Genomic DNA, 52,602 nt, shown 5'->3' with positions numbered 1-52,602 from the left:
TGGACCACGTCCGGGCAGTTCTGGCACGACAGCGAGAAGTAGGTTTCGAAGGTGAATTCGCCCTCCAGCGCCTGGATCTGCTCGATCACTTCGGCACTGGCCTTGGAGGGATGGCCGCCGACCTGCAGCAGCGCCAGCACCAGCGAGGTGAATTCGTGGCCCATGGGGATGCCGGCGAAGCGCAGGCTGATATCGCCCCCCGGGCGGTTCAGCGAGAACGAAGGACGACGGGCGTCGTTACCATCCGCGCTGAAGGTAATGAGGTTCGACAGGCCGGCGATTTCCACCAGTAGGTCGTGCAGTTCGCGGGACTTCGCGCCGTCGTCGAGGGAGGCAACGATCTCGATCGGCTGGGTGACCCGCTCCAGGTAGGTTTTCAGTTGCGATTTAAGCGTGGCGTCCAACATACGGGCGATTCCTTTTTCAAAACTCGGATACAAAAACGCCCAGGCGAGATCGCCCGGGCGTTTTTACGGGGCGGTAACTGCTTCAGCTTTGGCGGCTGTCTACCGCCCGCGATTGGCGCATAACCGGATTTTCGTTCGAGAAGTGACTGCGCGGCGATCAGGCAAGGCGAAAACAGGCGAGGAACGGCCGGGGTCGCGCCCGACTTGACGGGTTGTCAATGAGCATTCCGAGCCTGTTTTCAACGCAGCATGGTCGTCGCGCAGGCGCTTATCGGACGAAAATTAGATCTTGCCGACCAGGTCAAGGGATGGAGCGAGAGTGGCTTCGCCTTCTTTCCACTTGGCCGGGCAGACTTCGCCTGGGTGGGCGGCAACGTACTGGGCAGCCTTGACCTTGCGCAGCAGTTCGCTGGCGTCACGGCCTACACCGCCGTCGTTGATTTCAACGATCTTGATCTGACCTTGCGGGTTGATCACGAAGGTACCGCGATCGGCCAGGCCGGCTTCTTCGATCAGCACGTCGAAGTTGCGCGAGATGACGTGGGTCGGGTCACCGATCAGCGGGTACTTGATCTTGCCAATGGTGTCCGAGGTGTCGTGCCAGGCTTTGTGGGTGAAGTGGGTGTCGGTGGACACGCCGTAGATTTCCACACCCAGCTTCTGGAACTCGGCGTAGTTGTCAGCAAGGTCACCCAGTTCGGTCGGGCAGACGAAGGTGAAGTCGGCCGGGTAGAAGAACACGACGGACCACTTGCCTTTCAGGTCGGCTTCGCTGACCTGGACGAATTCGCCATTGTGGAAAGCAGTGGCGTTGAACGGTTTGACCTGGCTGTTGATGATTGGCATGAGAGACGCTCCTTCATGGGTTGAATTCGGTTGACGGAGAGAATCCTAACCGCTGGTCCCGTGGAAGGCTCATTGGCAAAGCTCATGCTGGTGATTGGTTTTGGCTATAAGGCGAGATTATTAATAGAAGGGATTGGGCTGAGCAAAGGATTGCGAGGGCAAAATGCATCGCGGGGCAAGCCCGCTACCACGCCAGGAGGTTTTCAGGCGTGGGAGCGGGCTTGCCCCGCGATCTGGGATAACGCGTATCAGCGGGTGACGGTGCGCATGGTCACGAACTCTTCGGCGGCGGTCGGGTGCACGCCGATGGTCTCGTCGAACTGCTGCTTGGTCGCCCCGGCCTTCAGGGCGATCCCCAGGCCCTGGATGATCTCGCCGGCATCCGGCCCGACCATGTGGCAGCCCAGCACCTTGTCGGTGTCGGCATCGACCACCAGCTTCATCAAGGTCTTTTCCTGGATATCGGTCAGGGTCAGCTTCATCGCCCGGAAGCGGCTCTCGAAGATCTGCACCTTGTGCCCGACGGCCAGCGCCTGTTCCTCGGTCAGGCCCACGGTGCCGATTGGCGGCTGGCTGAACACCGCGGTCGGGATGTTCTGGTAGTCGACCGTGCGGTACTGCTCGGGTTTGAACAGGCGGCGGGCCACGGCCATGCCTTCGGCCAGCGCCACCGGGGTCAGTTGCACGCGGCCGATCACGTCGCCGATGGCCAGGATCGACGGGGCGGTGGTCTGGTACTGCTCATCCACGCGGATGTACCCGCGCTCGTCCAGTTCCACACCGGTGTTCTCCAGGCCCAGGTTGTCCAGCATCGGCCGGCGGCCGGTGGCGTAGAACACGCAATCGGCGACCAGCTCGCGACCATCCTTGAGGGTGGCCTTGAGGCTGCCGTCCTCAAGCTTGTCGATACGCTGGATGTCGGCGTTGAATTGCAGGTTCAGGCCGCGTTTTTCCAGTTCTTCCTTCAGGTGCGTGCGCACCGAGCCGTCGAAACCACGCAGGAACAGATCGCCCCGATACAGTAGCGTGGTGTCGGCGCCCAGGCCCTGGAAGATCCCGGCGAACTCCACGGCGATGTAACCACCGCCCACCACTAGCACGCGTCGCGGCAGTTGCTTGAGGTAGAACGCCTCGTTGGACGTGATGGCCAGTTCCTTGCCCGGAATGTCCGGCACCTGCGGCCATCCGCCGGTAGCGATGAGGATGTTGGCGGCACTGTAGCGCTGGCCCTCGACTTCCACCTCATTAGCCCCGGTGATGCGTGCGTGGCCCTGCAACAGGGTAACGCCGCTGTTGACCAGCAAGTTGCGGTAGATGCCGTTGAGGCGCTCGATCTCGCGGTTCTTGTTGGCGATCAGCGTGCCCCAGTCGAAGTGGCCTTCTTCCAGGGTCCAGCCGAAGCCGGCAGCCTGTTCCAGTTCGTCGGCGACGTGAGCGCCGTAGACCAGCAGTTTTTTGGGCACGCACCCGACGTTGACGCAGGTGCCCCCCAGATAACGGCTTTCAGCCACCGCCACCTTGGCGCCGAAGCCTGCGGCGAAGCGCGCCGCGCGTACACCGCCAGAACCGGCGCCAATCACGAACAGATCAAAATCGTAAGCCATGCATTGAGTCTCCTAGGCAGGCGCCCAGCATAGCGCCGTTGGCCGCCGCAAACAAAAAAGCCACCCGAAGGTGGCTTTTCCAGACAACGCCGGGGACTCAGTAAGCCTTGCCGGTCTTGTAGAAGTTCTCGAAGCAGAAGTTGGTCGCCTCGATGTAGCCTTCGGCGCCACCGCAGTCGAAACGCTTGCCCTTGAACTTGTAGGCGATCACGTTACCTTCGGCGGCCTGCTTCATCAGCGCGTCGGTGATCTGGATCTCGCCACCTTTGCCCGGCTCGGTCTGCTCGATCTTCTCGAAGATGTCCGGGGTCAGGATGTAGCGGCCGATGATCGCCAGGTTGGACGGCGCGTCCTCTGGCTTGGGCTTCTCGACCATGGCGTCGACACGGAAGATGCCGTCCTTGATCTCTTCACCGGCGATGACGCCGTACTTGTTGGTTTCCTGCGGATCGACTTCCTGAATGGCGACGATCGAGCAGCGGTACTTCTTGTACAGCGCGACCATCTGCGCGAGCACGCCGTCACCGTCGAGGTTGACGCACAGGTCGTCCGCCAGCACCACGGCGAACGGCTCGTCGCCGATCAGCGGGCGGCCGGTCAGGATGGCGTGGCCCAGGCCTTTCATTTCGGTCTGGCGGGTGTAGGCGAAGGAGCACTCGTCGAGCAGACGACGGATGCCGACCAGGTATTTCTCCTTGTCGGTGCCCTTGATCTGGTTTTCCAGCTCGTAGCTGATGTCGAAGTGGTCTTCCAGGGCGCGCTTGCCACGGCCGGTGACGATGGAGATCTCGTTGAGGCCGGCGTCCAGTGCTTCTTCAACGCCATACTGGATCAGTGGCTTGTTGACCACCGGCAGCATTTCCTTGGGCATGGCTTTGGTAGCGGGCAGGAAGCGGGTGCCGTAACCGGCTGCCGGGAACAAGCATTTCTTGATCATATACGTCCTTAACAAGGGCTTTGCGTACGAAATTCGGCGCAGTCTAATCAGGCGGCGGTCACCTTACAATGCCCCCCGCGCTGGCCGATGCCATCATAGAGACATTCCAGTGTAGATAGTTCCGCCAGGCCGTGAATTTCAGGCGACCGGCGACATCATCACGGGACGGGCCCGCCCCCACGATCGTCCCTTGCTGGGCGTGGGAGCGGGCTTGCCCCGCGAGGGTTTCAGCTCAACCGCCGATCCCCTGCCCGATCAACACGCCATCAACTTTCTGCCCGTACAGGTTGACCCCGTCGTTGGCATGGAACTTCAGCCGGGTCTTCTCGATCGAGCCTTCGACCAGCCGCGGATCCTGCGGCCGCTCATGGCGGTTGATCCACGCCGCCACGTCCCAGGCCTGCTGGTCGCTCAGGCTGCCGGGCTTGCCCAGTGGCATGTTGTACTTGATGAACGACGCCGCGGTATTGATCCGGTGCATGCCGGCGCCCCAGTTATAGGAATCCTTGCCCCACAGCGGCGGCATCACGTATTCCCCGGCCACTTTCTGTCCTTCACCATTGCCACCGTGACAGATCGCGCATTGCTCGTCGTACACCTGCTTGCCGCGCTTGAAGTCGTAGCCCCCCTCGGGCTTGGGCACCTCCGGGTAGCCGCGACCGGCGATTTCCACACCAGTCGGCGCCTGGGTCGACAGCCAGTAGGCGTAAACGCTCAAGGCGGTCATCTGCGGGCTGTCGGCCGCCGGCGGCTTGCCGTTCATGCTGAAGGTAAAGCAGCCCTGGATACGCTCGGCGAAGGTGTTGACCTTGTCGTTCTTCTTGCGATACGCCGGATACATCGGGTAGGCCCCCCACAGCGGCGCAGAATGCGCCAGGCGCCCCTGGTCGAGGTGGCAGTTGCTGCAGTTCAAGCCGTTGCCGACCGCGTCGGGCATCAGCCGGCGGGTATCGACGAACAGCGCGTGGCCTTCACGGACCATCTTGCCGAAGGCGTTGTCGGGAATCGCGCTTTCCGCGGGCGGCACGAACTGCGGGGCGGCCTGCACACCCGGGACCTTGAGCTGGGACTGGTCTTCCATGGCGATGGGCGCGGCCTGGGCAGTGCCCATGGCCACCAGCAGCAGGGTTGGCATCAGGACTTTCATGGCTTGACCTCCTGGCTGGCCGGTTGGGCGAAGTAGTCGGCGACCGCCTTGACCTCGGCATCGGTCATCGCCTTGGCCACGTTGACCATCAACTGGTTGGGATCATTGCTGCGACTGCCATCGCGCCAGGCATTGAGTTGCGCCACCAGGTAACCGGCAGGCTGCCCAGCCAGCGGCGGGAAGTGCTCGCCGACGCCACTGCCGCCCGGGCCGTGGCACTGTACGCAACCGGGGATCAACCGGCTCCAGTCGCCATAGACGGCCAGGCGGGCCACCGGATCGTTGGCGATCTGCTGGCGGCGCGTGTCCGCCGCGGCATCGGCCGGCAGCTTGGCCAGGTAGGCGCTGACCGCCTCGATCTCGGCATCGTCCAGGGCCTTGGCCAACGGTTCCATCACCGCCTGCTTGCGGCTGGCGTTGCGAAAGTCATGCAATTGCTTGCTGAGATAGCCGGCAGGCAAACCGGCAAGACGGGGAAAACCGGCGGCGGCGATACCCTTGCCGTCCGGCCCATGGCAGCCCAGGCAGGCCATGGCGGCGGGGTTCTGCCCGCCCTGATTGAAGATTTTCTGGCCATCGGCAGCGTGCGCCGAGGGCCAGGCCAAGATCAGCAGGCTGCCGATCACGACATGGCTCAGGGTTTTCATCACGGAGGCTCCATTTCCTTGTTATAAGCTTAGGCTTAAACGATATAAGCCCAGAAATACTAGGCCTATTCCCCGACGTGCGACAACGCGTCACCGGGAAGGAAAGTGGCAAACCGCCAGCTAATTGCCGATTAACTGAGCTGGATCAAGAACCGGAGATGCACTGGGTCGCCGAGGTGCGCACATCACCCAGGCGCAGCGGGAAGTTGTTCAACCGCTCGTACACCTTGATCGCGCTGCCGCTGCCGCGCTTGTCGATATCGAGCAGCGCCGCAGGGCCGACGCCTGACGTCAGCTTCTGCGGCACGGTCAGGCGCAAGCCATCGCCACGCAGCTCTTCCTGCAAAGGATCACGCGTATCAGCCAGCTTGCGCTTGACGCAGTCGGCATACTCGCGCGGCGTCTTGCCGGAGATCACATCCAGCGTCGCGTGGGACTGCTCGAGCTCCGTCACGCTGACACAGCCGCCCAACGTCAGCGCCACCGCTGCTGCTACCCATTTCATCTACATCGTCTCCAGCTTCTTCAAAGTCATCCTCTGACCACATCCAGGCGGTTTTGCTCCCACGTCTGGCAGAAATCTCCTTGGCTTGGCCAGCCCGGGCGCAAGTGTAACCTCACATCGTGGTATCTTTCGCGTTTGCTGAAACAATCCTTGCGGAGCACCCCATGAAATTCGTACACCAGCGCGAGCACCTGAACGAGGACGACATCGTCGTCATCGAGTGCTCCCAGCGCTGCAACATCCGCCTGATGAACGACGCCAACTTCCGCAGTTTCAAGAATGGCGGGCGCCACACCTACCACGGCGGCCACTTCGAGCGCTTCCCGGCGAAGATCACCGTGCCCAGCACCGGTTTCTGGAACATCACCATCGACACCGTGACCACCCGCCCGATCTCGGTGACGCGCAAGCCGGCCCTCAGCCACAAGATCAAGATCATCCGTCGCTCGTCGTCGAAACTTGGATAACACTCGGATAGCCGCATGACCCAGACCATCAAGTACGTGATCAAGTACAAGCTCGACGGTGAACGCCGCTGGGATTTCGCCCAGATGCCCGACGCCTCCCTCGAGCAGGCGCAGCAGGCCCTGCGCAAGATCCACGGCGACGACGCCGACAAGATCAGCGACATCCAGGTCAGCAAGGCCCTGTAACCACGCAGCACGCCCCGCACTCAAGGAGTCGCCCATGAGCCCCTGGCAAGACCGCCGCATCCTCGACCTGCTGGGTATCGAGCTGCCCATTCTCCAGGCCCCCATGGCCGGCGCCAGCGGTTCGGCCATGGCCATTGCCGTCGGCAACGCCGGCGGCCTGGGCGCCCTGCCCTGCGCCATGCTCAGCGCCGAACAGGTGCGCGGCGAGATCGAGGCCTTTCGCACCGCTTGCCGGGGCCCGCTCAACCTGAACTTCTTCTGTCACCAGCCGCCAGCACCGGATCCCGAGCGCGACGCCCGCTGGAAGCAGGCGCTCAAGCCCTACTACGAGGAAGTCGGCGCGGACTTCGAGGCGCCGACGCCGGTGTCCAATCGTGCCCCCTTTGACGAACTGAGCTGCCAGCTGGTGGAGGAACTGCGCCCTGAAGTGGTCAGTTTCCACTTCGGCCTGCCGGTGCCCGAGTTGCTGCAAAGGGTCAAGGCGAGCGGGGCCAAGGTCCTGTCCAGCGCCACCACGGTGGAGGAAGCGCTGTGGCTGGAACAGCACGGCTGCGACGCGATCATCGCCATGGGTTACGAGGCCGGCGGCCATCGCGGCATGTTCCTCGGCAGTGACATCACCAGCCAGATCGGCACCTTCGCCCTGGTGCCGCAGGTGGCCGATGCCGTGCGGCTGCCGGTAATCGCGGCGGGTGGTGTCGGCGATCATCGCGGCCTGGTCGCCGCCTTGGCCCTGGGGGCTTCGGCGGTGCAGGTCGGCACCGCGTACCTGTTCTGCCCAGAGGCCAAGGTGTCCCCGGCGCACCGTCGCGCCCTGGACAGCGCGTCCGCCAGCGACACCGCGCTGACCAACCTGTTCACCGGCCGCCCGGCCCGCGGCATCAACAACCGCCTGATGCGCGAGCTGGGGCCGATGAGCACCCTCGCCCCACGCTTCCCGCTGGCCGGCGGCGCGCTGATGCCGCTGCGGGCGATCACCGATCCACAGGGCAACGCCGATTTCAGCAACCTGTGGTCGGGACAGGCGCTGCGCCTCGGGCGGCATATGCCAGCGGGCGACCTGACCCGCCTGATTGCCGGGCAGACAACAAAAAGCTGACTCGTAGATCAGGAAATTTTCAGGCACCCTCTTCCCGACGGATGGCGTATCGCTATATAGTCAAAGCCATAACGATAACCCGCCGTCCCTAGGAGCCGTTTGCATGCGTATTCGCCTGTCCCACCTGGCCTTCAGCGCCCTTGCCACCCTGATCGCCGCCAACGCCGCCCAGGCGGACGAGGTCCAGGTCGCCGTAGCGGCCAACTTCACAGCGCCCATCCAGGCCATCGCCAAGGACTTCGAGAAGGACACCGGCCACAAGCTGGTCGCCGCCTACGGCGCCACCGGCCAGTTCTACGCACAGATCAAGAACGGCGCGCCGTTCGAAGTGTTCCTCGCCGCCGACGACAGCACCCCGGCCAAGCTCGAGCAGGAGAAAGAAATCGTCGCGGGCTCGCGCTTCACCTACGCCATCGGCACCCTGGCGCTGTGGTCGGCCAAGCCGGGCTACGTCGACGCCAAGGGCGAGGTGCTGAAGAAGAACGAATACAAGCACCTGTCCATCGCCAACCCCAAGGCCGCGCCCTACGGCCTGGCCGCCACCCAGGTGCTGGACAAGCTGAAGCTGACCGAAGCCACCAAGGCGAAGATCGTCGAAGGCCAGAACATCACCCAGGCCTTCCAGTTCGTGTCTACCGGCAATGCCGAGCTGGGCTTCGTCGCCCTGTCGCAGATCTACAAGGATGGCAAGGTAACCGAGGGCTCGGCATGGATCGTTCCGGCCGAGCTGCATGACCCGATCCGCCAGGACGCGGTGATCCTCAACAAAGGCAAGGACAACCCGGCCGCCAAGGCCCTGGTCGACTACCTCAAGGGCCCGAAGGCCGCCGCGGTGATCAAGTCCTACGGCTATGAGCTCTGATGCCGCTCGACGCCAGTGACCTGGGCGCGATCTGGCTGACCATCAAGCTGGCCAGCCTGACCACCGCCATTCTCCTGGTGCTGGGCACGCCCATCGCCTGGTGGCTGGCGCGCACCCGTTCCTGGCTACGCGGGCCGATCGGCGCGGTGGTCGCCCTGCCCCTGGTGCTGCCACCGACAGTGATCGGTTTCTACCTGCTGTTGGCCCTCGGCCCTCATGGCTGGATCGGCCAGGCGACCCAGGCCCTGGGCCTGGGCAGCGTGGTGTTCAGCTTCACCGGGCTGGTGATCGGCTCGGTGGTGTACTCCATGCCCTTCGTGGTGCAGCCGTTGCAGAATGCCTTCGGCGCCATCGGCCAGCGCCCGCTGGAGGTGGCCGCCACCCTGCGCGCCAGCCCCTGGGACACCTTCATCCACGTGGTGCTGCCGCTGGCGCGCCCCGGCTTCGTCACTGCCAGCATCCTCGGCTTCGCCCACACCGTGGGCGAGTTCGGCGTGGTGCTGATGATCGGCGGCAACATTCCCGACAGGACCCGCGTAGTCTCGGTGCAGATCTTCGATCACGTCGAGGCCATGGAATACAGCCAGGCGCACTGGCTGGCCGGGGCCATGCTGGTGTTCTCGTTCCTGGTGCTGCTGATGCTCTATGCAGGCCGTCGCGGCAAGGCCGGCTGGAGCTGACATGAGCGCATCGATACAGACGCGCCTGAAACTGGCGCGCGACGACTTCACCCTGGACGTCGACCTGAATCTGCCCGGACGCGGCATCAGCGCCCTGTTCGGCCATTCCGGCTCGGGCAAGACCTCCTGCCTGCGCTGCCTGGCCGGCCTGGAGCGGGCCGCCAGCGCCTATATCGAAGTCAACGGCCAGGTCTGGGAAGACAGCGCGCGCGGGCATTTCATCCCGCCGCACCAGCGCCCGGTCGGCTACGTGTTCCAGGAGCCCAGCCTGTTCCCGCACCTGTCGGTGCGCGGTAACCTCGAGTTCGGCTGGCGCCGCATCGCCCCCGAGGCGCGCAAGATCAGCCAGGAACAGGCCTGCCAACTGCTGGGCATCGGCCACCTGCTGGCGCGCAAGCCGGCGACCCTGTCCGGCGGCGAGGCGCAGCGGGTCGGCATCGCCCGGGCCCTGCTCAGCAGCCCACGGCTGCTGCTGATGGACGAGCCGCTGGCCGCGCTCGACAGCGCGCGCAAGCGCGAGATCCTGCCGTACCTGGAGCGCCTGCACGACGAGCTGGATATCCCGCTGATCTACGTCAGCCACGCCCAGGACGAAGTGGCGCGCCTGGCCGACCACCTGGTCCTGCTCGAACAGGGCAAGGCCGTGGCCAGCGGACCGATCGGCCAGACCCTGGCACGCCTCGACCTGCCCCTGGCACAGGGCGAGGATGCCGGCGTGGTGCTTGAAGGCGTGGTGGTGGGCCACGACCCGCATTACCAGCTGTTCGAGCTGCGCCTGCCCGGCGGTGACGGCCAGCGCTTGCGCATCGCCCACCCCGGGCTGCACATGGGCAGCACCCTGCGCCTCAAGGTACAGGCCCGGGATGTCAGCCTGGCACTGACCGCAGACGGCGCCTCGAGCATCCTCAACCGCCTGCCGGTGCGGGTCCGCGAGTGCCGCCCAGCGGACAATCCGGCCCATGTGCTGGTCAGCCTGGATGCCGCCGGCAGCGCCCTGCTGGCGCGCATCACCCGCTATTCGGCGGACCAGCTCGCGGTGCAGCCGGGCCAGATGCTGTGGGCGCAGATCAAGTCGGTGGCGCTGCTGGGTTGAGCAATGCCGCAACGGGCGCGGTCCATTGCAGCAACAGTGCCCTCCATGGACCGCACCCATGCCGTGATGCCGACACCCTGGCGCGCATCGCCGCCCTGGTGATCCCGCCGACCTCTCATGGAGCAAAACATAATACGTTGACCTAACCGGGACAGCGTGGGAGCGGGCTAGCCCCGCGATGGGGGGTGGGGCACCGGCTTCGCCGGTGATCGCGGGGCTAGCCCGCTCCCACGCTGGTGATGCTTACTACTTTGTTCCAGCCCATGCGCGCAAGGGCCTGGAAATCGAGGAAGTACCACTGCTGCGCTTCCTCCAGGCCCTGCAGGGCCAGAACGATCATTGAGCCCCACTATTTAGTTCATCGAGCAGAGAAATTTCCCATATGGCGCCAAGCACCCTATCCTTGCCACCGAGCACCTTGGCCAGTGGAATGCGTAGCACCCCCACTGGCACCTGCAACTAAAGATCGATAACAGAATTTGTCTGTCGGGGAATTACTATCCGCCGAAAGCGTCTTTAATGAGAAGGAAGAGGGACAGGCTCCCACCGCAGACCATCAGGCTCGGCGGTTTTCTACATCACCAAGGAGAACTACATGCTGATACTCACACGCAAGGTTGGCGAAAGCATCGTCATCGACGACGACATCAAAGTCACCATTCTGGGCGTCAAGGGGATGCAGGTGAGGATCGGTATCGATGCGCCGAAGGATGTCCAGGTGCACCGTGAAGAGATCTACAAGCGTATCCAGGCCGGCAGCCCGGCACCGGAGAAGAGCAACGACGAGTAACCTCAAGCCAACCGCATCATGCCGCACGGATGCGCCTGATCGATTGCCCGCCCATGCGGGGAGCCTCTCCCGAACCTCAGGTGCCGAGCAGTTCGCGCACCGTGGCGATCATCCGGTCCATGTCGAAGGGTTTGTCGAATACCGCCGCGAACCTTCCGGGGCAGGCCCGACCCTGGCTGGCCTGGGCGCCGCTCATGAGAATCACCGGCAAATCCGCCAGCTGCAGTTCGTCACGAATCGCGTTCAGCAACTCCTCGCCATTGAGCACCGGCATCATGTAGTCGGTGATCACCAGGTCCACGCGCTTTTCTCTCAGGGCCTCCAGGGCCTTGCGCCCATTGCTGGCCTTTTCCACCAGGTAGCCCTCATCCTCCAGGGCAAAGCCGAGGATATCGGCGATCAGGTACTCGTCGTCGACGATCAGGATGCTGTTCATCCCATCAGCGGTCTCCTGGCGTTGTCGCCGAGCCGCTGAGCACGCCGCTGGCGCCATCGAACGCCCGCGCCAGGTTGATGCCCTTGGGCCCCAGGTTCAACGCCTGCAGGGCCGGATCGTGGTCGCTGTCGCGTACCTTGATGATCGACAGCGCGCGGTGCAGTTGTGCATCGAGCTCGGCGAAGCGCATGAGGATCAGGTTGTCGACGATGCTCGACAGGTCCGGGGCCGGCGCGGTGATCTCCGAGCCGAAGATATCGCGCATCTCCCAGGTCAGCAGCACCGTGACGCCGCGGGCGCGCAACTCGCCGGTCAGCGCGCGGAAGAACGCGTTCAGGCGGGCGGGCTCCAGCGCCAGGCGGCCGAAGGCGCCGAGGCTGTCGATCACCACGCGTCGCGCGCCCAATGCCTCGACCTGCGCCAGCAGACGGGCGCCGAGCTGGTCCAGCAGGCCTTCGGTGGTCGGCTGCCAGCTCAATTGCACCGTTCCTTCGCGCTCCAATGCCGACAGATCGTAGCCCAACGCGGACGCCTTCAAGCGCAATCGCGCCGGCGTCTCGTAGAAACCGAAGTGCAGCCCCGGCGCGGCCTTGCTCGAAGCGGCGAGAAACGCGATGCCCAAGGCGGTCTTGCCCACGCCGGATGGCCCCATCAGCAGGCTCACCGAGGCCTCGGCCAGCCCGCCACCGAGCATGCCGTCCAGGTCGGCGACCCCGGTGGCGACCCGCGCCAGGGTTTGCGCATCCTGCTGGCTGGGCCGGCTATAGAGCGCCTCGAGACGCGGATAGACCTGCAACCCCGACTCGTCGATCTGGCATTCGTGGCGCCCGGACAGCGCGCTGCTGCCGCGGGTCTTGCGCAGCTGGACATGCCGCACCGCGGCGCTGCCGACCAGGTGCTCGCCCAGCTCGATCACGCCATCGACCATGGTGTGCTCGGGGCTGCCCTCCTCCAGCCGGGCACTGGTCAGCAGCAACACCGTGCAACCGGCGAACGCCGCATGTCCCTGCAGCTCGGAGACGAACTTCTTGGTGTCCAGGCTGGTTTCCGCCCGCGAGCGGGCGTTGAGCAGGCCATCGACGACCAGCAAGGTGGCCTGCTGCCGGGCGATCTCCTGGCGCAACAGCCTGACCACCGCGTCCAGGCCATCCTGCTCGAGGGTGTCGAAGGCGCTGACGAACTGGATGCTGTCGCCGACCAGCGCCGGATCGAAGAAGCTCAGCGTCGACAGGTACTGGAACAGACGCTCATGGGACTCGCTGAGCAAAGTCGCCACCAGCACCCGGCCACCGTCGCGCACATGGTTGCAGGCCAGCTGGTTGGCGAGGATGGTCTTGCCCGAGCCCGGATGCCCCTGGACGATGTAGGAGGCACCGACCACCAGCCCGCCCTTGAGCAGCGCATCGAGCCCTTCGATGCCGGTGGCCAGCCGCTTGAGTTGCTCTACCATGGTCGTCTATCCGTCGCTCGCTGGGGTATCGGTGCCTGTTCGGGCGGGTAGGTACAGGCTCATGCAGGTGCCTTCGCCGGGGCGGCTGGAGACGCTGATCGCGCCCTCGCTCTGGCGGGCGAAGCCATAGGCCTGGCTCAGCCCAAGGCCGGTGCCCTTGCCGAAAGCCTTGGTGGTGAAGAACGGCTCGAAGATGCGCGGCAACACCTGGGGGTCGATGCCCTGCCCGTCATCACGCACATCGAAACGCACGAAGTGCCCGTGCAGGCCCTCCACCTCGCCAGTCAGGCGAACGCTTTCTACCGCCAGGTGGATCTGCCCGGTCGCCGCGATGGCGTCGCGGGCGTTGAACACCAGGTTGAGCAGGACCATCTGCAACTGTCCGGCATCCACCTCGATCAACGGCAGGTCCGGCTGCACCTGCGGCAGCAGTTCGATGTCCCTGGGCAGCGCGTGCTCCGCCAGACCACGAGTGGTGTCGATCACCTGGGCCGGGGCGATGCGGGTGACGTTCAGTTGCCGATGCCGGGCGAAGCTGAGCAGTTGCTGGGTGAGTTGGGTACCGCGCTGTCCGGCGTCGAGGATATGCTCGAGCAGGCGCCGCACCCGTGCCGGATCCTGGCTGCCGCAGGCCAGCCGGGCGGAACTGAGGATGATCGTCAGCAGGTTGTTGAAGTCATGGGCCAGGCCACCAGTCAGTTGCCCCAGGGCCTCGAGCTTCTGCGCCTGGAACAGCTGCGCGCGCATGGCGTCCAGTTGCAGGGCGGATTCGCGGCGGTCGGTGATGTCGCGGGTGACTTTGGCCAGGCCGATGACCTCACCTTTTTCATCACGAATGACATCTAGCGCCGCCAGCGCCCAGAATTGCGTACCGTCCTTGCGCACGCGCCAGCCCTCGTCCTGCACCTTGCCCTCTTCCAAGGCCTGGTGCAGCAGCTGTTGCGGACGGCCTTCGGCACGGTCCTGGTCAGTAAAGAACAACGAGAAATGCCGGCCGATCACCTCGTCGGCGCGATAGCCCTTGATCCGCTGCGCACCCGCGTTCCACGACACCACATGGCCGGTCGGATCGAGCATGTAGATGGCATAGTCCACCACTGCCTGGACCAACTGCTCGTAGCGCGCCTCGGGCATCACCGAATGGGTGGGGCGGTCTGTCGACACCATGCAAGCTCCACAAGCACCGCGAAAGGACATATTGAGCGTAGTCAAAAGTCCCGCCTACACCGTCCTTCAGGCGACGATCGTCAGTGCTCGCGCTCCACCACCGTCGGCACCAGCCGGCGCGGCATCGCCACCTTCAGCAACCACAGCCCCAGCAGCAGGATCAATGCCCCGCCGCCCAATGCCAGCAAGCGCTGTGCTCCGGGGTGTTGCTGATCGAGCCCGAGCATCAACAGGTAGCCGCCCAGGCTCATGAAACCGGCGTACAGGAATGCCGCCAGCAGGCAGACAAGCAGGAACAGCAGACGCCAGAACAGCTTCGGGCGCACGCGCCGGACTGCCTCTGGGTCGGGGGAACGCGATGACATGGCGACACAACCAGTTGGATCCAATGTGTGGACAGTGGCGTAATGGCAGCATCCTGTCAATTGACCTATAGTGGCTGCGCCCCGATTTCACAAGGAAGCGACATGACTTCGAACCTTCGCATGCAAGGGCTGCAAGACGACCTGGTGCGCAGTGCCGGCGAACTCGACGAACTGTGCCAGGCCCTGGATGGCCATGCCCGGTTCCTGCGCCACTCGATCCACCAGGCTGATGCACAGGCCATGGACGGGCATGTCAATGACCTGCACCACTCGGCCTGCGAGATGCGCGACATCGCCCGCAGCATCGAACCCTGAACCCTGGGGCCGGTTGACGCTTCTATAACAATGGGTTATAAAGCGCGCCTGATTGCCTTGGCCCTGCTGCTATGTAGCATGCCGGTCAATCGTGCGAGTGTGGTGGAATTGGTATACACAGCAGACTTAAAATCTGTCGGCGTGAGCCTTGCGGGTTCGAGTCCCGCCACTCGCACCATCTTCTGCCGATCAAGGCGCCCTTGCGGCGCCTTTTTCATGCCCGCCGGAAAACCGCCGCGCACCTGCTAGAGTGGAACCTGTCACTGTCCACTGGAGCGCCACCATGCGCTATAGCCTGCTCGACGGTCAACGCGACGTCATCCTGCTGCTCGCCCGCATCCTGCTGATGATCCTGTTCGTGCTCTCCGGATGGAGCAAGCTGAGCGGTTTCGAAGGCACGGTCGGCTACATGACCTCCCTCGGCGCGCCGGCGCCCATGCTGGCGGCAGCCGTCGCCGTGATCATGGAGCTGCTGGTCGGCATCCTGCTGATCCTGGGCTTCTACACCCGCCCGTTGGCCTTGCTGTTTGCCCTGTTCGTGCTGGGCACCGCGCTGCTCGGGCACCCGTTCTGGAACATGGTCGAGCCCGAGCGCAGCGCCAACATGACCCAGTTCCTGAAGAACCTCGCCATTGTCGGCGGGTTGCTGCTGCTGGCCCTCACCGGCGCCGGGCGCTTCTCCCTCGACCGTCGCTGAGCACCACTGCGGCCTCAGTCATCGCAGTCGTCGTGCCAGGCTGGGTGGTCGTCCTCATCATCGAAGTCGTCGAGCGACTCTTCGTCCTCCTCGACTTCGTCCAGCGCCCCGTAGGCGTCCGCCTCGGGGTCGAAGTCTTCGTGGAATTCAGGGTCGAGCAGGTGGTCGTGCTCAGGTTCAGGCAGATCGTCTTCGTCGTGCATCGCAGGCTCCGGTAACAACGGCACGCCTGTATAGGCGCATCGGCGCGGGCGGTCAATCCTCGCGGCGCTTAACCCCGGCTTAACCGACAAGGCGCATGGTGCAGGCTCTCCCTTCAAAAACGCACTTTGCCCGCCGCCCTGGCGGGCTTTTTTTGCCCGGTCCTCCCGCGCACCACTGAACCGCCCGCCATTTCAGCGCTCGCATGGGTGCAGGATCTTTTTCATCAAGGAGCTTTCCCCATGGCCGTGAACATCGACCAACTGATCATTACTACCCCGGTGCCCAAATCCGCTACCAACCCTGTGGCCCTGGAGGTCACCGGCGCCCAGGCCCTCGCCAGCCTGCCCCAGGTTGTAAGCCGACTGAGCAGTGGCGCAGTGCGCATGACCGCGCCGACCAAGGGCGCATCGAGCAAGAGTACCCATCGAACCCGCTGCGAGTGGAAGGAGGCCACCTATTGGGCCATGAGCAGCGCCAGCCGACATTTCAGCCACCAGCGCATGCTGCTGGAGCAGGTCAACTCGGCACAGAAGGTGGTGATCGCGCAGTTGCATGTGAAAGACGACGACAGCCCGCCGATCAAGGTGTTCTGGAACAAGGGCAAGATCACCCTCGGCTTTCGCCGGGACTTCAACCAGGCGACGCCAGCCAACAGCACCCTCCTCGTCGATGTGCCCCTGGGTACGTCCTTCGACATCACCCTCGAAGTCACCGCGGCCAGGGCCGTGACGGTGACCGCTGCCTGCAACGGCCGCAGCGGCGACTCCGGCCTGCTGCAAATGACCTCGGACTGGAAGGACCAGACCTTCAACTTCCATGGCGGCGTCTACAACCAGGTGGACTTCAGCGATGACACCCCGTCCGTGGACGCGTCTGTCTGCGTGATCAGCCAGCTGGAACTGCTGCACCGTTAGAGGCTCGGGAGCCGTTGCCGGGAAACGTTCGCCGGGCTTATGAAAAACTCAGTAACGTTTACTGCACGATTACCCGGGTGGCCTTCACGAAATTCTGACAAACGCCTAGGCAGACTGACCTGGCTTCGATACGTTCTGTTCAACCCGCCTTTTTGGCGGGTTTTCTTTTTTGTGCTCCCCGCCTACGCGAAAGCAGCGCCAATTGACAACATTTTCACGTCTGCCGTGCCAAGGTGATGACTCATCCGTGAAACACTTGGCCCGCCCTCCCCAGCGGGCCTTTTCTTTGCCTGCGCGCTAGTCGAAAGCACCGTTGAGTACTTCGTAGATCACCCCCGTGGCGACTGCCACCAGAATCAGGTCGACACCCGCCTGCATCCATTCATAACCGTCATAACGCGGCAGCTGGCCCAGCAGCCGGCCATCGAGCTTCTTGGCGATGCCTGGGGGCAACGGCTTGCCACGCGCCAGGTTCTTCTGGATGCCGGGAGGCAATGCAGGCCCCGGGCTCCAGTAGTCGCGGTGCCCACCCAGAATGCCGAGCACATCGCCCCGGTCAATCACCGGGCCGCCGTGACCACCCTCGTGCTTGCCCGCCCCTTGGTTGCCATGGTTCTGCTGGGATTGCCCCTTGCCGTGCCCCTTGCCATTACCCGGGTCGGCGAAGGATATGCAGGGCGCCAGTACCAGCGCGATGGATGTCAGTGTGGCAATGACGGTGCGGCGCTTGCTCATTGCTGCTTGCCTCTGAAGATTGGGGTCTGTGCAATCCTAGACCATGACAATGACATGGGGCTTCACCATGCGCCTGCCTGAGCAATCAGGCCTATCGGCACTACGGCGGGCGCGCATATTACCGTTGCGACTTGGTAAAGTGGCATCCAGCCGGTATTGAAGGACCACAGGTCAAAGGAACGACATGCTGAAACTGCTCACCGACATAGCCTTCCTGTGCGCGGGGCTATTGCTACTGATCGCCCTCTTCTGGGCATGCACCTTCGAGCGCAATCGCTGGCGCGCAGCCTTCGAAGCAGACTTCACGACCAAGCTGGGCAAGCTGGGCATCGAGGGCTATGAACTGGTGGTCGACAAAGTCACGCTGCCAACCCCCCATAGAGCTGCCGATGTGTACCGGATCTTCCACGATCTGGAGGGCAACTATTTTCTTTACATCAAGAACGGCTACGCAGAGGGAGCACTCAAGCCCTTGACCAGCGAGCGGGCGCTACAGGCCGCGAAAATGAGTGGATATCCCTGCAAAGGTCCGCAGGTCTAGAGGGCACTGGCTGTTCTGCAAAATCTGGCAACACTTGCCGGCCACCCTGTCGATGAAACTCAATGGGATCGATGCTGTCCCATTGCCATCGGTTACTGCCGAGGCCGTCCGATAGCGCTCACAGACGTGGCAAGGTCCACGTCGCGAAGCGATCCTGAAACGGCCTCGATATCCCGGTTTACCGGCGCGCGCATCCCACCTGTCGAGGATGCCGCCCTCATTTTTCAAGGCTGAAAGAGCGAACCATGAAACAGAACATTCTCCTCGTTGCCGTCTGCGCTGCCCTGCTCCAGGCCTGCGCCCCGGCTTCCACCTCCCATGAAGGGACGCCTTCCATGCCTGCCACTGCCGCGTCTACCGCAACCCAGCCCAAACTCTCGGCCTACTACTGGAACCTGGTCGCTGCCAACGATGCGTCGGGCAAGGCCATTGCCGCCATGGCGCCTGGCATTGAGGGCAAGCTGCGCCTGAACTTCGCCGAGCGTAACCTGAACATCAGCGGCGGCTGCAACAACCAGTTTGGCGGCTATACCGTCCAGGACGGCGTACTGAAGGTGCAGTCACTGGCCTCGACCATGAAGGCCTGCGACAAGCCCCTGATGGAACTGGACGCCCAGGTCGGGCGCCTGTTCAAGGGCGACCTGCGCACCACCCTCTCCGACGATGCCGGGGAGCCAGTACTGCAACTGACCACCCAGGACGGCTCGGTGCTGAAGTTCCAGGGTGAAGCCACCCCGGAGACCCGCTATGGCAGCAAGGGCGAGATCAAGTTCCTGGAAGTGGCCGCCAAGACCGTCAAGTGCAGCCATCCACTGATCCCCAACTACCAGTGCCTGCAAGTGCGCGAGCGTCGCTATGACGACGCCGGCCTGCAGCTGGCGACCCAGGACAGCTGGCACCCGCTGTACCAGTCCATCGAGGGCTTCGAGCACCGTGACGGCGTGCGCACCGTGCTGCGCGTGAAGCAATACGAATGGAAGAACCCGCCGGCCGACGCCTCGTCGCAGGTCTATGTGCTGGACCTGGTGGTCGAGCAGGACGCTTCGGGCAAGTAATTGCCAGTCGGCGCAGGCCGCCCCGCGGCGGCCTGCGCCTGGAACCGACGGCGACCGTGAAACGGCTCAGGTAAGCGCCGCGTTGACCTGCGCACTGTCGACGAATTGCTCCATGCTGACGATCTTGCCGTTGTTCAGCCGGTACAGGTGGGCAAAGGTAGCGGTCATCGCCTTCCCGGTCTTGCGATAGGTACCCGAGTAGACGCCAAAGGCGGCAACCCGGTCGTCCTCGGCCACATAGGTATGCACCTTGGCCTGGTAGCCATCCCATTCGCTGGCCAGGCGATGGAACACACCCTCCATGATCGCCTGCGGGCCGACATAGGTACCGGCATAAGGGAAGCCGGCCGCCTCGGTCCAGGTCACGTCCGCAGCCAGCGCCTCCAGCAGATTCCGGCCATTCTGTTCGGCTGAGCCTTCGTACGAGGCTCGGATGATGTCCAGGTTGCTCTTGCTCATGGTTTTACCCCCACGTTCAGCTCGCGAATGAAGGCCTGAGGATCTGAAAAGATAGCGCTGGCAGGTAGCAACCGCAGGGCGTCGTCCGCTTGTTGCAGAACGAATGTCGGCACGCCTCGGCCACCCACGCGACCCAGCAAGGTACGCCCCTGCCCCACACGATCGTCGTTGGCCTGCAGCAAGGCCGAATCCGGGCGCGTCAGCCGCTCGGCGGCGGCATTCAAGCCCAGGTTCACCAGCACTGCAGTCAACGTCTCCAGTCGAGTCACATCCTGGCCATCGACATAGCGCGCCGCCTGGATCGCCTTGAGCGCTTCGAACTCGCGCTCAGGCGAAGTCAGGTTCACTGCACTGAGCGCCAGGGTAGACGGACCACTGTCGAACGCCTGGAGACGGTCGGCGAGTACCTGGTCGCGGTAGCGTTCAGTAAAGGTTTGCCCGGTCAGGCGCTCGATACGCTGGTCGTTGCTCCAGGCGTAGGCCGCAAACTCATCATCCATGACGCGAGCACCGCTGCCGGAAAACAGCCCCGTCGGTATCAGGCGCAACGCAAGGCCAGTGGACTCGAGAACGTGGGGCAGCGGTCCACCTGCACCGTAGCACCAGCCACAGAGTGGATCGAAGAGGTAAACCAGGGTCTTGCTCATAGTGAATCGCCTTGAATGGAATGCCTCGAATCTTATAGCTCAAGCATTGACATTTAAACGCATACGAAATAAACGCACTGTATGTAATAGGCATACATTAAGGACATATCAATGACCGGCGCTTCCAGCCTGAACAGGCTTGCGTACTTTACTGCAGTGGTCGAAACCGGCTCCTTCACCGCAGCAGCAGAGCGCCTCGGCATAACCAAGGCCGTGGTCAGCCAACAGGTGGCGCGGCTGGAAAGCGACTGTCGCACCACACTGCTGGTTCGCAGTACGCGAAAAGTCCGCACCACCGAGGCGGGCCAGCAGTTCTATCACCGCTGTGCATTGATCCTCAAAGAGGCTGAAGAGGCTTTCGAGGAATTGTCCGAAGCCGCCAGCGAGCCGACGGGCACCCTACGCCTGACCGCCCCTTTCGATTACGGCATCGGTGTCGTGGTACCGGCCATCACCGCATTCTCGCAACGATATCCGCAGTGCAAGGTCGAGGCACATTTCAGCGACCAGACCCTGGATCTGGGCGCCAACGATCTGGACCTTTCCATTCGCGTTGGCTGGATTACCGAGCAACATCTGCAGGCCCGGCGAATCGGCGAGCTTGCACAACGGTTGGTGGCCGGCCCGCAGTGGCAAGCGCGAGTGGACAAACTGCAGGCTCCGGCGGATCTGGCCGACCTACCGATCGTGGCGAACCTGGCGCTGCGAGAACCGACCCGTTGGCTATTTGCCAAGGGTGCCTCGCAGCGCGAAACAGTGGAGATGAGAGCCAGCCTGTCGCTCAACGCCACCTTGGCAGTGCGCGAAGCCACGCTGCTCGGGGCCGGGCTATCGGTCCTTCCGGACTATGTGGCGGAACCTGACCTGCAGGCAGGCCGGCTGATCGAGGTGCTGCCGCAGTGGTCGCTACCCCGAGGCGAGATCCATGCGGTCTTCCCGACGGCTCGCTTTCGACCGGTCAAGGTGCGGGCATTCATCGAGCTTCTGGCAAGCCGCCTGGCTTAAGTTAGATGGCGCAGACCATCAGGTCAGGGCACGCCCGCGCAGCCGCCGACAATGCTACGCTCCTGGGATCACAGCCATCCAAGGGAATGAAGATGAGCTTCGACTGGCACGCTGGGCCGATTACCCGCGCCACTCCGCTGGACCGGCACTACCGGAACACGCAGAAGGTCCGGCGGTTCCTGGTCGCTGAATGTGGCGAGGCCTTCAAGTTCGACCGCGCCTTCATGGCCTGGATCAAGAGCGCAGCGCCTGCCACCATGGGGGAAGTTGCGGATGAGTGGCTGCGTACACATGACTAATTCTAAGCAGCTCCCTGTCCTACGTTGCTCTTCGAATATGTGCTGGACCTGATGGTCGAGCAGGATGCTTCGGGCAAGAGCACGTAGTTGGGATCCATGCAGCCCGGTAGTTCGTTCTGCCGGGGCCCGTTACAGCATCACTGAAGAACGGGCGACAAAAACTTCCGGTACTGCAATATCGATCAGTGCTTCTGTGCCCCCTCTACAGAGGTGGTACTCAGAGACATCCTCTGATGGCATCGGCCCTTCTGTCACGACGTGATTCGAAGATCGTCGTCATGAAGTAGACCTTGATATCCGTACCCACTGCGCTAGGCAGGAAGTCGGCAAACTCTGCTTCGCCTGCACTAACCACGGTCTTACCACCGCCACGCAGCGGCTGAAGATAGACCTCATGAATGGCCCCCCCCCACTTCTGGCTCTGCCAAGCATAAAGCGTACATTCGGCAACCGTGGCAGGATCCTTTTGGCTTACAAGGTGACGCGAGGGCCCATCTGCACGCTTTTCGTCCATCGTTGCACAGCCAGCCAAGGCCAGCGCAGAAACCAGCCCAATAAAAATCCTCATGCGATCCTCCTTGTGGGTGTCAGCAATCTATACACCAACCAGGAGCAGGCACACCAGACTCTGTACGAAATGCATCTGCACTCGTCCATACTGCGTTGATCAGTGAGCAATCCGACTTGGCTTGTCAGGGCCTCGATCTTGCCCTCCAGCTCGTCGACAGTTGCGGCCAACTCGCGCTTCTTGGCGAATTGTTCGGCGCGGTTCTCGGCATGCTTGCGGGCCTCGCGCTCGGAGTCGAGCAGCTCATTCAGACGGCGCACGGTGCCGATGTCGGCAGGGTCCATAAGTACTCCGAGGGTCTGAATAGGCCCTCATGGAGCCACTGAATTCGATGCGGGTCTCTCCCCGCCCGTCCGCCAATGGGCTTGCAGCGCTGGCACCCAACTGAACCAGTCTCGCCGCGCGTCCAGGCATCCCCCGAAGGGCCACCCTGGCTGTGGCGAGCCTGAATCAGAAATGAAAAAGCCCAGCGCGACGGCTGGGCTCTATTACGCAAGGAGGTAGAAGATCATGGAGTCCAGTAAGCAATCTTGCCGGCTGCACCAACAGCTACAAAATTGCCGTTGCCGTAGGCGACGCTCCGGATATCGGTTCCTGCGAAAGTGTTGGCTTGCTGAACCCAGCCGATCCCATCCTCGGAAACGGCTGTCTTGCCGCCGTCGCCGACAGCTACATACTTGCCATTACCGTAAGCAATGTCGCGGATGATGGTTCCACCGAAACTGGTATCTTCAACAGCAGTCCAGGTAAGCCCATCGGATGAATATGCCATCTTGCCATCCGCACCAACGATAAACATTTTCCCGTTGCAAAGCTTCATGGAAAGGATGGTGCTAGTGCCGAAGGTGCTGGTTCTGGTCGCAAATGATTGCGGATTACCCGTTGGCATCTTCACAGCGCTAAGCAGCTTCCCATTCGATCCCGCAATCAACACAAAAACGCCAATGACGTTGACGCAGTGCACAGTCTCGCTAGAAGTGAAGGTCGTAGTGCGCTCCACCGTGCCTGACCAATCCTCATAACGGGAAAAGACTTTACCGTTAGACCCAACCAGTATCCAGGTCGCGATGTCGCCGTAAATTGGCTGATAATACACAATGCCATGCAAGTCTACATACGCGCGAGCAGCTGCCGTAAGGTCTGTCCAATCATTTAAAGGGCGTGCAATGCTGCCGTGGACCACATTGCCGGATTGAGAAAGGCCTTGAAGCGTTGTCCCAAGACCGTTCCAGTACAGCTCGTTGAGGACCTTTCCGCTATTAGAGGTGACGGCGCCCTTAAGCTTGGTCCACGCTGTACCAGTTGCGTCTCCAGTGACAAGCTGAGTGGTTGTGGGAAGACCGTTGCCACCAGCCGCATAAAACTTGCCTTGCGCAAAAACCACGCGCCTAAGCATGCCGGTGTTCTCCACCGGTTGTACTTGAGTCCAAAGATCTTGCAAGGTTTGAGACGCCGAGTTTGCGTTATCCATTTTAAACTCCGTTACTGAGCTGATTTAAGTTCAGGCCTCTGTATTGGGCGTATGGCGCTCATGGGCGATGGTTCGAGACTCGAGGTCCTCTGGCGAAGATCAGGGGTGATGAGGTTTCACCAACCTCAGACCTGTCGCTGATGTAGGAAATTATGCCACACGAGCACTGTATATTCAACCAGTATTCTCAGGTTTTTATTCAGTGAACTTCGACGCATCCACCGCGCTTGAGTGGATTCGCTGATTGGCGTGCTCCGGTGTACCGCCGTGTCGGAGCGATCGCCAAGCCTTCCAAGTGATCCAGTTTTGGGACTGCGTGTAATTTGTTTTGGGACTTAGGTAGTTTTCTGCGCGCAAAGAAAAACCCCGCAGACCTAGATCTGCGGGGTTTCGAATAGTGGAGGCCGAGGTCGGAATCGAACCGGCGTAGACGGATTTGCAATCCGGAGCATAACCACTTTGCTACTCGGCCTCAAAGTCGGAGTCAGCTTTCGCTATCTCCTTGAAACCGCTGGGCTTTTTCAAGTCAGCTGCGTTTCGATGGACGCCATTATGTCGGCATTCGATGCACCTTGCAACCCCCTTGAAGAAAAAAATCTTCAAGGGGTTCAAGGTGTTAGCGCAGACGCCCGAGTTTGCTCCACAAGCCGACCAGGGTGTTCTCCACCGCCCCGCTGGCGGCCACGCCGATACGCTCCTGCAGGCTCTTGCGCTCGGCGAAGCGCAGGTGGAACACATTGGCCTCGCGGGCACTGCGGCTCAGGTACTCGTCGCTGGTGCCCAGTTCGTCGACCAGCTGGCGATTGAGCGCGGCGATGCCCAACCAGACTTCACCGGTCGCTACCTCGTCTATATGAAGCTGCGGGCGATAGCGGGCGACGAAGTCCTTGAACAGCTGGTGGGTGATGTCCAGGTCTTCCTGAAACTTCTCCCGGCCCTTGTCGGTGTTCTCGCCGAACACGGTCAGGGTGCGTTTGTATTCGCCGGCAGTCAGCACCTCGAAATCGATGTCGTGCTTTTTCAGCAGGCGGTTGACGTTGGGCATCTGCGCCACCACGCCGATCGAGCCCAGCACCGCGAACGGCGCACTGACGATTTTCTCGCCGATGCAGGCCATCATGTAGCCGCCGCTGGCGGCGACCTTGTCGATGCAAATGGTCAGCGGGATGCCGGCCTCGCGGATACGCGCCAGCTGCGAAGCCGCCAAGCCATAGCTGTGCACCAGGCCGCCGCCGCTCTCCAGGCGCAACACCACCTCGTCACGCGGGGTGGCCAGGGTCAGCAGCGCGGTGATCTCGTTGCGCAGGCTTTCGGTGGCCGAGGCCTTGATGTCGCCGTCGAAGTCGAGGACGAACACCCGGCGCTTGTCCTCGGGCTTTTTCTTCTGCTGTTTTTCCGCCTTGGCCTGCTGCTTGCGCAGGGCCTTGAGCTGGGCCTTGTCGAGCAGGCCCGATTCCAGGCGCTCGCGCAGTTCCTTGTAGAACTCGTTGAGACGGGTAACCTGCAACTGCCCGCCCGGCTTGCGCCGCCCTTTGCCACGCAGGCCGGCGATGGCCGACAGCACCACCAGGATGGCGATCACCAGGGTGGCGGTTTTGGCGAGAAAGCTTGCGTATTCGGCAAGAAACTCCACATTGACTCCTTGATAAACCAGCGCCGCAAGGGCGCGAACTGGATGCAAGCATACCGGGGCGCCAAGGCCGCTGCCAGCCGGTGAAAATGCTGGCAACACAGTTCAAACGACCTTTTCAAACGCTTGTATGTTTTTTCGTTGACAGCCTGCCTGGGGCAACCTAACCTCGCAGCAACCTCCAACCGGGCCGGACTTCAACGTGGGCAATCTCTACCTGATCCGACATGGCCAAGCCTCCTTCGGTGCCGCTGACTACGACGTCCTCTCGCCGGTGGGCGAGCGTCAGAGCCAGGCACTGGGCGAGCACCTCGCCCAGCTGGGCCTGCGCCTGGACCGTTGCGTGGCCGGCACCCTGCGTCGCCAGCAGGACACCGCCCGCCTGGCCCTGGACGCGCTACAGGCCCATGGCGAGGCAGTCCCGACCATAGAGACCGACGCGGCCTTCAACGAGTTCGACGCCGACGGCGTGATCCGCGCCCTGCTCCCTGCCCTGCTGCCCGAAGAGCCCGAAGCCCTGCATGTGCTGCGCAACGGCGCCCAGCACCGCGGCGAGTTCCAGCGCCTGTTCGCCTTGATGGTGCAGCGCTGGCACGACGGCGAACATGCCCACGACGAACACCTGGAAACCTGGCAGGCCTTCACCGGCCGGGTCGGCGATGGCCTGCGGCGCCTGCTCGACAGCGCGGCCAGTGGCGACAACATCGCCCTGTTCACCTCCGGCGGCACCATCGCCGCCCTGCTCCACCTGGTAAGCGGAATCACGCCGGCTCAGGCGTTCACCCTGAACTGGCAGATCATCAACACGTCGCTCAGCCACCTGAAGTTCCGTGGCCGCGACGTCACCCTGGCTTCCTTCAACAGCCAAGCCCATGTGCGGCTGTTGCGGTTGCCGGAGCTCGTCACCTACCGATGAGCCCGGTCTGTTGTGTCCTTGCGGACGCGAAAATCACTTAACAAGGAATACACCATGAGCGATGTAGCTAAAGCCGTCGAGGCGATGAAGGCAAAATTCAACCCATCCGCTGCCGCCGGCCTGGACCTGGTGTTCGGCTTCAACATCACCGACGAAGACAAGCACTACGCCCTGCTGGTCAAGGATGGCACCTGCGAGATCCAGGAAGGCGAGAACGCCGACGCCAACTGCACCCTGGTACTGGACAGCGACACCCTCAAGGGCATCGTCAGCGGTGACACCGACGGCATGCAGGCCTTCATGAGCGGCAAGCTGCGCGTCGAAGGCGACATGATGCTGTCGATGAAGCTCAGCGAGCTGTTCCCGGCCTGATCGGCGCGGCGAATCGCCAATGAAAAAACCGAAGCCGCATGTGCTTCGGTTTTTTTTCGCCTGCCGCAAGGCCCGCCCATCAGGGCCATTGATCGCCCGGCAACACCCAGGCCAATAAACGTCTGGCACGCTTGTACCAGCTTTGACAGGAAATTAGATTAGCCAATAGTCCTTGCTACCGATCATAAGGAAATCGCATGACGCTCACCGACCAGTCCACCCAGGTACGCCCCGGCGAAGAACTCGACGCGGCCGTCATCGATCCGTACCTCAAGGATCACATTCCCGGTCTCGCGGGCACGCCGAGCATCAGCCAGTTCCCCGGCGGCGCCTCCAACCTGACCTACCTGGTCAGCTACCCGGACCGGGAGTTCGTGCTGCGCCGCCCGCCGTTCGGCCACAAGGCCAAGTCGGCCCACGACATGGGCCGTGAGTTCCGCATCCTCAACCAGCTCAACGCCGGCTTCCCCTATTGCCCCAAGGCCTACGTGCACTGCACCGACGAGTCGCTGATCGGCGGCGAGTTCTATGTAATGGAACGGGTCAACGGCATCATCCTGCGCTCGGACATCCCCGCCGAACTGGACCTGGACGCCGGCCGCACCGAAGCCCTGTGCAAGAGTTTCATCGACCGCCTGGTCGAGTTGCACCAGGTGGACTACCAGGCCTGCGGCCTGGCCGACCTGGGCAAGCCGGAAGGCTATGTGCAGCGCCAGGTCGAAGGCTGGGCCAGCCGCTACGAAAAAGCCCTGACCCCCGACGCGCCGCGCTGGGAGCAGGTGATCGCCTGGCTGCGCGAGAAGATGCCCGCCGACCACCCGCGCCCGGGCATCGTGCACAACGACTACCGCTTCGACAACGTCATCCTCGACAGCGCCAACCCGATGCGCATCATCGGCGTGCTGGACTGGGAGATGGCCACCATCGGCGACCCACTGATGGACCTGGGCAACAGCCTGGCCTACTGGATCGAGGCCGGCGACCCGGCGCCGGTGCAACTGATGCGCCGCCAGCCGAGCAATGCCCCGGGCATGCTCACTCGCCAGCAGTTCGTCGACTACTACGCCGAGCGCGCCGGCATCCGCATCGACAACTTCGACTTCTACTATTGCTACGGCCTGTTCCGCCTGGCCGGCATCGTCCAGCAGATCTACTACCGCTTCTTCCACGGCCAGACCCAGGACAAGCGCTTCGCCCAGTTCATCCACATGAACCGGCTGCTGGAGCAGATGAGCCTGCAACTGATCGGCAAATCCAGCCTGTAATCCCGGCAGACAACAAGGAATACGCGAATGTCCAAGACCCACCTGTTCGACCTCGACGGCAAGATCGCCTTCGTTTCCGGCGCCAGCCGCGGCATCGGCGAAGCCATCGCCCACCTGCTGGCCCAGCAGGGTGCCCATGTGATCGTCTCCAGCCGCAAGCTCGACGGCTGCCAGCAGGTGGCCGAGGCGATCGTCGCCGCCGGCGGCAAAGCCACCGCGGTGGCCTGCCACATCGGCGAGATGGAGCAGATCCAGCAGGTGTTCGCCGGCATCCGCGAACAGTTCGGCCGCCTCGACATCCTGGTCAACAACGCCGCCACCAACCCGCAGTTCTGCAACGTCCTGGACACCGACCTGGGAGCATTCCAGAAGACCGTCGACGTCAACATCCGCGGCTACTTCTTCATGTCGGTGGAAGCCGGCAAGCTGATGCGCGAGCACGGCGGCGGCAGCATCATTAACGTAGCCTCGATCAATGGCGTCTCGCCCGGGCTGTTCCAGGGCATCTACTCGGTGACCAAGGCGGCGGTGATCAACATGACCAAGGTCTTCGCCAAGGAGTGCGCGCAGTTCGGTATCCGCTGCAACGCTCTGCTGCCGGGGCTGACCGACACCAAGTTCGCCTCGGCGCTGGTGAAGAACGACAGCATCCGCAATGCCGCGCTGCAGCAGATCCCGCTCAAGCGCGTGGCCGACCCGAGCGAGATGGCCGGCGCGGTGCTGTACCTGGCCAGTGAGGCCTCAAGCTATACCACCGGCACCGCGCTCAATGTCGATGGTGGGTTCCTGTCCTGAGGACGCTGGCCCCTGGCTGAAATGGCGCGGGGTTCGTGGGAGCGGGCTTGCCCCGCGATTGCAATGGCGGCCCTTATCGCGGGGCAAGCCCGCTCCCACGACTCGCGTACACGCAATTCTCGTCCTCTACCCCTTGACCGCCTGCAGCGTATAGCTCAGCGGCAACCGCCACGGCGCCTCGTTCAGGCGCCACTCGCCGTCATCGCCCAGCGTCATCTGCCCCGGCAGCGCTTCCCAGGGGATGCTCTGGTGCTCCTCCAGGCCGGTGATGCGCAGGCCGTTGTTCAGCAGCGCGGTGATCACCTCGCCCAGGCCATGGTTCCACTCATGGGTTTCGGTCTGGGTCAGTGCCCGATCGGTTTCGACATAAGTCTCGTCGCTGTGCCACACCGTCGGCGCCTCGCGCTCGAAATACGGGTACCCCAGCTGCAGGCGGTCCTGATGGTCCTCGTTCACGGCCATCAGCATCGGGTGGCCGTCGCGCAGGAACAGCCGCCCGCCCGGCTTGAGCAACGCCGCCACGGTCTGCGCCCAGCGCTGGATGCTCGGCAGCCAGCACAGCGCGCCGATGCCGGTGTAGACCAGGTCGAAAGCCCCCGCAGGCAATACCTGCGCGGCCTGATAGACGTCCGATTCGACATAGGCGATGCCCGCGCCACAGAGCTCGGCCAACTGCCGCGCCTGGGCCAGGGACGCCGCAGAGAAATCCAGGCCGCAGACCTCGGCGCCCAGGCGCGCCAGCGACAGGGTGTCGGTGCCGATATGGCATTGCAGGTGCATCGCGCGCAGCCCGTGGATATCACCCAGGCGCGGCAGGTCGAAGCGCACCACCTCGGACAGGTGCCCGGGCTCGGCGACGAAGCGCTCGACTTCGTAGTCCCCGGAGGCGGCGTGCAGGGGTGCGCGCTCGTCCCAGCTGGCGCGGTTGAGTTCCAGTGATCGGCTCATAGCGGTGCTTCCCTGTCCTGAGTGAGTCAGGCGCCACGATAACCAGCCCCGACAAACCCGGCAACCACCCCGTCAACCAGAAGTTGACGGCTCGGGTATACTGCCCGCTTCGTGCCCGCCCAAGGATCCAGCGCCCATGACCGAAAACAGCTTCGCCTTTCGCCTCAAGGAACTGCTCGAACACCACAAGCTGACCCTGCAGGCCGTGGGCACGGCGCTGGGAATCTCGCGCACGGCGGTGCACAAGTGGACCCGCGGCGGCGAGATCGACTACGACAACCTGCGCCGCCTGGCCGACCTGCTCAAGGTCAACTGGATCTGGCTGCGCTACGGCGAGGAAGCCCTGCACAGCGTGCGGCAGGCCGAGGTGATCGAGCTGCCGATGACCGACGTGCGCCGCCGCTACACCGCCGAGATCATGGAAAGCGAGACGCGCATGAAGCTGGCCCAGGAAGGCGCGCGCATCGTCACCTGGGAATGGAACCTGGTCACCGACGAAGTGACCTACTCGCCCAACGTCGAGGCGGTGTATGGCTGGCCGCTGCGCCGCAACGAAGACTTCTGGGAACACATTCACGCCGATGACGCCCGCCACATGCAGGGCATGTATGCCCAGGCGGTGGCCGATGGCACCGGCTGCGAATGCGATTTTCGCATCACCCGCCCCGATGGCGGCCAGCGCTGGATCGCCTCGCGCGCCACGGTGCTGCGCGACAGCGTCGGGCGCCCGGTGAAGATGGTCGGCATCAGCATGGACAACACCGAGCGCAAGGTGGCCGAAGAAGAGCTGCGCCAGAGCGAGGCGCGTTTTCGCACCATCTTCGAACTGGCCTGGGGCGCGCTGGCCTATATCGACCCGGATGGCAGCTGGCAGCGGGTCAACGGCAGCTTCTGCGAGCTGCTGGGCTACCGCGAGGACGAACTGTACGGCACGACCTTCCAGCAGCTCACCCACCCCGACGACCTGCCGGGCAACCTGGCGTTGCTGCAGCGCATGCTGGCCGGCGAGATCGAGCGTTACGAGGTGCAGAAGCGCGTGCGCCACAAGGACGGGCGCTATATCTGGGTGCGGGCTCGCACCTCGCTGGAACGGCGCGCCGACGGGCAGCCGGAGCACCTGATCAGCGTGTTCGAGGACATCACTGCCGAGCGCGAGGCGCAGCCAAGCTAAGTAGTCGGCCGCTCCCAGGCATTACAGGCAGGTGGCCGCGGCAGCCCGGCGCTGCAACGCCACGCCGTCATTGTTCTGCGCGTAATAGTCCACCCGCGTGCCCCCCGCCTGGGCGTAGACATCGACGAACGACTCCGCCTCCCGGGTATACACGGTGAACCCGCCCTGCTTGCGCGCCTCCAGGTAGCCGCTGGCATCGACCCCGAAGGTGTTTTCTTCCTGCCAGCTGAACTGGATGCACTGGGCGACCAGGTCCGGCGTCTTGTGCGAATCCAGGCGTGCGGTGGGCGAGCCGTTGCGCGCCGCTTCCATGGTCGACGATGCACAGCCTGCCAGCAGCAGCGCCACGGTGATCGGCAGAATTGCTCGCATGTTCCATCCTCGGGACAAAAAAAGAAGCTGACTCTAGCACTGCCGGGCCGGCCGGGGAATCGCTCATGCCGCTCATCGCCGTCGCGATAAAAGTTTGCGCGGCAAAGAACCAAATCGATCGCCACAGGTCTCAGGTGGTACCGCGTAAACCGTTGCGGATCAAGGACCTATAACGTGATGAAACGCCTTGCAAGCCTTTCGATGGTCGCCACCCTGCTGCTGCTCGGTGGCTGCTACAGCAACCACTACCACGACGATGACGACGGCTGGCGCGACCGTGACCGTGGCCACCGTCATCACCATCGCCACGACCGTGACGATGACGACCGCCAGTACCGTGACCGCTACTACCGCTGAAGCGTCTTTCACACCCTGACTCGCCGCCGACCAGGCGGCACCCTACCCCTGATGATTCCCCTGAGGTTCACAACATGCGTCTGACTCTGCCTTCCCTCGCCCTCGGCCTGCTGCTCTGCCAGGGCGCCTTCGCCGGTGACGGCACCGCTGCCATTGGCGGCGGCCTGGGCGGTGCCCTGGGCAACGTCGTCGGCAAACAGATCGGCGGCAGCACCGGCGCGGCCATCGGCGCGGGCCTGGGCGGCGCGGCCGGTAGCGCGGTGGGCGCACGCAAGGGCAACCGCACCGAAGCCGCCATCGGCGGTGGCCTGGGTTCGGCCGGCGGCTCGCTGATCGGCGGCAAGCTCGGCGGTTCCAACGGCTCGACCATCGGCGCAGGCCTGGGCGGCGCGGCGGGCGGTGCGATCGGCAACCACATGGGCGACAACAACCGCAAGCACAAGCATCGCCACTAATTAAGTAGCACGGGCGGGCCTGCGGGCCCGCTCCCACACAATTGGCTCTCACACATCCGCCCCAAGCACTCTGCCATCGCGCACCGGATCGCCACCCGGAAAAACACTGCAGCACGTCAACGACGCATTCGCGTCAAGCTGCCACACTAGGGCCATCACCTTTCGTGCCCCCGTGTGAAGGAACACCCCCTCCCCATGAACCATGAGCTGCTCTGGGTCCTAGGCCTGCTGGCCGTCGTCGTCGTCCTGTTCATCATCAACCGTCCGCGCATGGACGTGGTCGCGCTGCTGGTGATCCTCGCGCTGCCGCTGTCCGGCATCCTCACCGTGGAGCAGGCCCTGGCCGGTTTCAGCGATCCCAACGTGGTGCTGATCGCCGCGCTGTTCGTGATCGGTGAAGGGCTGGTGCGCACCGGCATCGCCTACCGCATAGGCGAATGGATGAGCGAGCGCGCCGGCAACAGCGAGGCGCGCCTGCTGGTGCTGCTGATGGTGGCAGTGGCCGGCCTGGGCTCGGTGATGAGCTCCACCGGCGTGGTGGCGATCTTCATCCCGGTGGTGCTGAGCATCACCGCGCGCCTGCAGCTCTCGCCCAGCCGGCTGATGATGCCGCTGAGCTTCGCCGGCCTGATCAGCGGCATGCTCAGCCTGGTGGCGACCCCGCCGAACGTGGTGGTGCACAGCGAGCTGGTGCGCCACGGCGAAAGCGGCTTCGGCTTCTTCAGTTTCACGCCCTTCGGCCTGGTGGTGCTGGTGCTGGGCATCGGCTACATGCTGCTGACCCGCCATTGGCTCAACGGCGAGGTGCGCAAGGACGGTCGCGTCGAGAGCCGCCGCACCCTGCTCGACCTGGTGCTGGACTACAAGCTCAGCGGCCGCGAGCGGCGCCTGCGTATCCGCCCCCATTCGCCGCTGATCGGCCATACCCTGGGCGAGCTGGAGCTGCGCACCCGCCACGGCGCCAACGTGATCGGCATCGAGCGCCAGCACAAGTTCACCACCCGGGTGATCACCGCCGACTCCGGCACCCTGCTGCAACAAGACGACGTGCTGCTGCTCGACCTGTTCGCAAACCGCGACGACCTGCGCAGCCTGTGCCAGTCGATACTGCTCGAGCCCCTGCACTTCAAGGCGGCCTATTTCATCGACCAGTCCCAGGAAGTGGGCATGGCCGAGATCTCGCTGCCTCCGGGCTCGCAACTGATCGGCAAGACCCTTCTCGAGCTGACGTTCCGCACCCGCTATGACCTCAACGTGGTCGGCCTGCGCCGCGACCAGCAGGCGATCGAAGGGCAGCTGGTGGAAGAAAAGCTGCGCCTGGGCGACACCCTGCTGGTGGTTGGTCCGTGGAAGGCAGTGCGCCAGCTGCAGGGCAAGCCCCGCGACTTCCTGGTGTTGAGCCTGCCGGCGGAAATCGACCAGGTCGCCCCGGCCCGCGCCCGCGCGCCCTACGCGCTGATCAGCCTGGCGGTGATGGTCGGGTTGATGGTCAGCGGCCTGGTACCCAACGTCATCGCCGCCCTGATCGGCTGCCTGCTGATGGGCGCCGGCCGTTGTATCGACATGAACAGCGCCTACCGCGCCATCCACTGGCAGAGCCTGGTGCTGATCGTCGGCATGCTGCCTTTCGCCCTGGCCCTGCAGAAGACCGGCGGCATCGACTTGGCCGTCGGCGCGCTGGTCGGTGCCCTCGGCGGCGCCGGGCCGAGCGTGATCCTCGCCTGTCTGTTCGCCCTCACCGCGCTGATCGGCCTGTTCATCTCCAACACCGCGACGGCAGTGCTGATGGCCCCTGTGGCGATCAGCACCGCGCAGCAGCTGGGCATGTCGCCCTACCCGTTCGCCATGACCGTGGCCCTCGCGGCGTCGGCGGCGTTCATGACGCCGGTGTCGTCGCCGGTCAACACGCTGGTGCTGGGCCCCGGCCAGTATCGCTTCGCCGACTTCGTCAAAATCGGGGTGCCCTTCACCCTGCTGGTGATGCTGGTCACGGTGTTGATGGTGCCGTGGGTGTTCGGCCTGTAGTCGGCGGCACGATCCAGGCGATTTGCGGCGAATTGACATCAATTGGCGACTTGAAAGACACTCACAGACTATCGTCCCAGGTGCCTACAGCCGTTTTCCTGGATTCTGTCTTCGCTTGCCGGTCGAGCCCATGGTGTCACCAGCCCTGTCGCGCCTGCTGCCCCTGCTGAGCCTGTTCGGCCTGACCCTGGCCTTGACCCTGGCCGGCATCCTCGCCCGCCCCATCGAATCGCTGTCGCTGTTCTGGCCGGTGAATGCGGTGCTCGCCGGGGTGCTGCTGCGCAATCCGCGCCAGGCCACCCCCTCCGGCTTCGCCCTGATCTACCTGGCCATGGTGGTCGCCGACCTGGCCTGCGGCAGCGCCTGGAAGCCAGCCCTGTGGTTCAACCTGTGCAACCTCGGCGCCATCGTCAGCATCTGGTACCTGATGGCCCGCCTGCCACGCGTGCATCGACGCCTGCGCACGCCCCACGGCACCCTGTACCTGTTCGGTGCCTGCGCGGTCGGCGCCATGGTCGCCGCCAGCCTGGCCTGCGTGATGGCCACGCCCTGGTTCGAACAATCGCTGCGCGCTACCTGGCTTGCCTGGTTCAGCGAACAGTTCTCCACCAGCGTGCTGGTCCTGCCCGTGCTGCTCACCGCCCCCTCGCCACGCGCCCTGAGCGGCCACGGCAGCGCCAGCCAGCCGATCCGCCTGGCGCCGCTGCTGGTGCTGCTGGCCTCACTGGCGGTCAGCATCCTCTTCGGCGGCCCCGGGGCGATCGCCTTCCCGATCGCCGCGCTGTTGTGGTGCGCGCTCAGCTACTCACCGTTCCTGGTGGCACTGCTGGCGCTCACCGCCGGCAGCACGCTGATCGTCGCCGTGGCGCAGAACCTCATGCACTTCAGCATCCCGCAGAGCGAATCGGGGGTCACCACCCTGATGTCGGCGCGCCTGGGCATCGCCATGCTGGTGCTCGGCCCGCTGGTGCTGGCCTGCGTCAGCAGCGCCAACCGCAGCCTGATGGCGCGCCTGGCGCATCAGGCGACCATCGACCACCTGACCGGGGCCCTCAGCCGCAGCGCCTTCATCCGCCGCGCCCACGCCCTGCTCGACAACCGCCGGCAAGCGCCGCTGACTTTGATGATGCTCGACATCGATCACTTCAAGACCATCAACGACCAGCATGGCCACGCAGTCGGCGACCAGGTGCTGCGCCAGTTCGCCACGACCCTGCAGGACCAGTTGCACGACGGCGAGCTGTTCGCCCGCCTGGGCGGCGAGGAATTCGTCATCGTCGTCCCGGGGCTGGCGCCGGAGCTGGCCAGGTTCACCGCCGAACGCCTGCGCCGGGCGGTACAGGACCAGCACATCGCGCAGCCCGGGCAGGCGCTGCGGATCACCGTGAGCATCGGCGTAAGCGGCTGCGCCGCCGACACTCCGGCGCCGAGCCTGGACGAACTGCTGGCCAGCGCCGACCAGGCGCTCTACCGAGCCAAGGCCCAGGGCCGCAACCGGGTCGAGCAGGCCGAGGGGCAGCGCCAGGTGGTGTGACTCAGCCGGCCAACAGGTCCCAGCTCAGCTTGGCGATCAACACGCACAGCAACACCAGGAACAGACCGCGCACGAACCCGGCACCCTTGCGCACCGCCAGCCAGGTGCCGGTCAGCGCGCCGAGGATGTTGAACAGCGCCATCGGCAGCGCGATGGCCCACAGCACATTGCCCGACGGAATGAAGAACACCAGCGCGGCCAGGTTGGTGGCGATGTTGACCAGCTTGGCCGAAGCCGAGGCATGCAGGAAATCCAGGGCGAAGAAGCGGATGAACAGGAAGATCAGGAAGCTGCCGGTGCCTGGGCCGAACAGCCCGTCATAGAAGCCGATGGCGCCACCGATCAGCACCGCCAGGCACTGTTCCTTGCCGCCGATCACCCTGGGTTTGTGCAAGGTGCCGAAGTCCTTCTTGCAGAAGGTGTAGATGGCCATCAGCACGATCAGCACCAGCACCATCGGCCGCATCACGCTGGCCGGCACCAGCGACACGGTGGCCGCGCCGCAGAACGACATCACGAAGGCGCTCAACGCCGCCGGCACGATCAGCCCCCAGTCCAGCTTGACCTTGCGAATGAACGACCGCGCCGCAAAGCTGGTGCCGCACACCGAGGCCAGTTTGTTGCTGCCCAGCAACGCCGCCGGCTGGGCGTTGGGCAGCACGTTGAACAGCGCCGGGATCTGGATCAACCCGCCGCCTCCCACGGCGGCGTCGATCAGGCCAGCGGCGAAGGCAAACAGTGAAAGCAGGGCGATATCCATCATCTCGAGGGTCCGGGCGGCATAAAACAGGCTGCCAGACTAATCAAAGCGGCGCGCTTGTGTTGAAATGCCATATTGCGAAAACTGCAATAAGGATCCCCGCGATGGCACTGGACATGCTGCGTGAAATACAGGCGTTCGTCAGCGTCGCGCACAAGCGCAGCTTCGTCAGCGCCGCCCGTGCCTTGGGTCGCTCACCCAGCGCGGTAACACGGGCCGTGCAGGCCTTGGAGGATAACAGCGGCGCCAAGCTGTTCAACCGCAGCGCCAGCTCGGTATCGCTGACCGAAGCTGGCGAGCGGCTGCTGCCCCACGCCGAACGCTTGCTGGATGTGCAACGGGACGCCGCCGACGAACTGGCGGCGCTGACCGGCGACGCCCAGGGCTGGATCCGCCTGGCCGCGCCCGAGGTGCTGGCCCAGCAAGTGCTGCCGGCGGTGCTGGCCGAATTTGCCCGACGCCACCCCCACGTCACCCTCGACGTACAGTACGGCGACCAGGCCTTCGACCCGTTGCAAAGCAAGCTGGACTTCGTGATCCGCGGTGCCTTCCCGCAGTCCAGCGAGCTGATCGGCTATCCACTATGGCGTTACCGCCGCCATCTCTACGCCAGCCCTCAGTACCTGGCATTGGCCGGCACACCGCAGGCACTGGAAGACCTGGAGCGGCATACGCTGATCCTGCACACCGCGCCGCGCATCCTGAAGGCCTGGCATTTCAGCAAGGACGGACACATCGTCAGCCTGCGCCCGCGACCACGGCTGCGCCTGGGCTCGGGGGTGGCGGTGCTGCAAAGTACCCTGGCGGGGGCCGGTATCGCCCGGCTGGCGGATTGGCTGGGGGAGCCGGAGGTACGGGCCGGGCGCCTGGTGCGGGTCTGCCCCGACTACCACCTGACATCCAGCACCGGGCAGGACCCGCAGATGCATGCCGTGTACCCGGCCGGCGACCTGCCGGCGAAGGTCCGTGAGCTGCTGCAGACCCTGCGCGAGGCAGGCGCGCGGAGTGTTGAACAGCCCTGAACAGGGCTGCTCAATTTCTGCTCAATCTAACAGAGGCCCTGAAAACCATGGCCTGTAGCGCTTTATCCACAGACCTACCCACGATTTTTGTGGACAGTTTCTGCAAGCCTTGAAGGAATTTTTACAAGCGCAGCAACGCCGCATTGGCCAGCTTGACCAACTCGATCCATTCGCTTGCGCTGATCACACCGGAACGCTCCAACTCTTCGGCACGGCGCAGTGCCTGATCGTAGTCCGCTTCGTGAAGGATGCCCTCACCGAGAAAACGACCGCGCCACTCCAGCATCGCTGCAGTGCCTTTCTTGCATTCCATAGTGTGTATTGTCTCCAAGGCAAGTAAACGGCCCGTGTACCCGGGCCCTGGGATTGGGGGCGGGAGATTACACGAGCGACTTGTACTTGAGAACGACTTGCAGCTACCGCTTGTCTAGACGACTGCGGCCAAGAGGCGGGAAAACCTAGGGGAAGGGTCTGGCCCGCCATTGCGCCAGGCGGGCCGGGACAGGAAAATTTTACGGCTCAGCTTGGCGGAATGGTGCCCAGCAGGCCAATCATGATAGTCAGCAGCAGAAAACCACCCAGAAACAGCGCGAGCTTGCCCATCGGAACCTCTACAGTGTGATGACGTAACGGCGGGGCTGGCCGCTGCGGCAGTGCAGCGGGGCAGCCTGCCCAGCGCACACCGGGTTGGAAGGCTGGGCCTGGACGTATTGTCCGGCAGCGGCTGATACGGTTACAGATTCAGGTTCGTGGAAAAAAAGCATATCAGATGATGATTTCTCCCATCGCGGGGCAAACCCGCTCCCACGGGTAAACGACGCGAGGTTAATGCGATCGGCGTGGGAGCGGGCTTGCCCCACGATGACCTCTGCGCAGGCAACACACCTGTGCTACGGTCCGAAGCCCAGACAAGGAGAACTACCGGAGATGACCGCGCCCGCCAGCAACGCCGCCTTGCTGATCATCGACATGCAGAACGGCATCAACCACCCACGCCTGGGCCGTCGCAACAACCCCGAAGCCGAACAGCGCATCAGCGAACTGCTCGCCGCCTGGCGCGCAAGCACCCGTCCGGTGATACACGTGCGGCACATCTCCCGCGATCCGGATTCGGTGTTCTGGCCAGGCCAACCCGGTTGCGAGTTCCAGCCCGCCTTCACCCCGCAGGCCAGCGAGACCGTGTTCGAAAAACACGTGCCCGATGCCTTCTGCAACAGTGGCCTTGAACGCTGGCTGCACCAGCGCGGCATCAGCCAACTGGTCATCGTCGGCGTGATCACCAACAACTCGGTGGAATCGACCGCGCGCTCGGCGGGCAACCTGGGGTTCGATACGGTGGTGGTGGCCGACGCCTGCTACACCTTCGACCAGCACGACCTGCAGGGCCGGTTGTGGCCGGCGGAGGACGTCCATGCCTTGGCCCTGGGCAACCTGGCCATGGACTATGCGCGGATTCTCGACAGCGCGGCCGTACTGGACATGGCCTGAGCTCAGTCCTGCAGGCGCAGCTTCGCCAGCGGTACCCAGCCCAGCTCCCCGTTGCCAGCCCGACGGCACCAGAGCCAGCCGTTCAGGGGGCGCAGGCCCTCCAGCGACTGGCCGGGGTCGACGTCCAGCTCATGGGCCGAATAGGCCTCCACTGCCCTGCCCCGGCCAACGCCAAGCCGCTCGATGAGCTGGCCGGGCACCCAGCCTGGCTCCTGGCCCTGGCAACTGCACAGGTACCAGTCCTCCCAGTGCTCGTCACCCTCGTAACGCTGGCCGATGTCCAGCAGCGTGCCTCGGGCGAAGGTGATGGGCGCAGGATACTCACTGCGGTGTGCGGCAATCACGACGTAGTTCACAGGCCTCTCCCTGGCTGCGAAAAGCGTCGATGCTAGTCGAAGGCCCTTCAGAGCACCATGATCATTTCGTGCCAGGCCATGCCGCCATGATCGGAGGCCGACGGGCGTACATAGGCGTAGCCCATCTTCTCGTACAGCCCGACATGCCGCTCCTTGCACATCAGGTGAATGGTCGCCTTGCCGCGCTCGCGCATCTGTTCGACGAAACGTGCCATCAGCCGGCTGGCATGGCCCAGGCCCTGGTACGCAGGGTCGAGCACCACCGACATGATCACCACGTTGGGTGCCAGCGGATCATGCCCGACCAGCTCCTTGAAGGCCTCGTCCGACATAACCACCTGCTCGGCGCAGCCGCTGTTGATGAAGCCGATCACCTGGCCATCGGCCTCCAGCACCAGGAAGCCCTCCGGGTACTGGGCGATGCGCGTGGCGATCTTCTCGCGGGTGGCGGCCTCGTCGCCTTCGTAGGCGCTGGTTTCGATCTGGTAGCAACGGTCCACGTCGGTTGCCGTGGCCTGGCGGAACATCAGGGTGCTCATGGGGCGGATCCGGATAGCGGGAAACAGGGGCGACATGCTAACGGAAGTCGCCGCCCAGCTGTATGCCCGCCACGCCAGTTACACCGAACGGGTGATGCCGCCATCGACCCGCAGGTTCTGCCCGGTGATGTAGCCCGCGCCCTCGGAGGCCAGGAAGGCGACAGTGGCCGCTATTTCCTCGGCCTTGCCGTACCGCTCCATGGGAATCCGACTACGGAATTCCGCTTTCTCCGGCAGGCTGTCGATAAAGCCCGGCAGCACGTTGTTCATGCGAATGTTCTCGGCTGCGTAACGGTCGGCGAACAGCTTGGTGAAGGCCGCAAGCCCGGCGCGGAACACCCCGGAGGTGGGGAACGCCGGATCCGGCTCGAAGGTGGCGAAGGTCGAGATGTTGACGATGGCGCCGCCGCCCTGGCGCTGCATGATCGGCGTCACCAGGCGGGTCGGGCGCACCACGTTGAGGAAGTACACCTCCATGCCACGGTGCCAGTCGTCGTCAGTCAGCTCGAGAACCGGCGCACGCGGGCCGTGGCCTGCGCTGTTGACCAGCACATCGACCCGCCCCCATTGCTGCACCACGGTATCCAACAGACGCTGCAGGTCTTCTACCGACTGGTTGGAGCCGGTCACGCCGATCCCGCCCAGCTCGGCCGCCAGCGCCTCGCCCTTGCCGGACGACGACAAAATGGCCACCCTGAAGCCATCGGCGGCCAGCCGCCGCGCGGCCTCGGCGCCCATGCCACTGCCACCTGCGGTAATAATTGCGACTTTCTGCGAAGACATACGCTGCTCCTTCGGGGAGTTGATCAAGTAGGCCCATGAAGCCAGAATCCGGCTGACCGCACCAATCACAAATACTGGCAGCAGCCTGCAGGAAATCTACTGGATGAGCGCGCCCAAGCGACGCAACGCCCCAGCCATCGTCAACCACCTGGTGGCCTTCGAGGCCGCCGCCCGCCTGGGCAGCTTCCGCGCCGCCGCCGACGAGCTGCACGTCACCCCCGGCGCCGTCGCCCAGCAGGTACGCACCCTCGAGGACAAGCTCGGTCGCCCACTGTTCGAGCGCCTGCCCCGGGGCCTGCGGCCCAACCGGGACGGCGCCGACTACCTGACCCGCGTGCGCCTGGCGCTGGACATCATCGAGGACGCCACCGGCGAACTGCTGGAGCGCGACAGCCAGCGCGATCCCCGGCAGATCCTGCTCAGCACCACTCCCGCCTTCGCCAGCCGCTGGCTGATCCCGCGCCTGGGCCTGCTGGCCCAGGCCCACCCGCAGGTGGCACTGATGATCGATGCCTCCGACAGTACCCGCCCGTTGAGCGGCAAGGGCGCCGTGGACCTGGCCGTGCGCTGGGGAGCGCCGCCCTTCGCCGACGCCTACGCCCTGCCCCTGCTGCCCGGCGTGGCGGTGCCGGTGTGCGCACCAGCGTTGCGCGGCGAGCGCCCTTGGCGGCAAGCCGCGGATCTTGCGCAGCAGCCGCTGATCTCTGACAGCCACAACAACTGGAAGCGCTGGTTCGATCACTACGCGCTGCCCGGCACGCGCTTCAGCGGCCCGGTGTTCTCCCAGACCATCCTCGCCATCGAGGCCGCCGAGCAAGGCATGGGCATCGCCCTGGTGCCCCGCCTGCTGGTGGAAAATGCCCTCAAGGCCGGCACCTTGGTGCTGGCCCTGGAGGGCCATGAGCTGAACAGCGATGCCGGCTTCCATCTGCTCGCCGACCATGCGCCGCAGGCAGGCTCGGCCGCCGAGCAGGTGGTGCGTTGGCTGCAGGCCCAGGCGAACGATGAAACCCAAGAACGCCCAACGCTCTGATTTATCGGGCTAGCGAGCCCGCTCCCACGCCGATAGCTGAAACTGCTCACGAAGCCCTGCCCTTTTGTAGCTTTCTGTGTACCAACCGCCTCCTGATACACACAAACGTCCACCCCACCACCACCCGACACACCCCGGACACAGCCACCTCCTTAACTACACGCCATCCAGCCCACACCGATGGCCCGCCAAGGAGATGCACCATGTTCGCCACCGCCAACCGCCTAAACCGCTCAGCCCTGCTCGCCTGCGCCCTGCTGCCCCTGGCCCTGCTGGCCGCCGCCCCAGGCCAGGCCGAGGAAGCCAGCGCGCCCGCCGCACCCCACCAGGCAACCCCCTTCGGTCCGCTCAAGCATGTCCAGGCCGGCGTGCTGGATGTCGCCTACGTGGAACAAGGCCCCGTCAACGGCCCGGTGGTGATCCTCCTGCATGGCTGGCCCTACGACATCCACAGCTACGAGCAGGTGGCGCCGCAACTGGCCGCCCAGGGCTACCGGGTGCTGGTGCCCTACGCCCGCGGCTACGGCGACACCCGTTTCCTCTCCGCGAACACCCCGCGCAATGCCCAGCCCGCCGCCCTGGCCAGCGACGTCATCGCCTTCATGGACGCCCTGGGGATCAAGCGCGCCGTGCTCGGCGGCTTCGACTGGGGCGCGCGCACCGCCGATATCGTCTCGGCCCTGTGGCCCGAGCGGGTCAAGGCGCTGGTGTCGGTCAGCGGCTACCTGATCAGCAGCCAGGAAGCCGCCAAGGCCCCGCTGCCGCCCAGCGCCGAACTGCAGTGGTGGTACCAGTACTACTTCGCCACCGAGCGCGGCCGCGCCGGCTACGACAGCAACCGCCACGCCTTCGCCCGGCTGATCTGGCAGACCGCCTCGCCGCAGTGGGCCTTCGACGACGCCACCTTCGAGCGCAGCGCCAAGGCCCTGGACAACCCCGACCAGGTCGCCATCACCGTGCACAACTACCGCTGGCGGCTCGGCTTGGCCCAGGGGGAGACCCGCTACGACCCACTGGAGGCGAAGCTGGCGACCTTCCCCGCCATCGGCGTGCCCACCATCACCCTCGAAGGCGATGCCAACGGCGCGCCGCATCCACCGGCCGAGGCCTACGCCAAGCGCTTCACCGGCAAGTACGCCTACCGCCTGGTGAGCGGCGGCGTCGGCCACAACCTGCCGCAGGAGGCGCCCGAGGCGTTCGTCAAGGCCGTGGTGGATGCGGACCATCTGTAAGGGCAATTGCAACATATCGTTTCGGCGGCGCGTGTCGGGTGCCGGGATGCGCGGATTGCCTCTGCGACCCCTCTGTTCCGCGGCAGGCCTTGTACTCCGGGGCCTGCCGCAAAATGAACGGACGCATGCCGAAACATTCACCCTGGCTATCCTGTAGGACGCCTCTTTTGTCGCTGTAGGACGCTTCTACGGGTTTGTGATCCCGTGTATGAATAATCAGTATTGGCTGGGGAATTGACCTGATACCGTCGAGCCTTTCCTACAACGGCACGGATGCCCACGGCCAGCGAGAACAACATGGACAACTACGACAGCTCGGCGCTTGGACTGCAGAAATGCCTGCTGAACCTGCGGCGGGATCATGCACGGATGAAAGCGTCGGGAGAGCAGGAAAGAGCGGCGATACTGGCGCAGATAATCGGGCGGATGGAGCAGGGATTGAAGGAGGCCTCCAAGGGGAGGAAGCCCGAGACATTGCAGTGAACTGATGCCCGGCAGATGGCGATGGATAGGCGCCGCTCGTGCAGACACACCGCAACCCCATCGCTCAGCCCCGAAGCGGGGTCAGCAGCCAGGCGGCATTGCCGAAGGCGCCCGCAGCCCGACATTCCAGTTCCAGGGTACGCCGCCCTCCTTGAAGCGACGGCACACCACCTCGTCGTTCAACTCGAACATGCCCTGCGCCAGATGTCGGCCTGCTCGAGGAACGTCCTCGAAGGCCAGGTAATTGCGGTCTTGCCCATAAGGCAGCCATTGCGCCTGCCCCTCGGCCCGCGGCTGGCCCGTACGGATGAACGAAACCCAGTATTGGCTCATGGCTTCGCTGAAACGCGCTTCGCCACGGGTCAGCGGCGGGCGCGGCCAAGCGGCCGGCGTGCGGTCGAAGGTCGCGAAAATGTAGGGGATTTCCGCCGCATGGAACCCGTGGAGCTTGGCTTCGTTCGTCGCGCGGTAGGCGTGATCGAAGTAATAGAAGTAGGCAGGCTGGCCAAGTTCGGTCTGTGTGCGCACCAGCTTCTCGGCCGTCCAGCCGTACATGGCATCCCGAACGGCAGTCTGGACACTTTCTGTCATCGCGGATGACGGATGCTGACGCAGGAACGCATCGGCAAGATCCCCATACCGTGCGCGGATGGTAGCTTCATACGCCTGCGCTGTGGCCGGAGCCGGAGGCGCCAGGAACGGCAACGAGCGGATCTCGCCATCATTGAAGCCCGCCAGCAGCGGTACCGGTGCCTGCTCGCCACGGTTGAAGGTATCGACCAACTGGCGCGGCAGAATCTTGCCATCGACAGTCCCCGATGGCATGAAGCGGATGGCCTCGGCGGCCCTGACCAGCGCCATCGCCTCCATCTTGCGCAGGCCCGCGATATCCAGCTTCAGGCGCTGCGCCAATCGCCGACCGCTCTCCTGCGCCGGCACATCGCCATGGCTGGCGCGTTGCAACTCGGGCGTGGAGATCATGTAGGCGCTCTGTGCCACCGCCTTGTGGAACAGCCCTCGCACCTGGGGCGAAGCCATCAGGTAGAGCACGCTGAGACCACCGGCGGACTCCCCGACGATGCTCACATTCGACGGATCACCGCCAAAAGCCGCGATGTTGTCGCGCACCCACTTCAGCGCCTGGATCTGATCCAGCAAGCCATAGTTGCCCGAAATACCCTCAAGGTTCTCGGCGCTCAGTTCAGGATGGGCCAGGTAGCCCAGCACGCCGAGACGGTAGTTGATCGTCACCACAACCACACCCTGGGCGGCCAGCGCCGCACCATCATAGAGGTCGTCGCTGCCGGCACCCGCCATCAGGCTGCCACCGTGGATCCAGACCATGACCGGCGCCTTCTCGACCTTCGGCGGCGTCCAGATGTTGAGGTACAGGCAGTCCTCGGACATCTTGGGCAGCGCTGGCGCGTAAAGGCTCGGGCCGGTCGGCCTTGGCTGAGGGCAGGCAGCGGCAAAATCGTCCGCGACACGCGTCTGCGTCCAGGCCGCCAGGGCCACTGGCGCCCGCCAGCGCAGCGGGCCGATCGGCGCCTGGGCGTAGGGCAAGCCCTTGTAGACGGCCACGTTGTCGATGACGACACCCTGGACCGGCCCCGCCGGTGCCTGGACAAGCGCCTGCGCGACGGACTCTGCCGAGACCGCCAACAGCGCGGTCAGTATCCCCAGGTGCAGCCGCTTGATCATGGTCGATCTCATCCTGCGTTCTCCTTGCGAGACTCAAATGGTGCAACACGTCAGCGGCTCGGCACACATGCCGTCCGTGGGCGGCGGCCATCCTAGAACCCATTTTTTGCTGGATTATTTCAATCGAGCGGGTTGATGCGAGGCAGGAACATCTGGCCCCTCAATTCGATCATGCGTGCTCCCCCTGCCCACTTTCAGGGCGTTTTCCTAACCAAAAGATCAGCCCAAACGCCGAATCGGCTTTTATTTCAACGACCTCGGGTGATCTGGTACAGACTATGCAAACGTTTGCTCAGAGCCATTGAACGAACAATCGCCGCAGCTCTCGACACATAGCAGCCCCCAGGGGCTTACCCCCGCATGAACAAGGATTTTCAATGCACCGACCGTCTTTCTCCGTAACGGCCCGCTCCTCCCTGGCTGCCAAACTGCTACTGGGCGCTGTTACGGGACTACTCAGCGTCACCACCCAGGCCCAGGACAATCCCCCCAGCGAGTCAGCCCAGGGCGAGACCCTGAGCCCCGCCGCCGCACCGGCCAAATCGGGGCCCTACCTGTCGGACTGGTACAACCAGAACTTCACCCTGATCGGCACCAAGGACATCAGTTTCGGCCCCCGCCCTGTCGACGATATCTACCTGGAATACGAGTACTTCGGCCGCAAGGGGCCGTTCGAGCTGTACGGCTACATCGACATCCCGAAGATCCTCGACATCGGCAACAGCCATGACAAAGGCGCGTGGGACCACGGCTCGCCGCTGTTCATGGAGCACGAGCCGCGGATCTCCATCGACTACCTGGCCGGCCGCAGCCTGGCCGTCGGCCCGTTCAAGGAGTGGTACGTAGCCTTCGACTGGATCTACGACCACGGCAGCAACAGCGCCAACCGCGCCAACACCCTGTACAGCGGCCTGGGCACCGACATCGATACCCATTCGCGGGTCAACCTGTCGGCCAACTTCTATGGCCGCTACCAGTGGGAAAACTATGGCGCCAGCAACGAGTACTCGTGGGATGGCTACCGGGCCCAGCTCAAGTACATCGTGCCCCTCGGCAAGTTCGACAACGGCGCCTCGCTGACCTATATCGGCTTCACCAACTTCGATTTCGGCTCGGACCTGCACAAGGACAACCCCAACCGCACGGCCAATGCCACGGTATCCACCAACGTGTTGCTGTACGCCTTCACCCACCTGCGCTTCACCTTGGTGGGCCGCCATTTCCACAATGGCGGCAACTGGCAGGACGGCAGCCAGCTGAATTTCGGCGACGGCGATTTCCGCGGCCGGTCCGATGGCTGGGGGTATTACGCCGGGGTCGGCTACCAGTTCTGATCACTTGCGCCATGGAGGCTCGCATGCACCCGATGCACCGTCTTTCCCTCGCCGTGGGCCTGGCCTGCGGCATCCTGCTCACCTCGACAGCCCAGGCTGGCGAGACTGCCGCGCCGCCGATCAAGCCCAAGGTGATGCTGATCGCCATGTTCGCCCCCGAGGCCCAGCACTGGATCGAGCGCCTGGAGCTGCAGCAGGAGGTGCGTGTGCCGGGCCTGTCGGCAGAGTATCCGGTGGTACGCTGCAACAGTCAGGACGTCTGCCTGCTGGTGACCGGCATGGGCCAGACCAACGCCGCGGCCTCGACCCTGGCACTGGCACTGTCGCCGAAGTTCGACCTGCGCAAGAGCTACTTCCTGGTCGCGGGGATTGCCGGGATCAACCCGAAGCACGGGACCCTCGGCACCACCGCCTGGGCCCATTACCTGGTGGAGTTCGGCACCCAGTGGGAACTGGACTCGCGGGATGCGCCCAAGGACTGGCCGACGGGCTACCTGGGGATCAACACCAAGGGCCCGAACGAGAAGCCGCCGTTGGACTACAAGACCGAGGTCTTCGAGCTCAATCCGAAGCTGCAGGCCAAGGCCTATGCCCTGTCACACGGGGTGAGCCTGAGCGAGAGCAAGGAATCGGCGGCCTGGCGGCTCAAGTACCCGATGGCGCCGGCCAACCAGCCGCCGGTGGTGACCCGGTGCGACACCGTGGCGGGCAACACCTGGTTTTCCGGGACGCGCTTGAGTGAGCGGGCCGAGGTCTGGACTCGGTTGCTGACGGATAACAAGGGGGAGTACTGCACGACTCAGCAGGAAGATAACTCCACCTATGAAGCGCTGCTGCGGGCCAGTCGTGAAGGGTTGGTGGATGTGCAGCGGGTGGCGGTGGTGCGGGCGGGGTCTGACTTTGATCGGCCTGAGCCTGGGGGCAGCGAGGTTGAGAACCTGCTCGAGTATGCAGACCAGGGCGGTTTTGTTCCGGCGCTGGAGAATCTTTATCGGACTGGGAATCCGCTGGTGCAGGAGATTCTGAAGAATTGGGCGGTTTGGGAGAAAGGGGTTCCGGAGGCTTGAGCGCATGGCGGGCCAGTCCGCCATGCTCGCTCTAAATGCCCGAGCCGCCAACGCCTTATTGTCTTCTGGTCGGCTCGGGCATGATGCCGCCTATGAGGAGAACGGCTGCTGGCCCTATCAGCCAATCCACCGTCGTTCCTGAGCTGACTGCCGGAATCAAAAAAAACGCGGCTAACAGACCTACGCCTGCCCAGATGCGCCTGCGTGGCGTGAGCCACTCTCGGACCTTTTCCAACCTTTTGCCCATTGGCACTCACTCTCCTTGTTTGTTCTGCGGTGAAGCGGATCGCCTGCGGTGCTGCGCGGCACCAGCAAACCAAAATTGCTAGACACATCCACCCGGCGCCAACTCAAGCCTGAGCCACTCCAAGTACTCGAGAATCTCGGCATCGTTACGCTTGCAGTACGACCATTTTTGCTGCTTTGAAACCGAGATGAACCCCGCCTGCTTGAGAATCTCAAGGTGCCGGCTCGCTGTTGGCTGGGCGATACCCAGCGCACTTGCGATAAGGGTCATGCAGACGCCTAACTCGACGGGGTCTGCCGACCATTGTTCAGCGAAGTGGTCACGAGGTGCTGCGAGCAGACGAAGGATCGCCATGCGAACCTCACTGCTCATCGCTTTCATCTGTATTGATCTGTCCATGCCTGCATCATATAGTCATTTAGCTAAATGACAATGTGAGGTGAGCCCATGTTGGATCTACCCTACGCATCGAGCATCGAAGGCAACACCGTCAGATGGGGGAAAATGGGGACCGGCACGCCGCTGGTTGCCATCCATGGCACCCCCTTCTCTTCGCAGGTATGGAGGCGCGTCATACCTCATCTCGCTGACCGCAGAACCGTGTATTACTTCGACCTGGTTGGCTATGGCCTGTCTGAAATGAGAGAGGGCCAGGACGTTTCATTGGCGATGCAGAACAACGTCATGGCTGCGCTTTTCGAGGAATGGGGCATCGAGCGCCCTGACGTCCTGGCCCATGATTTTGGAGGCGCGACAGCGCTGCGTGCGTACTACCTGAACGGTCTGCGCTATGCGTCCCTCACCATTTTCGATGCCGTAGCCCTGGCACCCTGGGGCTCTCCTTTCGTTCAGCATGTCCGTCAACATGAGGCCGCCTTTGCCGGGATGCCCGACTACATGCACCGGGCGCTGCTGGCAGCCTATCTGCAAACCGCTGCGGCCAATACCCTCAGTGACGAAGCCCTGCAAGCTTACAGCGCCCCATGGCTGGGGCCGATTGGCCAGGCGGCCTTCTACAGGCAGATCGCACAGATGAATCAGCGCTACACCGACGAAATCGAACCGCTATACGGGAAGCTGGATTGCCCCGTATCGGTGCTTTGGGGCTCGGAGGACGCCTGGATTCCCTATTCCCAAGGGGAGCGTCTTGCTGGGCTTATCTCCCGACAGCCCTGCGTCCGAGTAGAGAATTCAGGCCACCTGATGCAGGAAGACAGGCCGGAAGCGATTGTGGCGGCAGTTCTCAAGCAGCTTGGCCCCTGAGGCAGGTTCGCTGGACTGTCTGTATGTCCAAATTCCCAGCGGTCTGTGTCTATTGGCAGAGCGATTTCATCGGTACGGTTCAGGCCTCACTGTTTCTGCGAGGTTGTCATGGAGCTGACAGCAATCCCGTTTGGTACCACGGACTGGTCAAAGATTGATCCTGTCGCTTATCCGGGCGAGAACGGTACGGCGTATTGGCGAACCTGTCTGTTTGGGGACGTTCGGGTTCGATGGGTTGAGTACACCCCAGGATATGTGGCCGATCATTGGTGCCGGAAGGGTCATATCCTGTTCTGCCTGGAAGGTCGGCTGGACACCGAGTTGGAGGATGGTCGGACTTTCACCTTGCAGCCGGGCATGAGCTATCAAGTGGGGGACGATGCGGAGGCGCACCGGTCATCGACGGCTACTGGGGCCAAGCTCTTTATTGTGGACTGAGCAGATGTCTCTGATCACACAGCGTGTGGAACTGGCGCGTAACGGCGCTAACGACAAAGTAATCTGCAGAATGCAATCAGGCTGGGCGGTGATGGGCGATGTGCAATTTCTCGAAGGCTATTGCCTCTTGCTGCCTGACCCTGTGGTACCCAGCCTGAACGATCTGGACTCAGAATCCAGGGCGGCTTACCTCCTCGACATGGCTCGACTTGGAGATGCGCTGCTACAGGTTACTGGAGCCCTGCGGATCAACTATGAAATCCTTGGAAACTCCGAGCCCGAGCTGCATTGCCACCTATTTCCTCGCCATGCGAACGAGCCGGACGAAAAACGCAGAATGCCCGCATGGTTTTACGACTGGGAATCGGCTCCCCTCTACGTAGAGGAGAAGCATGGAAAAATTCGGCGCGAACTGGCTCTGGTACTCCAAGGCAAGTGACCGTCCTCCTTACACCACTCACCCCGCCGTACCAGCCTCCAATTCTTCCATCGTTTGCTTAGCTGATCCGGCTCAGCGTTCGGGATAGGAAACAAACCTACTGATCAGTTCAGCAGTTTGCTGTGGTGCCGCGATGAAATCGGCCAGTCCCACAACCCACCATGTGCCCTCCAGCGTTTCTTTGAGTGCCGATCTAGAGAAAGCATCGCCACCAGGAAACTCGGCCTCCTCCCACTGCTCTTGGACGCTAGTAGTTGCCCCGATCTTCAGCCAGTACAGATAGAATCTGATGCTTAGCGCCTTGTCTTGAAGCTTGAGCGGGTCGGGCTGGCCATTTCCGACCCGATTGGGTTTAGGTCCTACCCCTCAAGCGGCATCCACATGACACATCCCCCTGCCGCTTGGGCGATCAGCCAGTCATGTTCACGCTTGCCGAAGGGGCGAGTCATGCCAATAGACTCTCGATAGGCATACTGATGGGTGACCTTCAGCTCCAGCGCAGTAGGTGTTGCCTCTCCCAGCCTACCTTTGCTCAGCCCCTGCAAAGCGCCCGTTAATGCGAGCTGTTGTTTAACTCCATCATCACTATCTTCCAAAATGGATACAGCAATAAACGCAGCATTCGCACAACGATCCACTTTCAGTACCTGCGGCTTTGCACTGTCCATTTCAAAATTCGAACCTTGGGCAACGGCTGACAAACACAGTGCAGCACACATGAACAAACTACGCATCGACGACGTCCTTTCGACCTGAGCAGACCAAATACTCACACCTTGATACCCCCTCGGATGGCCGAAGCCTATCCAGGCGGCTTAACCGAGGCATTATAAGATTTCTCACAGGCAAGCCCAGCTATTCTGGCGCGGTCAAACGCTGCCGCCAGCTCTCCCGCTCGAGCATCAGCCCGTGCGAGCAAGTCGGAGAGCACCATTGCGGCACGTCGGGCTGCCTCGCTTCGAGCGACAGTGGCAGAATCCTGGCCGGGGTAACTGATGGTGGTAGCGAGCTTGCTGGCCTTGTCACGCAGCCGCTGGCCAGCAGCATCAGCCCCAGCAGCAGCGCCTTCAGCAATCGGTCGTTGTTCCTGAGCATGAACCCTCACCTCCTCTTGCGCATCGACGCTCTGTTGCTCCTTTACCCGCTCCCCGCGCTCGCCCAGCACTTCAGCCAGGCGATCGCCGCTGCGCTGATGCCGCTATGGCCTCGGCACGCTCCACAGATCGACCGTGCTGGTAGACAAGCCGATACGACCCGACTACCCCTAGCAGTGCGACCACCCGCACGCCCCAACTATTCACGCTAACGCCCTCCGCGGGCCTTCCGCGAATACGGCCGGTGGGCACTCGTGGTTCGCGTTCTCGTGCTTGGTGATCCCATGCACCAGGCCGCCCAGGACTTGCTGGTTCTTGATGTCCTTGATCGGATCGCTCGGGGCAAGGCCACAGCGCTGCGCCACTGTGCGGATGTAGGCATCGGTGTCGTTCTCTATCTCCGGTGCCCAGCGTTTGATGATCGCCGCCACAGTGCGCAAGGCCCTCGGCGTAAAGCAGAAGAAGACCCAAAAGAAGTTGCGGAACATGCTTGAGGTGGACGGAGTAGAGAGCAGCTTGGGTGCGCTGATCAGAAAGATCCTGGAGCGCAATGCTCCGCATGGCTCGCCATACCTAGCGCTAACTGATAACGGCAAACGTGTAACGGCACCGATGCTTCTTCATCGATGGGCCGATGCCCGAGAGGAAGCAGTGAAGGAAGCAGTTGCAGCTGGTGACCAGGCGCTGGCCGGACGTATCAGCCAATTCCAGTTCAGCGACATTCGCCCGAAAGCAGCCTATTCGGCCCCGGAATGAGATGTTGGCCGAGAGAGATGCAGCGCCTATGAGATCGAGCGCCGCCCGCGCGGCGCATCGCGGGACAAGCCCGCTCCCACATCTGTTTCGGGCCAGTTATGCCAGTGCCGCCGCGGCTGTACGCCTTGGCGCATGCCTCAAGTAAGGTGAGACGGCTGCAGCGACCACGCGCAAACAGCGTTGTGCAAACAGGGCGAACCAGGCAATGGCGCAGGAGTGATTGGCCCGAAATAGATGTGGGAGCGGGCTTGCGCCGCGCGGGCGGCGCTCGATCTCAAAAACGCTGCAAGGCTATCGCCAGCCACTTGCCCGCCCACATGCGATCAAAAGCCCCTCGCCCGCACCTCCAAGTACGCCCCCCGGACAATTCCCAACTCCAAAAACGCAAAAAGCCCTAACAATGTCAGGGCTTCAAATATGGCGGAAGCGTAGAGATTCGAACTCAACAAAATCACACCGACCTGGCTGGAGGCCTTGATTTCCATGGGGTGCAGAGTGCGTTTTCGAGTGATTTTGTTCCCAGAGTGTTCCCAGAGTAGATGTATACGTCACCTCGCCGGGACCTCCCCAGTAGGGGAAATCCCGTTTCAGGTTGACCCATCAAAAAATGGTAATTTTGGTAATTGGGTCTCGAAAAAGCTCTGGAGGCCATGTAAATAAAGGGCTACAGCGATTTTGAAAAAGGTAATTTTTGGGTAATTGAACGGTAATTGGATTTGTCGCCAATCACTTGTTTTTCCTGACAGACAAGGAGGTTGGGTGGGCTACGTGATTGCCACCTACACTTCGATCTTCTTCCCCTAGGCTAGGAGCAAAACGATGCTGACGCTTCCCGCTATAGGTGCCAGTGACGATGAGTGGTACGAGTTCGCCGAGGCGAGGTCTGAGGATCTCATCTCTCACTTGAGGTTTTTCTTACTCGAGCGCTTTACCCACAAGCCTAGGCCCTGTACGAAAAGTAATGTCGTAAACACCGCCGCCAGCAAGCCAGCGTGACCATCGCAGCGAAGCTTTCCGCTAGCTTGCAATAGCGCGTACCCAGGCGGCGGTGCTCCTTCAACCAACCAAATAGCCGTTCGATAGCGTTCCGCTGCCGATACTTGGGCTTGTCAAACAGGCGCCGTAAGCC

At 63.3% G+C, this 52,602-nt stretch carries 65 protein-coding genes, 2 tRNA genes and 1 pseudogene (1 of these 68 only partly in view); 35 read left to right on the top strand and 33 right to left on the bottom strand.

What is annotated here, in order from left to right:
- The 7 genes from ahpF to HU735_RS21585 all read right to left on the bottom strand — a co-directional run.
- Positions 1-407: the start of an alkyl hydroperoxide reductase subunit F gene (gene ahpF / locus HU735_RS21615; protein WP_186715213.1), read on the bottom strand. 1,156 nt of this gene lie to the left of the window's left edge; the window shows 407 of its 1,563 coding nt (coding positions 1-407); it begins with the start codon at positions 405-407; its stop codon lies beyond the left edge, outside the window.
- Positions 408-689: 282 nt separating this feature from the next.
- Positions 690-1,253: an alkyl hydroperoxide reductase subunit C gene (ahpC, locus tag HU735_RS21610; protein ID WP_186715212.1), complete on the bottom strand. Its 564-nt coding sequence runs from the start codon at positions 1,251-1,253 to the stop codon at positions 690-692.
- A 248-nt stretch (positions 1,254-1,501) separates the two neighbouring features.
- Positions 1,502-2,857 (bottom strand): glutathione-disulfide reductase, encoded by a 1,356-nt coding sequence (gene gorA / locus HU735_RS21605; protein ID WP_186715211.1) that lies wholly within the window; start codon positions 2,855-2,857, stop codon positions 1,502-1,504.
- Positions 2,858-2,954: 97 nt separating this feature from the next.
- Positions 2,955-3,794: a UTP--glucose-1-phosphate uridylyltransferase GalU gene (gene galU / locus HU735_RS21600; protein ID WP_050706245.1), complete on the bottom strand. Its 840-nt coding sequence runs from the start codon at positions 3,792-3,794 to the stop codon at positions 2,955-2,957.
- Between the two features lie 232 nt (positions 3,795-4,026).
- A complete protein-coding gene (locus HU735_RS21595; RefSeq protein WP_186715210.1) occupies positions 4,027-4,941 on the bottom strand; it encodes a c-type cytochrome in 915 nt (304 codons plus the stop codon).
- Entirely contained in the window at positions 4,938-5,588 is a 651-nt protein-coding gene (locus HU735_RS21590; RefSeq protein ID WP_186715209.1) for a c-type cytochrome, read from the bottom strand. Before HU735_RS21590 ends, HU735_RS21595 begins: the two co-directional genes overlap by 4 nt.
- Before the next feature lie 145 nt (positions 5,589-5,733).
- Positions 5,734-6,093 (bottom strand): hypothetical protein, encoded by a 360-nt coding sequence (locus tag HU735_RS21585; RefSeq protein ID WP_186715208.1) that lies wholly within the window; start codon positions 6,091-6,093, stop codon positions 5,734-5,736.
- A gap of 164 nt (positions 6,094-6,257) precedes the next feature.
- Between HU735_RS21585 and HU735_RS21580 the strand changes: the two genes are divergently transcribed.
- The 6 genes from HU735_RS21580 to modC all read left to right on the top strand — a co-directional run bounded on the left by HU735_RS21580 (position 6,258) and on the right by modC (position 10,480).
- Positions 6,258-6,560: a DUF1883 domain-containing protein gene (locus tag HU735_RS21580; protein WP_050706249.1), complete on the top strand. Its 303-nt coding sequence runs from the start codon at positions 6,258-6,260 to the stop codon at positions 6,558-6,560.
- Positions 6,561-6,575: 15 nt separating this feature from the next.
- The gene (locus HU735_RS21575; protein WP_177330847.1) at positions 6,576-6,746 is read left to right on the top strand and encodes a hypothetical protein; all 171 of its coding nucleotides are present in this window, start codon (positions 6,576-6,578) and stop codon (positions 6,744-6,746) included.
- Between the two features lie 34 nt (positions 6,747-6,780).
- Entirely contained in the window at positions 6,781-7,845 is a 1,065-nt protein-coding gene (locus HU735_RS21570; protein ID WP_186715207.1) for a nitronate monooxygenase, read from the top strand.
- Between the two features lie 103 nt (positions 7,846-7,948).
- Positions 7,949-8,707, top strand: coding sequence for a molybdate ABC transporter substrate-binding protein (gene modA / locus HU735_RS21565; protein ID WP_186715206.1), 759 nt, complete (start codon positions 7,949-7,951; stop codon positions 8,705-8,707).
- Positions 8,707-9,387: a molybdate ABC transporter permease subunit gene (gene modB / locus HU735_RS21560; RefSeq protein WP_186715205.1), complete on the top strand. Its 681-nt coding sequence runs from the start codon at positions 8,707-8,709 to the stop codon at positions 9,385-9,387. Before modA ends, modB begins: the two co-directional genes overlap by 1 nt.
- Position 9,388: 1 nt before the next feature.
- Entirely contained in the window at positions 9,389-10,480 is a 1,092-nt protein-coding gene (modC, locus tag HU735_RS21555; RefSeq protein WP_186715204.1) for a molybdenum ABC transporter ATP-binding protein, read from the top strand.
- 217 nt (positions 10,481-10,697) lie between these two features.
- Here modC and HU735_RS27315 read toward each other — a convergent pair whose 3' ends face one another.
- A complete protein-coding gene (locus HU735_RS27315; protein ID WP_273018724.1) occupies positions 10,698-10,820 on the bottom strand; it encodes a hypothetical protein in 123 nt (40 codons plus the stop codon).
- Between the two features lie 255 nt (positions 10,821-11,075).
- Here HU735_RS27315 and csrA point away from each other — a divergent pair, with 255 nt between their 5' ends.
- Positions 11,076-11,270 carry a carbon storage regulator CsrA gene (gene csrA, locus HU735_RS21550; protein WP_023628788.1) on the top strand — a complete coding sequence of 65 codons (195 nt, stop codon included), beginning with the start codon at positions 11,076-11,078 and terminating at the stop codon, positions 11,268-11,270.
- A gap of 76 nt (positions 11,271-11,346) precedes the next feature.
- On the opposite strand, the gene HU735_RS21545 is transcribed toward csrA, so the two are convergent.
- From HU735_RS21545 to HU735_RS21530, 4 genes are all read right to left on the bottom strand, one after another.
- Positions 11,347-11,706 (bottom strand): response regulator, encoded by a 360-nt coding sequence (locus HU735_RS21545; protein WP_186715203.1) that lies wholly within the window; start codon positions 11,704-11,706, stop codon positions 11,347-11,349.
- A 4-nt stretch (positions 11,707-11,710) separates the two neighbouring features.
- A complete protein-coding gene (locus tag HU735_RS21540; protein ID WP_186715202.1) occupies positions 11,711-13,156 on the bottom strand; it encodes an ATPase domain-containing protein in 1,446 nt (481 codons plus the stop codon).
- Between the two features lie 6 nt (positions 13,157-13,162).
- Positions 13,163-14,323 (bottom strand): ATP-binding protein, encoded by a 1,161-nt coding sequence (locus HU735_RS21535; protein WP_186715201.1) that lies wholly within the window; start codon positions 14,321-14,323, stop codon positions 13,163-13,165.
- A gap of 80 nt (positions 14,324-14,403) precedes the next feature.
- On the bottom strand, positions 14,404-14,688 hold the full coding sequence (locus tag HU735_RS21530; RefSeq protein WP_186715200.1) for a hypothetical protein: 285 nt from the start codon (positions 14,686-14,688) through the stop codon (positions 14,404-14,406).
- A 102-nt stretch (positions 14,689-14,790) separates the two neighbouring features.
- Between HU735_RS21530 and HU735_RS21525 the strand changes: the two genes are divergently transcribed.
- The 3 genes from HU735_RS21525 (at position 14,791) to HU735_RS21515 (ending at position 15,700) form a co-directional block, all read left to right on the top strand.
- Entirely contained in the window at positions 14,791-15,003 is a 213-nt protein-coding gene (locus HU735_RS21525) for a hypothetical protein (protein ID WP_186715199.1), read from the top strand.
- Positions 15,004-15,096: 93 nt separating this feature from the next.
- Positions 15,097-15,181, top strand: a tRNA-Leu gene (locus HU735_RS21520).
- Between the two features lie 105 nt (positions 15,182-15,286).
- Positions 15,287-15,700, top strand: coding sequence for a DoxX family protein (locus HU735_RS21515; RefSeq protein ID WP_028692439.1), 414 nt, complete (start codon positions 15,287-15,289; stop codon positions 15,698-15,700).
- A gap of 14 nt (positions 15,701-15,714) precedes the next feature.
- Here HU735_RS21515 and HU735_RS21510 read toward each other — a convergent pair whose 3' ends face one another.
- Entirely contained in the window at positions 15,715-15,903 is a 189-nt protein-coding gene (locus HU735_RS21510) for a hypothetical protein (protein WP_050706261.1), read from the bottom strand.
- A gap of 240 nt (positions 15,904-16,143) precedes the next feature.
- Here HU735_RS21510 and HU735_RS21505 point away from each other — a divergent pair, with 240 nt between their 5' ends.
- A complete protein-coding gene (locus HU735_RS21505) occupies positions 16,144-16,818 on the top strand; it encodes a polysaccharide lyase family 7 protein (protein ID WP_186715198.1) in 675 nt (224 codons plus the stop codon).
- A 297-nt stretch (positions 16,819-17,115) separates the two neighbouring features.
- On the opposite strand, the gene HU735_RS21500 is transcribed toward HU735_RS21505, so the two are convergent.
- Entirely contained in the window at positions 17,116-17,553 is a 438-nt protein-coding gene (locus HU735_RS21500) for an anti-virulence regulator CigR family protein (protein ID WP_186715197.1), read from the bottom strand.
- 184 nt (positions 17,554-17,737) lie between these two features.
- Between HU735_RS21500 and HU735_RS21495 the strand changes: the two genes are divergently transcribed.
- Together HU735_RS21495 and HU735_RS21490 are read left to right on the top strand one after the other, a co-directional pair.
- Positions 17,738-18,094, top strand: coding sequence for a hypothetical protein (locus HU735_RS21495; RefSeq protein WP_186715196.1), 357 nt, complete (start codon positions 17,738-17,740; stop codon positions 18,092-18,094).
- A 335-nt stretch (positions 18,095-18,429) separates the two neighbouring features.
- A complete protein-coding gene (locus tag HU735_RS21490; RefSeq protein WP_238349874.1) occupies positions 18,430-19,149 on the top strand; it encodes an META and DUF4377 domain-containing protein in 720 nt (239 codons plus the stop codon).
- A gap of 66 nt (positions 19,150-19,215) precedes the next feature.
- Here the strand turns inward: HU735_RS21490 and HU735_RS21485 are convergent, their stop codons facing one another.
- Positions 19,216-19,608, bottom strand: coding sequence for a nuclear transport factor 2 family protein (locus HU735_RS21485; protein WP_186715194.1), 393 nt, complete (start codon positions 19,606-19,608; stop codon positions 19,216-19,218).
- Positions 19,605-20,255: a DsbA family protein gene (locus tag HU735_RS21480; protein WP_186715193.1), complete on the bottom strand. Its 651-nt coding sequence runs from the start codon at positions 20,253-20,255 to the stop codon at positions 19,605-19,607. The genes HU735_RS21485 and HU735_RS21480 overlap by 4 nt, the downstream gene beginning before the upstream one ends.
- Positions 20,256-20,366: 111 nt before the next feature.
- On the opposite strand from HU735_RS21480, the gene HU735_RS21475 reads away from it, so the two are divergent.
- Positions 20,367-21,260, top strand: coding sequence for a LysR family transcriptional regulator (locus HU735_RS21475; RefSeq protein WP_186715192.1), 894 nt, complete (start codon positions 20,367-20,369; stop codon positions 21,258-21,260).
- A gap of 92 nt (positions 21,261-21,352) precedes the next feature.
- Positions 21,353-21,559 carry a DUF6434 domain-containing protein gene (locus HU735_RS21470; RefSeq protein WP_186715191.1) on the top strand — a complete coding sequence of 69 codons (207 nt, stop codon included), beginning with the start codon at positions 21,353-21,355 and terminating at the stop codon, positions 21,557-21,559.
- Between the two features lie 217 nt (positions 21,560-21,776).
- On the opposite strand, the gene HU735_RS21465 is transcribed toward HU735_RS21470, so the two are convergent.
- The 5 genes and pseudogenes from HU735_RS21465 to sohB form a co-directional block, all read right to left on the bottom strand.
- Positions 21,777-22,127 carry a hypothetical protein gene (locus HU735_RS21465; protein WP_186715190.1) on the bottom strand — a complete coding sequence of 117 codons (351 nt, stop codon included), beginning with the start codon at positions 22,125-22,127 and terminating at the stop codon, positions 21,777-21,779.
- A pseudogene (locus tag HU735_RS21460) lies at positions 22,124-22,411 on the bottom strand (hypothetical protein); the annotation flags it as partial. The gene HU735_RS21465 and the pseudogene HU735_RS21460, both read right to left, overlap by 4 nt.
- A gap of 224 nt (positions 22,412-22,635) precedes the next feature.
- A complete protein-coding gene (locus HU735_RS21455; protein WP_186715189.1) occupies positions 22,636-23,598 on the bottom strand; it encodes a hypothetical protein in 963 nt (320 codons plus the stop codon).
- A 398-nt stretch (positions 23,599-23,996) separates the two neighbouring features.
- A tRNA-Cys gene (locus HU735_RS21450) sits at positions 23,997-24,070 on the bottom strand.
- A 144-nt stretch (positions 24,071-24,214) separates the two neighbouring features.
- Positions 24,215-25,231, bottom strand: coding sequence for a protease SohB (gene sohB, locus HU735_RS21445; RefSeq protein ID WP_050706271.1), 1,017 nt, complete (start codon positions 25,229-25,231; stop codon positions 24,215-24,217).
- A gap of 199 nt (positions 25,232-25,430) precedes the next feature.
- On the opposite strand from sohB, the gene HU735_RS21440 reads away from it, so the two are divergent.
- The 4 genes from HU735_RS21440 to HU735_RS21425 all read left to right on the top strand — a co-directional run bounded on the left by HU735_RS21440 (position 25,431) and on the right by HU735_RS21425 (position 28,576).
- Complete coding sequence (locus HU735_RS21440; protein WP_050706278.1) at positions 25,431-26,144, top strand: histidine phosphatase family protein; 714 nt, start codon at positions 25,431-25,433, stop codon at positions 26,142-26,144.
- A 54-nt stretch (positions 26,145-26,198) separates the two neighbouring features.
- A complete protein-coding gene (locus HU735_RS21435) occupies positions 26,199-26,516 on the top strand; it encodes an SCP2 sterol-binding domain-containing protein (RefSeq protein WP_050706279.1) in 318 nt (105 codons plus the stop codon).
- A 197-nt stretch (positions 26,517-26,713) separates the two neighbouring features.
- Positions 26,714-27,781 (top strand): phosphotransferase family protein, encoded by a 1,068-nt coding sequence (locus tag HU735_RS21430; protein ID WP_186715188.1) that lies wholly within the window; start codon positions 26,714-26,716, stop codon positions 27,779-27,781.
- Positions 27,782-27,808: 27 nt separating this feature from the next.
- A complete protein-coding gene (locus tag HU735_RS21425) occupies positions 27,809-28,576 on the top strand; it encodes an SDR family oxidoreductase (RefSeq protein WP_186715187.1) in 768 nt (255 codons plus the stop codon).
- Positions 28,577-28,702: 126 nt separating this feature from the next.
- Here HU735_RS21425 and HU735_RS21420 read toward each other — a convergent pair whose 3' ends face one another.
- Positions 28,703-29,524, bottom strand: a complete 822-nt coding sequence (locus tag HU735_RS21420; protein ID WP_186715186.1) for a class I SAM-dependent methyltransferase — start codon at positions 29,522-29,524, stop codon at positions 28,703-28,705.
- A gap of 136 nt (positions 29,525-29,660) precedes the next feature.
- On the opposite strand from HU735_RS21420, the gene HU735_RS21415 reads away from it, so the two are divergent.
- Positions 29,661-30,695, top strand: a complete 1,035-nt coding sequence (locus HU735_RS21415) for a helix-turn-helix transcriptional regulator (RefSeq protein WP_186715185.1) — start codon at positions 29,661-29,663, stop codon at positions 30,693-30,695.
- A 21-nt stretch (positions 30,696-30,716) separates the two neighbouring features.
- On the opposite strand, the gene HU735_RS21410 is transcribed toward HU735_RS21415, so the two are convergent.
- Positions 30,717-31,067, bottom strand: a complete 351-nt coding sequence (locus HU735_RS21410) for a hypothetical protein (RefSeq protein ID WP_050706283.1) — start codon at positions 31,065-31,067, stop codon at positions 30,717-30,719.
- Positions 31,068-31,244: 177 nt separating this feature from the next.
- Here HU735_RS21410 and HU735_RS21405 point away from each other — a divergent pair, with 177 nt between their 5' ends.
- From HU735_RS21405 to HU735_RS21390, 4 genes are all read left to right on the top strand, one after another.
- Positions 31,245-31,424 (top strand): hypothetical protein, encoded by a 180-nt coding sequence (locus tag HU735_RS21405; RefSeq protein WP_046855050.1) that lies wholly within the window; start codon positions 31,245-31,247, stop codon positions 31,422-31,424.
- Between the two features lie 74 nt (positions 31,425-31,498).
- Positions 31,499-31,879, top strand: a complete 381-nt coding sequence (locus HU735_RS21400) for a glycine zipper domain-containing protein (protein ID WP_050706284.1) — start codon at positions 31,499-31,501, stop codon at positions 31,877-31,879.
- Positions 31,880-32,074: 195 nt separating this feature from the next.
- Positions 32,075-33,904 (top strand): SLC13 family permease, encoded by a 1,830-nt coding sequence (locus HU735_RS21395; protein WP_186715184.1) that lies wholly within the window; start codon positions 32,075-32,077, stop codon positions 33,902-33,904.
- A 115-nt stretch (positions 33,905-34,019) separates the two neighbouring features.
- A complete protein-coding gene (locus HU735_RS21390) occupies positions 34,020-35,438 on the top strand; it encodes a GGDEF domain-containing protein (protein WP_186715183.1) in 1,419 nt (472 codons plus the stop codon).
- A 1-nt stretch (position 35,439) separates the two neighbouring features.
- Here HU735_RS21390 and HU735_RS21385 read toward each other — a convergent pair whose 3' ends face one another.
- A complete protein-coding gene (locus tag HU735_RS21385) occupies positions 35,440-36,201 on the bottom strand; it encodes a TSUP family transporter (protein WP_050706287.1) in 762 nt (253 codons plus the stop codon).
- A 101-nt stretch (positions 36,202-36,302) separates the two neighbouring features.
- Between HU735_RS21385 and HU735_RS21380 the strand changes: the two genes are divergently transcribed.
- On the top strand, positions 36,303-37,220 hold the full coding sequence (locus tag HU735_RS21380; RefSeq protein WP_186715182.1) for a LysR family transcriptional regulator: 918 nt from the start codon (positions 36,303-36,305) through the stop codon (positions 37,218-37,220).
- A 121-nt stretch (positions 37,221-37,341) separates the two neighbouring features.
- Here the strand turns inward: HU735_RS21380 and HU735_RS21375 are convergent, their stop codons facing one another.
- Entirely contained in the window at positions 37,342-37,533 is a 192-nt protein-coding gene (locus tag HU735_RS21375; protein WP_028691846.1) for a hypothetical protein, read from the bottom strand.
- Between the two features lie 614 nt (positions 37,534-38,147).
- Here HU735_RS21375 and HU735_RS21370 point away from each other — a divergent pair.
- On the top strand, positions 38,148-38,708 hold the full coding sequence (locus HU735_RS21370; RefSeq protein WP_186715181.1) for a cysteine hydrolase family protein: 561 nt from the start codon (positions 38,148-38,150) through the stop codon (positions 38,706-38,708).
- Between the two features lie 2 nt (positions 38,709-38,710).
- Here HU735_RS21370 and HU735_RS21365 read toward each other — a convergent pair whose 3' ends face one another.
- The 3 genes from HU735_RS21365 to HU735_RS21355 all read right to left on the bottom strand — a co-directional run bounded on the left by HU735_RS21365 (position 38,711) and on the right by HU735_RS21355 (position 40,386).
- Positions 38,711-39,064: an SH3 domain-containing protein gene (locus HU735_RS21365; RefSeq protein ID WP_186715179.1), complete on the bottom strand. Its 354-nt coding sequence runs from the start codon at positions 39,062-39,064 to the stop codon at positions 38,711-38,713.
- A 47-nt stretch (positions 39,065-39,111) separates the two neighbouring features.
- Positions 39,112-39,603 carry a GNAT family N-acetyltransferase gene (locus HU735_RS21360; RefSeq protein ID WP_186715177.1) on the bottom strand — a complete coding sequence of 164 codons (492 nt, stop codon included), beginning with the start codon at positions 39,601-39,603 and terminating at the stop codon, positions 39,112-39,114.
- A 78-nt stretch (positions 39,604-39,681) separates the two neighbouring features.
- On the bottom strand, positions 39,682-40,386 hold the full coding sequence (locus HU735_RS21355) for an SDR family oxidoreductase (RefSeq protein ID WP_186715175.1): 705 nt from the start codon (positions 40,384-40,386) through the stop codon (positions 39,682-39,684).
- A 103-nt stretch (positions 40,387-40,489) separates the two neighbouring features.
- Here HU735_RS21355 and HU735_RS21350 point away from each other — a divergent pair, with 103 nt between their 5' ends.
- The 3 genes from HU735_RS21350 to HU735_RS21340 all read left to right on the top strand — a co-directional run bounded on the left by HU735_RS21350 (position 40,490) and on the right by HU735_RS21340 (position 43,134).
- Positions 40,490-41,419, top strand: coding sequence for a LysR substrate-binding domain-containing protein (locus tag HU735_RS21350; RefSeq protein WP_186715173.1), 930 nt, complete (start codon positions 40,490-40,492; stop codon positions 41,417-41,419).
- Positions 41,420-41,622: 203 nt separating this feature from the next.
- A complete protein-coding gene (locus HU735_RS21345) occupies positions 41,623-42,651 on the top strand; it encodes an alpha/beta hydrolase (RefSeq protein WP_186715171.1) in 1,029 nt (342 codons plus the stop codon).
- Between the two features lie 297 nt (positions 42,652-42,948).
- Positions 42,949-43,134: a hypothetical protein gene (locus HU735_RS21340; protein ID WP_052895982.1), complete on the top strand. Its 186-nt coding sequence runs from the start codon at positions 42,949-42,951 to the stop codon at positions 43,132-43,134.
- 81 nt (positions 43,135-43,215) lie between these two features.
- On the opposite strand, the gene HU735_RS21335 is transcribed toward HU735_RS21340, so the two are convergent.
- The gene (locus HU735_RS21335; protein ID WP_186715169.1) at positions 43,216-44,835 is read right to left on the bottom strand and encodes a carboxylesterase family protein; all 1,620 of its coding nucleotides are present in this window, start codon (positions 44,833-44,835) and stop codon (positions 43,216-43,218) included.
- Between the two features lie 377 nt (positions 44,836-45,212).
- Between HU735_RS21335 and HU735_RS21330 the strand changes: the two genes are divergently transcribed.
- Together HU735_RS21330 and HU735_RS21325 are read left to right on the top strand one after the other, a co-directional pair.
- The gene (locus HU735_RS21330) at positions 45,213-46,169 is read left to right on the top strand and encodes a nucleoside-specific channel-forming protein Tsx (RefSeq protein ID WP_186715167.1); all 957 of its coding nucleotides are present in this window, start codon (positions 45,213-45,215) and stop codon (positions 46,167-46,169) included.
- Positions 46,170-46,192: 23 nt separating this feature from the next.
- Positions 46,193-47,236 carry a purine nucleoside permease gene (locus tag HU735_RS21325; RefSeq protein WP_186715165.1) on the top strand — a complete coding sequence of 348 codons (1,044 nt, stop codon included), beginning with the start codon at positions 46,193-46,195 and terminating at the stop codon, positions 47,234-47,236.
- 325 nt (positions 47,237-47,561) lie between these two features.
- Here HU735_RS21325 and HU735_RS21320 read toward each other — a convergent pair whose 3' ends face one another.
- Positions 47,562-47,864, bottom strand: coding sequence for a metalloregulator ArsR/SmtB family transcription factor (locus tag HU735_RS21320; RefSeq protein WP_202888873.1), 303 nt, complete (start codon positions 47,862-47,864; stop codon positions 47,562-47,564).
- Positions 47,865-47,930: 66 nt separating this feature from the next.
- Here HU735_RS21320 and HU735_RS21315 point away from each other — a divergent pair, with 66 nt between their 5' ends.
- The 3 genes from HU735_RS21315 (at position 47,931) to HU735_RS21305 (ending at position 49,623) form a co-directional block, all read left to right on the top strand.
- Entirely contained in the window at positions 47,931-48,746 is an 816-nt protein-coding gene (locus HU735_RS21315) for an alpha/beta hydrolase (protein WP_186715161.1), read from the top strand.
- Between the two features lie 108 nt (positions 48,747-48,854).
- Positions 48,855-49,184, top strand: coding sequence for a DHCW motif cupin fold protein (locus HU735_RS21310; protein ID WP_186715159.1), 330 nt, complete (start codon positions 48,855-48,857; stop codon positions 49,182-49,184).
- A gap of 4 nt (positions 49,185-49,188) precedes the next feature.
- A complete protein-coding gene (locus tag HU735_RS21305) occupies positions 49,189-49,623 on the top strand; it encodes an HIT domain-containing protein (RefSeq protein WP_186715157.1) in 435 nt (144 codons plus the stop codon).
- Positions 49,624-49,982: 359 nt separating this feature from the next.
- On the opposite strand, the gene HU735_RS21300 is transcribed toward HU735_RS21305, so the two are convergent.
- Positions 49,983-50,357 (bottom strand): hypothetical protein, encoded by a 375-nt coding sequence (locus HU735_RS21300; protein ID WP_238349873.1) that lies wholly within the window; start codon positions 50,355-50,357, stop codon positions 49,983-49,985.
- A gap of 68 nt (positions 50,358-50,425) precedes the next feature.
- The gene (locus tag HU735_RS21295; protein WP_346655377.1) at positions 50,426-50,788 is read right to left on the bottom strand and encodes a DUF2514 family protein; all 363 of its coding nucleotides are present in this window, start codon (positions 50,786-50,788) and stop codon (positions 50,426-50,428) included.
- A 313-nt stretch (positions 50,789-51,101) separates the two neighbouring features.
- Here HU735_RS21295 and HU735_RS21290 point away from each other — a divergent pair, with 313 nt between their 5' ends.
- Complete coding sequence (locus HU735_RS21290; protein WP_186715155.1) at positions 51,102-51,473, top strand: hypothetical protein; 372 nt, start codon at positions 51,102-51,104, stop codon at positions 51,471-51,473.
- Between the two features lie 940 nt (positions 51,474-52,413).
- Here the strand turns inward: HU735_RS21290 and HU735_RS21285 are convergent.
- A partial coding sequence (locus HU735_RS21285; RefSeq protein ID WP_186715153.1) for a transposase occupies positions 52,414-52,602 on the bottom strand: 189 nt, incomplete at its 5' end.

It is taken from the genome of Pseudomonas sp. BW16M2, from assembly GCF_014268865.1.
In the GTDB taxonomy this organism is placed as follows: Bacteria; Pseudomonadota; Gammaproteobacteria; order Pseudomonadales; family Pseudomonadaceae; genus Aquipseudomonas; species Aquipseudomonas peradeniyensis.
The sequence above is the reverse complement of the archived record's forward strand: the minus strand, read 5'-3'. Positions and strand labels throughout refer to the sequence as shown.

What these genes read in the sequence shown, in the direction of transcription:
- HU735_RS21395 (WP_186715184.1), top strand. Translation starts at nt 32,075, where the DNA reads ATGAACCATGAGCTGCTCTGGGTCCTAGGCCTGCTGGCCGTCGTCGTC.
- HU735_RS21485 (WP_186715194.1), bottom strand. Translation starts at nt 19,608, where the DNA reads ATGAGCAAGAGCAACCTGGACATCATCCGAGCCTCGTACGAAGGCTCA.
- HU735_RS21305 (WP_186715157.1), top strand. Translation starts at nt 49,189, where the DNA reads ATGTCTCTGATCACACAGCGTGTGGAACTGGCGCGTAACGGCGCTAAC.
- HU735_RS21585 (WP_186715208.1), bottom strand. Translation starts at nt 6,093, where the DNA reads ATGAAATGGGTAGCAGCAGCGGTGGCGCTGACGTTGGGCGGCTGTGTC.
- HU735_RS21420 (WP_186715186.1), bottom strand. Translation starts at nt 29,524, where the DNA reads ATGAGCCGATCACTGGAACTCAACCGCGCCAGCTGGGACGAGCGCGCA.
- HU735_RS21335 (WP_186715169.1), bottom strand. Translation starts at nt 44,835, where the DNA reads ATGATCAAGCGGCTGCACCTGGGGATACTGACCGCGCTGTTGGCGGTC.
- HU735_RS21355 (WP_186715175.1), bottom strand. Translation starts at nt 40,386, where the DNA reads ATGTCTTCGCAGAAAGTCGCAATTATTACCGCAGGTGGCAGTGGCATG.
- HU735_RS21340 (WP_052895982.1), top strand. Translation starts at nt 42,949, where the DNA reads ATGGACAACTACGACAGCTCGGCGCTTGGACTGCAGAAATGCCTGCTG.
- HU735_RS21515 (WP_028692439.1), top strand. Translation starts at nt 15,287, where the DNA reads ATGCGCTATAGCCTGCTCGACGGTCAACGCGACGTCATCCTGCTGCTC.
- HU735_RS21590 (WP_186715209.1), bottom strand. Translation starts at nt 5,588, where the DNA reads ATGAAAACCCTGAGCCATGTCGTGATCGGCAGCCTGCTGATCTTGGCC.
- HU735_RS21425 (WP_186715187.1), top strand. Translation starts at nt 27,809, where the DNA reads ATGTCCAAGACCCACCTGTTCGACCTCGACGGCAAGATCGCCTTCGTT.
- HU735_RS21545 (WP_186715203.1), bottom strand. Translation starts at nt 11,706, where the DNA reads ATGAACAGCATCCTGATCGTCGACGACGAGTACCTGATCGCCGATATC.
- HU735_RS21540 (WP_186715202.1), bottom strand. Translation starts at nt 13,156, where the DNA reads ATGGTAGAGCAACTCAAGCGGCTGGCCACCGGCATCGAAGGGCTCGAT.
- HU735_RS21360 (WP_186715177.1), bottom strand. Translation starts at nt 39,603, where the DNA reads ATGAGCACCCTGATGTTCCGCCAGGCCACGGCAACCGACGTGGACCGT.
- HU735_RS21470 (WP_186715191.1), top strand. Translation starts at nt 21,353, where the DNA reads ATGAGCTTCGACTGGCACGCTGGGCCGATTACCCGCGCCACTCCGCTG.
- modA (WP_186715206.1), top strand. Translation starts at nt 7,949, where the DNA reads ATGCGTATTCGCCTGTCCCACCTGGCCTTCAGCGCCCTTGCCACCCTG.
- HU735_RS21380 (WP_186715182.1), top strand. Translation starts at nt 36,303, where the DNA reads ATGGCACTGGACATGCTGCGTGAAATACAGGCGTTCGTCAGCGTCGCG.
- HU735_RS21455 (WP_186715189.1), bottom strand. Translation starts at nt 23,598, where the DNA reads ATGGATAACGCAAACTCGGCGTCTCAAACCTTGCAAGATCTTTGGACT.
- HU735_RS21465 (WP_186715190.1), bottom strand. Translation starts at nt 22,127, where the DNA reads ATGAGGATTTTTATTGGGCTGGTTTCTGCGCTGGCCTTGGCTGGCTGT.
- HU735_RS21330 (WP_186715167.1), top strand. Translation starts at nt 45,213, where the DNA reads ATGCACCGACCGTCTTTCTCCGTAACGGCCCGCTCCTCCCTGGCTGCC.
- HU735_RS21345 (WP_186715171.1), top strand. Translation starts at nt 41,623, where the DNA reads ATGTTCGCCACCGCCAACCGCCTAAACCGCTCAGCCCTGCTCGCCTGC.
- HU735_RS21405 (WP_046855050.1), top strand. Translation starts at nt 31,245, where the DNA reads ATGAAACGCCTTGCAAGCCTTTCGATGGTCGCCACCCTGCTGCTGCTC.
- HU735_RS21410 (WP_050706283.1), bottom strand. Translation starts at nt 31,067, where the DNA reads ATGCGAGCAATTCTGCCGATCACCGTGGCGCTGCTGCTGGCAGGCTGT.
- modB (WP_186715205.1), top strand. Translation starts at nt 8,707, where the DNA reads ATGCCGCTCGACGCCAGTGACCTGGGCGCGATCTGGCTGACCATCAAG.
- HU735_RS21300 (WP_238349873.1), bottom strand. Translation starts at nt 50,357, where the DNA reads ATGCGTAGTTTGTTCATGTGTGCTGCACTGTGTTTGTCAGCCGTTGCC.
- HU735_RS21315 (WP_186715161.1), top strand. Translation starts at nt 47,931, where the DNA reads ATGTTGGATCTACCCTACGCATCGAGCATCGAAGGCAACACCGTCAGA.
- HU735_RS21475 (WP_186715192.1), top strand. Translation starts at nt 20,367, where the DNA reads ATGACCGGCGCTTCCAGCCTGAACAGGCTTGCGTACTTTACTGCAGTG.
- HU735_RS21350 (WP_186715173.1), top strand. Translation starts at nt 40,490, where the DNA reads ATGAGCGCGCCCAAGCGACGCAACGCCCCAGCCATCGTCAACCACCTG.
- HU735_RS21510 (WP_050706261.1), bottom strand. Translation starts at nt 15,903, where the DNA reads ATGCACGACGAAGACGATCTGCCTGAACCTGAGCACGACCACCTGCTC.
- HU735_RS21400 (WP_050706284.1), top strand. Translation starts at nt 31,499, where the DNA reads ATGCGTCTGACTCTGCCTTCCCTCGCCCTCGGCCTGCTGCTCTGCCAG.
- HU735_RS21430 (WP_186715188.1), top strand. Translation starts at nt 26,714, where the DNA reads ATGACGCTCACCGACCAGTCCACCCAGGTACGCCCCGGCGAAGAACTC.
- HU735_RS21375 (WP_028691846.1), bottom strand. Translation starts at nt 37,533, where the DNA reads ATGGAATGCAAGAAAGGCACTGCAGCGATGCTGGAGTGGCGCGGTCGT.
- csrA (WP_023628788.1), top strand. Translation starts at nt 11,076, where the DNA reads ATGCTGATACTCACACGCAAGGTTGGCGAAAGCATCGTCATCGACGAC.
- HU735_RS21320 (WP_202888873.1), bottom strand. Translation starts at nt 47,864, where the DNA reads ATGAAAGCGATGAGCAGTGAGGTTCGCATGGCGATCCTTCGTCTGCTC.
- HU735_RS21580 (WP_050706249.1), top strand. Translation starts at nt 6,258, where the DNA reads ATGAAATTCGTACACCAGCGCGAGCACCTGAACGAGGACGACATCGTC.
- HU735_RS21310 (WP_186715159.1), top strand. Translation starts at nt 48,855, where the DNA reads ATGGAGCTGACAGCAATCCCGTTTGGTACCACGGACTGGTCAAAGATT.
- HU735_RS21370 (WP_186715181.1), top strand. Translation starts at nt 38,148, where the DNA reads ATGACCGCGCCCGCCAGCAACGCCGCCTTGCTGATCATCGACATGCAG.
- HU735_RS21500 (WP_186715197.1), bottom strand. Translation starts at nt 17,553, where the DNA reads ATGAGCAAGCGCCGCACCGTCATTGCCACACTGACATCCATCGCGCTG.
- HU735_RS21505 (WP_186715198.1), top strand. Translation starts at nt 16,144, where the DNA reads ATGGCCGTGAACATCGACCAACTGATCATTACTACCCCGGTGCCCAAA.
- ahpC (WP_186715212.1), bottom strand. Translation starts at nt 1,253, where the DNA reads ATGCCAATCATCAACAGCCAGGTCAAACCGTTCAACGCCACTGCTTTC.
- HU735_RS21435 (WP_050706279.1), top strand. Translation starts at nt 26,199, where the DNA reads ATGAGCGATGTAGCTAAAGCCGTCGAGGCGATGAAGGCAAAATTCAAC.
- HU735_RS21325 (WP_186715165.1), top strand. Translation starts at nt 46,193, where the DNA reads ATGCACCCGATGCACCGTCTTTCCCTCGCCGTGGGCCTGGCCTGCGGC.
- HU735_RS21480 (WP_186715193.1), bottom strand. Translation starts at nt 20,255, where the DNA reads ATGAGCAAGACCCTGGTTTACCTCTTCGATCCACTCTGTGGCTGGTGC.
- HU735_RS21575 (WP_177330847.1), top strand. Translation starts at nt 6,576, where the DNA reads ATGACCCAGACCATCAAGTACGTGATCAAGTACAAGCTCGACGGTGAA.
- HU735_RS21495 (WP_186715196.1), top strand. Translation starts at nt 17,738, where the DNA reads ATGCTGAAACTGCTCACCGACATAGCCTTCCTGTGCGCGGGGCTATTG.
- galU (WP_050706245.1), bottom strand. Translation starts at nt 3,794, where the DNA reads ATGATCAAGAAATGCTTGTTCCCGGCAGCCGGTTACGGCACCCGCTTC.
- HU735_RS21570 (WP_186715207.1), top strand. Translation starts at nt 6,781, where the DNA reads ATGAGCCCCTGGCAAGACCGCCGCATCCTCGACCTGCTGGGTATCGAG.
- HU735_RS27315 (WP_273018724.1), bottom strand. Translation starts at nt 10,820, where the DNA reads ATGATCGTTCTGGCCCTGCAGGGCCTGGAGGAAGCGCAGCAGTGGTAC.
- HU735_RS21530 (WP_186715200.1), bottom strand. Translation starts at nt 14,688, where the DNA reads ATGTCATCGCGTTCCCCCGACCCAGAGGCAGTCCGGCGCGTGCGCCCG.
- gorA (WP_186715211.1), bottom strand. Translation starts at nt 2,857, where the DNA reads ATGGCTTACGATTTTGATCTGTTCGTGATTGGCGCCGGTTCTGGCGGT.
- HU735_RS21535 (WP_186715201.1), bottom strand. Translation starts at nt 14,323, where the DNA reads ATGGTGTCGACAGACCGCCCCACCCATTCGGTGATGCCCGAGGCGCGC.
- modC (WP_186715204.1), top strand. Translation starts at nt 9,389, where the DNA reads ATGAGCGCATCGATACAGACGCGCCTGAAACTGGCGCGCGACGACTTC.
- HU735_RS21415 (WP_186715185.1), top strand. Translation starts at nt 29,661, where the DNA reads ATGACCGAAAACAGCTTCGCCTTTCGCCTCAAGGAACTGCTCGAACAC.
- HU735_RS21490 (WP_238349874.1), top strand. Translation starts at nt 18,430, where the DNA reads ATGCCTGCCACTGCCGCGTCTACCGCAACCCAGCCCAAACTCTCGGCC.
- HU735_RS21595 (WP_186715210.1), bottom strand. Translation starts at nt 4,941, where the DNA reads ATGAAAGTCCTGATGCCAACCCTGCTGCTGGTGGCCATGGGCACTGCC.
- HU735_RS21525 (WP_186715199.1), top strand. Translation starts at nt 14,791, where the DNA reads ATGACTTCGAACCTTCGCATGCAAGGGCTGCAAGACGACCTGGTGCGC.
- HU735_RS21385 (WP_050706287.1), bottom strand. Translation starts at nt 36,201, where the DNA reads ATGATGGATATCGCCCTGCTTTCACTGTTTGCCTTCGCCGCTGGCCTG.